This is a genomic window from Streptomyces sp. NPDC024017, from assembly GCF_040638895.1.
GTDB lineage: Bacteria > Actinomycetota > Actinomycetes > Streptomycetales > Streptomycetaceae > Streptomyces.
In genome coordinates this window covers 345,076-402,746 of sequence record NZ_JBEZYZ010000008.1, presented here as the reverse complement: position 1 = coordinate 402,746, position 57,671 = coordinate 345,076, and the positions used below count along the sequence as shown (strand labels likewise).

Below are 57,671 nucleotides of genomic sequence, written 5' to 3'. Positions count from 1 at the left end.
GCTTTCGTCCGTCTCGCCCGACTTGACCACCTTGCCGCCGTTGCGCAGCACGAACACCGGTGCCTCCATGCCCCGGGTGCGGCGCAGATAGCTCTGCACGACCGCGATGCCGTCCGCGCCGTCGCCGTCCACGAGATACGCCGTGAAACGGGGCGTCTCGTCGAAGACCTGGATCTCGAAGGCGCCGGGGTCGCGCAGCCGGGCGCGCACCCGGCGCATGTGCAGGATGTTCATCTCGACGGCCCGGCTGAGCTCGCCGCGCTTGATGCCGAGTTCACGCTCGCGGCGCTTGACCGCGCTGGAGGCCGGGTTGAGGAACAGCAGCCGCACCCGGCAGCCGGATTCGGCCAGCCGCACCAGCCGCCGGCCGGAGAAGTTCTGCACGAGCAGGTTGAGGCCGATGCCGATGGCGTCGAGACGGCGGGCGCCGCCGAAGATGTCCTCGGCCGGGAACTGCCGCATCAGCCGCACCCGGTCCGGGTGGACGGCGACCACGTCGGCGTACCGGTCCCCGACCAGGTCCTCGACCGCGTCGATCGGCAGCCGCCGCGCCGAGGGCACGTCCCCGCCCGCGCCGAGCATCTCCAGGAGCCGGGCCGAGGCCCGCTCGGCCTGGTTCAGCACGGCCTCGGACAGGGCCCGGTTGCGGGAGACGACGTTCCGGGTGACCTCCAGCTCGTCCAGGGCGAGCTCGACGTCCCGGCGGTCGTCGAAGTACGGCTCGAAGCAGGGCCAGTGCTGCACCATCAGCTCGCGCAGCTGCGGCAGGGTGAGGAAGGAGAGCACGTTGTCGTCGGCCGGGTCGAGCAGATAGCCCTTGCGGCGGCTGACCTCGCGTACGGCGACCGCGCGCTGCACCCATTCCTGGCCGGCCGGTCCGGCGGCGGCCACCACCCAGTCCTCGCCGTGGACGGGTTCGTAGACGGGCCGCAGCACGGCGGCGACCACCGCGCGCAGCCGCTGTTCGACGAGGTTCAGCCAGATGTAGGCCCGGCCGGCCCGCTGGGCGCGGGTGCGCACCTCGCGCCAGGCGTCGGCGTCCCAGTCCAGTTCCGGCCCGATCGAGCCCGTGGCGTCCATCGGCCGCGCCAGGGACACGGCACCGGTCGGGACGTCAGTGGAGTTCCCCTCGTGACCCTCGCCACCAGGGGGCAGCTCCAGCCCTCCCGAGCCCACCCGCGCACCGCCTTCCGCTCCCCCGAGCACTCCCCAGGGGACTGGCCCCTCCAACGATCAAGGAAGGGTACTCCGGGAGCGGTCGGCGGTGCAGCCGGATGGGCAGGGTAGTTCTCAACTGCGGGGCCGCCAGTGCCCGTTCTGCCAGCCGAGCTCGGCCGGAGTGAGCGGATTCATAGCGGTGACGTCGCGCGGGGCGATGGAGAACCCCTGCCAGTGGACGGGCATCGGCTGCTGGTCCTCGTCCCGGGCTATGTGGTGGAAGCCGATGTTCATCCAGACCACCGGGTGGGTCAGGGCCTGTCCGTTCACCCACTTGTCGACGGATTTCCCGGCTCCGGCCCCGCAGTTGCCGGGGTTGTTGCTGGCGAACAGTTCGCACTTGTTGTACTGCGTGACGTACAGGTCCCGCTTGGTGAAGCTGCGTCCCGGGTACTTGGTCGTGGGCCCGGGGACGATCTCGTAGGAGCGCGCGTGTCCGTCCTTGTTCTTGCCGGTCGCGCTGACCATGCGCCACCAGCGGTAGTTCTTGCTGTCTCCGGCCAGTTCCTTGCTCACCTTGGTGCGGGTCGTCTTCGTGGTGGGGGCGCGCTGCCCCCTGGTGGGCGCGGTGACGGTGGAGTCGTACTGCTCGATGCCGTTCTTCGTGGAACCGTCCAGGGCGAAGTCGAGCCGCCAGAAGGCGTTGTGGCTGTGGCTGGTGGCCTTGGCGCTCGCGCCCTTGCCGATGGGCCAGCCGCGGCCGTCGCCGGCGTCGTAGTCGTCCCAGGACAGGCTGCCGGTGGCGCCGACGTTCATGGTGATCGTGCCGTCGTCCTGGAAACGCCACTCGGTCATGTACTCGTACCAGCCGACCTGGTTCACCGTGTAGACGAGGAGGTCCTTGCCCTGGGCCTGGAAGACCTTGTTCGCGGTGTCGCCCTGCATGCGGTAGGCGTGGCCGCGGGAGCGGGTGGTGGTGCACAGGCCCTTGACGTTCGGGTCCTCGTTCCAGGAGTCCGGGACCTTGACGGTCTTGATGGCGCCGCCGGGGCACTCGCTCGGCGCCAGGTTCATCAGGCCCTGGGCGAAGTCGAAGCCGGTGAGGTCGTCGTACTCGACCGAGCCGTCGTCGTAGGGGACGTGGATCTGGCCGAGCCGGGCGCTGTTGAGGACCCTGATCGGTTTGGGCTCGCCCTTGGGCTGGTACGAGATCTTCTCCAGCACGAGGCCGGCCTTGCCGTCGTAGCGCCAGCACATCCGCCAGGTGGTGCCGGAGGAGAGCTTCTGCTCGATGCGGTAGGCGGCGCTGCAGTCGGCGGCCGGTGCCGCGGGGGCGGCCTTCGGCTGGGCGATGGCCGGTCCCGCGCCGGCCGTGGCGCCCGCGGCCAGCGCGGCCACGGTCAGGCCCACGGCCGCCCGGGTGCGGGCCTTGGTGTTGCTGTTCACGCGCATGACGAGATGACTCCCTGACGAGGAGGAGCGAGGTGGACGGGTGAGTGAAGAGGGTGGGTCAGCGGCCGAGCCGGGCGACCTTGCGGGCGCTCAGGTCGATGACCAGCGACCTGGCGTCGACCCACGGACCGTTCTTGATCTTCGGGAACAGCCGGACGCAGCGGTGCTCTCCGCACCGGTCGAGCTCGGCGGGCTGGGCGCCCGGCGCGGCCCGGTAGACGGCGCCGCTGAGCTGGAGCTGGTCCGCGGAGGTGAGTGCCTTGCCGGTGGCGTCCTTGTAGTCGGCCTTGAGGTCCGCGCCCAGCGGGTCGGCGATCAGGAGTGCCGCCGCCTCGGCCTTCTCGGCGCGGCTGAGCGGCGGCTGGACGCCGTGCTGGGTGCCGGTGCTCACCACCTTGCCGGTGCCGAGGTCGACGGTCCGGGTGACGAGGGTGTCGTCCCGGTAGTCGTAGAACGTCACGTCGGCGCGCCGGGGCGCGTCCGGCTTGCCGACCTCGTCGGCCTCGGGTTCGGCGAGGTCCACGCCGAGGGGCTGCGGGCCGCGGTCCCCGTCGACGCTCTCGCTGCTCTGGAACAGCTGCCGGCTGAGGGCGATCTTCTCGACCCGCTTCAGCTCGTCGTCGGTCAGCGGATCGCGGCCCTCGCCCTTCTGTCCTTCGGCCGGTGCCTCCTCCACGACCCCCGGCGCCACGGCCCGGCCCCCGCTCGCCGGGCCCCCGCTCGCCGGGCCGCCGGTCGCCTGCGGCACGGACTGCCCCGCGCGGGTCCCCGTGTCGTCCGCCCCCGCCGTGCCCGGCAGGGTGATCCCGATCATCACGGCGGTCCCGGCCACCGCGATGGCCGTACCCGCCACCACCTTGCCCAGGTGGCGGTGCACTATGTTGCGCACGTCTTCCCCCTACTCCCCCAACAGCCCCGGGAGTATGTGTTTGCCCCAAACGGTTCGGCATACCGCGTATGCACTGGTCACTCGGTAAGAGGGAGATAAGTCATAGGAGGTTCCCTCACTTTCGGGGAGACTCGGGACCAAGGCGTCCCCACCGGCGCCGCACACCTGAAAGAGTCGTATTCATGCAGGTCTGGCCTGGCGAGGCGTATCCACTCGGTGCCACGTACGACGGCGCCGGTACCAATTTCGCGGTCTTCACGGAGGCCGCGGACCGAGTAGAGCTGTGTCTGCTGCACGACGACGGCTCGGAGACGGCGGTCGAGCTCCGGGAGAGCGATGCGTTCGTGCGGCACGCGTATGTGCCGGGCATCATGCCGGGACAGCGGTACGGGTTCCGGGTGCACGGCCCGTACGCCCCGGAGCGCGGACTGCGCTGCAACTCCGCGAAACTGCTGCTCGACCCGTACGCGCGTGCGATCAGCGGTTCGATCCAATGGGGCGAGGAGGTCTACGGCTACCACTTCGACGATCCCGACCGGCGCAACGATCTCGACTCGGCGCCGCACACGATGACGTCGGTCGTGGTCAACCCCTACTTCGACTGGGGCGACGACCGGCGCCCGCGCACGCAGTACCACCACACGGTGATCTACGAGGCCCACGTCAAGGGCCTCACCATGCGCCACCCCGGCCTCCCGGAGGAGCTGCGCGGCACCTACGCGGCCCTCGCGCACCCGGCGATCATCGAGCACCTCACCGAGCTCGGGGTCACCGCCCTGGAGCTGATGCCCGTACACCAGTTCGTGAACGACCACCGCCTGGTCGACATGGGCCTGAACAACTACTGGGGCTACAACACCATCGGCTTCTTCGCCCCGCACAACGCCTACGCGTCCTGGGGCGACCGGGGCCAGCAGGTGCTGGAGTTCAAGTCGGCGGTCAAGGCGCTGCACGAGGCCGGGATCGAGGTGATCCTCGACGTGGTCTACAACCACACCGCCGAGGGCAACCACATGGGCCCGACGCTGTCCTTCAAGGGCCTGGACAACTCGCGCTACTACCGGCTGACGGACGACCCCCGCTACTACATGGACACGACAGGGACCGGGAACTCCCTGCTCATGCGGTCCCCGCACGTGCTCCAGCTGATCATGGACTCGCTGCGGTACTGGGTCACGGACATGCACGTCGACGGGTTCCGCTTCGACCTGGCGGCGACACTGGCCCGGCAGTTCCACGAGGTGGACCGGCTGTCGTCGTTCTTCGACCTGGTGCAGCAGGACCCGGTGGTCTCGCAGGTGAAGCTGATCGCCGAGCCGTGGGACGTGGGCGAGGGCGGCTACCAGGTGGGCAACTTCCCGCCGCTGTGGACCGAGTGGAACGGCAAGTACCGGGACACCGTGCGCGACCTGTGGCGGGGCGAGCAGCGCACCCTCGCGGAGTTCGCCTCGCGGCTGACCGGCTCGTCCGACCTGTACCAGGACGACGGGCGCCGCCCGCTGGCCTCGATCAACTTCGTGACCTGCCACGACGGCTTCCCCCTGCACGACCTGGTGGCCTACAACGACAAGCACAACGAGGCCAACGGCGAGGACAACCGGGACGGCGAGAGCCACAACCGGTCCTGGAACTGCGGGGTCGAGGGCGAGACCGACGACCCGGACGTGCTGCGGCTGCGGGCCCGGCAGATGCGGAACTTCATCGCGACGCTGATGCTGTCCCAGGGCGTGCCCATGATCAGCCACGGCGACGAGTTCGCCCGCACCCAGCGCGGCAACAACAACGCCTACTGCCAGGACAACGAGCTGGCCTGGGTCGACTGGCCGGAGGAGGACGAGGACCCGGAGGGCGGGCCGAGCCGGGAGCTGCTGGCCTTCACGCGCGCGATGGTGTGGCTGCGCCGCAACCACCCGGTCTTCCGCCGGCGGCGCTTCTTCCACGGGCGGCCCGTGGAGGGCACGCACGACGACCTGTCCGACATCGCCTGGTTCACCCCGGACGGCCGGGAGATGACCCAGCGGGACTGGGACTCGGCGCAGGCGTCGGCGCTGACGGTGTTCCTCAACGGCAACGCGATCTCCGAGCCGGGCGCGCGCGGGGAGCGCATCACCGACGACTCGTTCCTGCTGATGTTCAACGCCTCGCCGAAGCCGCTGGACTTCGTCATCCCGGTCAATCACGGGCGGCAGTGGGAGGTCGTGGTCGACACGGCCCTCCCGGACGGTGTGCCCTCGGACACCGGCCCGAAGGTGCAGGCCGGGGACCGGCTGACCCTGACGGACCGGAGCATGACGGTGCTCCAGCGGCCCGTGTAGCGGCCCCGGCGGCCCGCGGGGCCGTCCGTGGGGTGACCGCCGTCGCGTCGTCCGGAAAGAGCCACTCGTCCGGGCGACGCGCGGCGCACCTGGCGCGGGTGATGACACGAACGGCGGCGGGGCGGGTACGTACGTCTGCATGACACCTGAGCGACTTGACCCGGTGGTGCCCACGGCCACGTACCGGCTGCAGCTGCAGCCCGAGTTCCCCTTCGGAGCAGCCGCGGCCGTCGTGCCGTACCTGGCCTCGCTCGGCGTCTCGCACCTGCACCTGTCCCCCGTCCTGGAGGCGGTGCCGGGCTCGACGCACGGCTACGACGTCGTCGACCACGCACGCGTGCGTGAGGAGCTGGGCGGCGAGGAGGGGCTGCGGGCGCTGGCGCGCACCGCGCGCGAGCACGGGCTCGGCCTGGTGGTGGACATCGTCCCGAACCACATGGCCATGGCCCCGCGCCACAACCGCGCCCTGTGGGAGGTGTTGCGTGAGGGCCCGAAGTCGCCGTACGCGCGGTGGTTCGACATCGACTGGGAGGCGCAGGACGGCCAGGTGCTGCTGCCGGTCCTCGGCGGGCCGCTGGGCGAGGTGCTCGACGAGCTGCGCGTCGACGGTGACGTGCTGCGCTACTACGACCACGTCCTCCCGCTGCGCGAGGGCACCGAGGACCTGCCGCTGCCGCATCTGCTGGACGCGCAGTGGTACCGCCCGGTGTGGTGGCGGCTGGCCCGGACCGAGCTCAACTACCGGCGGTTCTTCAGCATCTCGGAGCTCATCGGGGTACGGGTGGAGGACCCGGAGGTGTTCGAGGCCACCCACGACAAGATCCTCAAGCTGCTGCACGAGGGCGTGATCGACGGGCTGCGCATCGACCACCCCGACGGGCTCGCCGACCCCGACGGCTACCTCCGGCGGCTGCACGAGGCGACCGAGGGCCGCTGGACGGTCGTGGAGAAGATCCTGGCCGACGGTGAGCACCTGCCCGCGTCCTGGCCCGTCGCCGGGACCACCGGCTACGACGCCCTGCGGCACGTGGACGGGGTCTTCACGGACCCGGCCGGGTTCGGGGACCTGCTGGGGCAGTACCGGCGCTTCGCGGCCCCCCAGACGGACCGGGGCGGGCAGTGGGAGGCGACCGTGCGGCGGGCGGCGTACAAGGTGCTCACCCACGAGCTGGCCACCGAGACGGACCGGCTGACCCGGGTGGCGAGCCGGCTGTGCGCGAGCGCCCCGGAGCCGGCCCTGCGCGACCGAGCCCCCTGGGCGCTGCGCACGGCGCTCCAGGAGCTTCTCGTACGCATGGAGGTCTACCGGCCCTACGAGTCCGCCGACGCGGCGTCCGTGGTCACCGAGGAGGCCGCCGCGGAGGCCCGGCACGCCTTCGCCGTGCCCGAGGAGGCCGGTGCGGTGGACGTCGTACGGGACCTGGTGCTGGGGCGGTACGGCGACGGGCCCGCGCAGCTGGAGTTCCGGACGCGGTTCGGGCAGACCGCGTCGGCGCTGCGGGCCAAGTCCGTGGAGGACACCGCGTTCTACCGGTACGTGCCGCTGCTGTCGGCGACCGAGGTGGGCGGGAATCCGGGCGCTCCCGCGCTGTCGCCGGAGGAGTTCCACGCGTACTGCGCGCGCGTGCAGCGCGACTGGCCGGTGACCGGCACGGTCGCCAGCACGCACGACACCAAGCGCAGTGCGGACGTCCGGGCGGCCCTGCACGTGCTCACCGAATGCCCGGACCGCTGGGCGGACGTGCTCGCCGAGGTGACCCGTACCGGGGAGGGGGTGCCGGACGCGCAACTGGCGTGGGCCGCCTGGCAGACGGTGTTCGGGCTGGGACCGTCCCCGGGGGTGCGGGAGCGGGTGCAGGGGGCGCTGCTGAAGCATGTGCGTGAGGCGGGCCTGTACACGAGCTGGACCGAGCAGGAGCCGCCCTACGAGGAGGCGGTGGAGCGGTTCGTGGCGGCCGGGCCGTGCGGGGCGCCGGGCGAGCGGGTCGCCGCGTTCCGGGAGTCGCTGGCGCCGCACATCCGGGCCAACGTGCTGGGCACGGCCCTGGTGCAGCTGACGATGCCGGGCGTCCCGGACGTCTACCAGGGCACGGAGGCCGAGTACCGGGCCCTGGTCGACCCGGACAACCGGCGGGCGGTGGACTTCCCGCCCGCGGAGTCCGGCGGCACGTCGGCGGAGAAGTCGGCGGTGACGCGGGCGGCGCTGGGGCTGCGGGCCCGGCGTCCCGGCGCCTTCGGCGACACGGCGACGTACATGGCGCTGCCGGCCGAGGGACCGGCGGCGGCGCACTGCCTGGCGTTCGTCCGCTCCGGTGAGGTGCTGACGGCCGTGACCCGCCTGTCCCTGCGGCTCGCGGAGGCGGGCGGCTGGCAGGACACCCGGCTGCCGCTGCCGCCGGGCCGCTGGGCGGACGTGCTGGAGCCCGGGCGCGAGTTCACGGGGCACGCGCGCGTGGAGGAGCTGTTCTCGGGGGTGCCGGTGGCGTTGCTGGAGAGGGTGGGCGACTGAGCTCAGGCGACCGCGGGGCCGTCCTCGGGGCAGTCCTCACAGGCGGGCAGAGGCGCTCGCGGGCGCGGCCAGGATGTTCGCAGCAGGTCCACGAACCTCTCCGCCGCGCCGGTCGGCGGCAGGCGCGAGAAGACCGTCAGGGTGCGCCTCCAGGCCGGGTCGGGGGTGAGGACGACGCAGCCCCCGCCGACCGCGTCGCGGACGAGGTGGGCGGGCGCGGCGCAGACGCCGACACCGGCCGCGGCCATCCGTACCGCCGTCGAGGTGTGCTCGGTGAACACGGCGGTGCGCGGGGTGAAGCCCGCGCGGCCGCACGCCCAGTCGAGGAAGCGCTCGCCGTGGACGACGGGCTCCATGGCGCAGCGGACCCAGGGGCGGTCGGCCAGCTCCTGCAGCGTCACCGTCGTCCGGCCCGCGAAGCGGTCGTCGAAGGGCACCACGAGGACGATCTCCTCCTGGCCGACCGGTACGACGGTTCCCGGCGGGTCGGCCGGCGCCGGGCCGACGGCCAGATCGGCGGTGCCGCGCTCGATCTGCTCCTCCAGCGCCTGCGAGGTGGCGTACTCGTGGAGGTGCAGCAGCACGCGCGGGTGGGCGGCACGCCAGCGGGCGAAGACGTCAGGGAGGACGCCGACCGCGACGGAGTGGACGGCGGCGATGTGGAGTTCACCGCCGTCGGCACCGGCGGTGGCGCGGGCCGCCCGGCGGGCCTGGGCGGCGCTGCGCACGGCGAGCTCGGCGTGCGGGCGGAAGGCGCGCCCCATCGGCGTCAGGCGCACACCCCGCGGCAGGCGCTCCAGGAGGGCACCGCCCACGGACCGTTCCAGGGCCTTGATCTGATGGGACAGCGCGGGCTGCGAGACGTGCAGGAGCTCCGCCGCGCGCGTGAAGGACGCCTCCTCGACGACCGCCAGGAAGTACTCCATCTGGCGCAGGCTCACGGCCCCTCCCCCATAAACGCCCTGCATCGATGCCACAAGAACATTGCCTTGGACGCATGGCAAGGGCCGGGCGGAGGCTGAGGACATGGACTCACCGGACGTCATCGTCATCGGCGGCGGCACGGGCGGCTACAGCACCGCCCTGCGCGCCGCGGCCCTCGGCCTCGAGGTCGTGCTCGTCGAGCGGGACAAGGTCGGCGGGACGTGCCTGCACCGCGGCTGCATCCCCAGCAAGGCGATGCTGCACGCCGCCGAACTCGTCGACGGGATCGCCGAGGCCCGCGAACGCTGGGGTGTGAAGGCGACCTTGGACGCGGTCGACTGGTCCGCCCTGGTGGCCACCCGCGACGACATCGTGGCGCGCAACCACCGGGGCGTGGAGGCGCATCTCGCGCATGCGGGGGTGCGGGTGCTCTCGGGGAGCGCGCGGCTGACGGGGCCGCGTTCGGTGCGCGTGGCGGTCTCGGGCGCGCACGGCGAACCCGGCATGCGTGACCTCTCCGCCCGCCGTGGGCTCGTTCTGGCCACCGGCTCACGGCCCCGCGTGCTCCCCGGGCTCGAACCGGACGGGCGGCGCGTGGTGACGAGCGACGACGCCCTCTTCGCCCCGGGGCTCCCGGCGTCCGTACTGGTGCTCGGGGGCGGCGCGATCGGCGTGGAGTACGCCTCGTTCCACCGCTCCCTGGGTGCCGAGGTCACCCTGGTGGAGGCCGCCGACCGGATCGTGCCGCTGGAGGACGCGGATGTGAGCCGTCATCTGGCCCGGGGTCTGAAGAAGCGCGGCATCGACGTCCGGGCCGGCGCTCGCCTGCTGGACGCCGAGGTCCTCGGCGACGGGGTGCGCGCACGCGTGCGTACCGCCCGGGGCGAGACCCTCACGGTGGAGGCCGAGCGGCTGCTGGTGGCGGTCGGGCGGGTCCCGGTCACCGACGACCTGGACGTGGCCGCCGCGGGACTCGCCACGGACGCGCGCGGGTTCGTCGTACCGGCCGACTGGGACCGGCTGGAGACGCCCGTGCCCGGCGTCCACGTGGTGGGCGATCTGCTGCCGCCGCCGTCGCTCGGACTGGCACACGCGTCGTTCGCGGAAGGGCTGCTGGTGGCCGAGACGCTGGCGGGCGAGCCGTCCGCGCCCGTGGACTACGCGGCCGTGCCCCGGGTCACGTACTCGTCGCCGCAGACGGCCGCCGTGGGGCTGAGCGAGGCCGAGGCACGCGCGCGCGGGTACGAGGTGACGGCGAACAGCATGCCGCTGACCGCCGTCGCGAAGGGCATGGTGCACGGGCAGGGCGGGATGGTGAAGGTCGTCACCGAGACCGGCGGGCGGGTGCTCGGCGTGCACCTGGTGGGTCCGCACGTGTCGGAGATGATCGCCGAGAGCCAGCTGGTCGTCGGCTGGGACGCCGAGCCGTCCGACGTGGCCCGGCACGTCCACCCGCACCCGACCCTGTCGGAGGCGGTCGGCGAGGCCTTCCTCACCCTGGCAGGTCGGGGGCTGCACCAGCAGTAGCCGGGGCAGTGCTTCCGGGCGCCCCCTGGGGCCTCCCCCGGCGCGCCCTTGACACCGCACCATGGCCATGGGGTACTGCGATTGCGAACTCGGGCGGATGTGACGGGGGTGAGTGTCCTGCCGGAGCTGCGCTACCCGACGGTGACCGAACAGCTTTCTGCTGCCCGGGCGTTGACCGCTCTGCGCCCCGGCGTGTGCACCCTGCGGCAGGTGGGTGCCTCACGCGCGGGCAGGCCCCTGCACCTGCTGTCCGTGGGCCGGGCCCGCCATGCCGTCCTGGTGGTCGCCGGTGCCCATGCCAACGAGCCGACCGGTTCCTGCACCCTGCTCGCGCTCGCCCGGCGGGTGCTGGAGCAGCGGGAGCTGCGCGACGGCATCTCCTGGCACTTCCTGCTGTGCGCGGACCCCGACGGGGCGAGCCTGCATGTGACGCCGGCGCCGCGCAGCCTGTACGACTACCACCTCGGCTTCTTCCGGCCCGCGGGCCCGGAGCAACCCGAGTGGGCGCCGTCCGTGCTGCCGCCGGACCGGCTGCCGCCCGAGACCCGGGCGCTGACGGGCGTCATCGACGAGCTGCGCCCCTATCTGCAGGTCACTCTGCACGGCACGGACCTGGGCGGCAGCTGGGTGCAGCTGACGAAGGACGTGCCCGGGCTGGCCGAGCCGTTCGCGAAGTCCGCGGCAGAGCTGCACATCCCGGTGGAGACCGGCGCCTCGGACGCCGCGGGCTGGCCCGCCTCCGGGCCGGGGGTGCACGTGATGCCCGCGCCCGGGATCGGGCCGGCGTACCCGAGCCTGCCGGACGACGCGCGGCACAGCACCTGGTACCACGCCCACCGGTACGGCGGGCTGACCGCGGTGGTCGAGGTGCCGATGTGGGCGAGCGATCTGGTGGACGACCCGGCTCCGCATCCTGCTCCGGCGGCGGCGATCGCGCAGCTGGCCATCCGGCTGCAGCGTGACGCGCTGGAGGTGACGCGCGTGCTGGAGGGGGCGCTGCCGCGGCTGGCGGGTCTGGACGGGCCGTTGCTGCGGGCCGCCCGGTGGGGGCTGGAGCTGGTGCCGGGCCTGGCCTCCGACCTGGTCCACACCCCGCCCGCCGACCGCACCCGGGCGTATGTGGGCAGCGTGGACGCGTTCGCGCGGCGCGTGCCGCTGCGGGCGGCGGCCATGCTGCTGCGGGTGCTGCGCGGGACGGACGAGGGTGCGGCGAAGCAGCTCGAGGCGCTGGTCTCGATCTGGAGCGACGCCTTCGCGGAGCGTTTCCGCGCCCGCTGGGTGCCCTTGGAGCACCAGGTGGAGCACCAGTCCCGCACGGTGGTCGCGGCGGCGCTGCACGCGCGCGAGAGGGCGTCGTAGGGGGCTGTGCCGGGGCCCGGCCACCCCCAGCCCGGCCACTTGGACCTCCCGGACTGCCCTCCGCCTCAGTCCCGCTGCATCGGCATCGGCTCGCCCGAACCGGAGCACGCGCGTGCGTGCCGCCCGGCCAGCTCGAACGCGGCGAGCACCACCCGGGCCTGGTACTCCGCCTGGCGGGCCACCGGGATCCAGCGCGCCCCGCAGCCGTCGCGGTAGTCGGCGCACCACTCGTCGATCAGCCGGTCCAGCTCCGGCAGCGCCCCGGCCGGATCGCGGCCGGCGGCGCGTACGAGCTGGTGCAGCAGTCCCGCCGTGCGCAGTGCGAGCCGTCGACCGGAGATGCGCAGGGCGACCAGGTGGGCGGTGCTCAGGGGCGGGAGAGGGTGGGCCGGGCTGTCGCCGGTGTCGGGGTCCCAGGCGTCGGCGAGGCCGGGGCAGACCAGGAGGTAGTCGTCGACCGGGGCGAGCAGGCGGGCGGCGTCGGGCACGGCGGTCAGGTGCGGCCGGACCCGGGCCAGCAGGTGCCGCAGGAGGCCCGTGTCGTGGCGCAGGGTGCGGCTGACGGCCCGGAGCACGGCGTCCCGGTCCGCGGGCGGGGAGCCGTCCGCCACGGCCGTCACACCCCACATGGGCGCCTCGACGACCGCGGTGACGGTGCCGTGCCGGTACGGGTGGAACCAGGTGGACTCGACGGCGGCCTCCGTCATGGCCGCGAGCAGATCGGCCCGGCGCGGCGGGGGGATCCGGTAGACGGCGGGCCCGAGGCCGGGCCAGTACAGGGCGTCGTACGCGCCGAGTTCGCGGGGGATGCCGAGCCGGGCGGCGATGTGGGCGAGGCGCTGGGCGATGCCCGGCAGGTCGTGGGTGAGCTCGACGAAGCCGCCGCCGATGTCGACGCCGTGCAGGGAGCACTGGAGGAACGGGCGCAGTTCGTCCTGGAGGTCGAGCAGGGCGCGGGTCTCCGGCAGGGCGGCTCCGGCCGCGCCGTCGGGCAGCCATTCGGGCTGCTCCAGGAAGCCGGGCCGGAAGAAGTTCCGGACGTACCGGCCGAGTGTGTAGGGGCCGGGCAGCCAGCCCTCGTTGCGGCGCGACCCGTCCGGGTCGAGACACAGCAGCAGGTTCCAGGTGGCGTCCGCGCCCCCGGTGAGCCGCGGGTCGGCCAGCGCCCGCTCGGCCAGGCGCAACACGGTGGCGCCGCCCACCGGTTCGTTGGCGTGGGGGCCGGCGACGACCAGGGCCTGGCGGCTGCCGTGGCCGACGGAGAGCAGCCACATGGGGGTGCCCGCGCGGGAGGTGCCGACCCGGCGCAGCCGGGCGTCATGAGGGTGGCGGGCGACGAGGGCGGCGGCCCGGGCGCCCAGTTCGTCGACGGTCGGGTAGCGCGGGAGGGGCGGCAGGGCACACCTCCCCAATGCGGTGCCGTCGGTTCACCAGGTGTAGATGGCGTAAGCACAGTCAGTCACGACTTCAGGGGTACGTCAACACGTGGGCCGCAAAGGGATTTCAGCCACGCGCCCGGGACCGGCATTCGGTAATCCCCAGGCCAGGGGTGAGGCGTGGCTCAGTTTCCGGTCAGCCGGCCGCCAGTCGGAACGTCATCCGGCCGAAGCCCACCTGGTCGCCCTCGCGTACGACGGCCGCGCCGACGACCCGCCTGCCGTTCACCGTCGTGCCGTTGGTGGAGCCGAGGTCCCGCAGGACCCACATGCCGCCCTGGTGACGCAGTTCGGCGTGCACGCGGGAGACCGTCTCGTGGTTGAGGCGCAGTCCGCTGGCGGGATCGCGGCCTATGCGCAGCGGATGGCCGTGCGACGGGTGGGGCAGCTGCAGCTTGGGCAGCCGCTCGGCCTGCCAGGCCCTGCGCAGCCGCACGGAGAATCCGGAGACCGCCTCGACGGTGCCGAACACCAGGCGCGAGAACCGGCTCTCCGCGCGCAGGTCGGCCGTGAGCACGGCGAGTTCGTCCGGGCGCCGGGCGGCGAGCGCCAGCTCCATGCGGCGGACGAACGTGTCGTGGGACAGACGGCCCATGGCGACGCCGTCACGGAGTACCTTCAGCGCCCGGTCGCGCTCCGCGTCGGAGAGCCGCGCGGGGAACGTGTTGAACTCGAAGGACGACGTCACGCTGGTGATTGTCGGACAGCGCGGCCGGGCTGTCCAGAAAACGGGAAATCGGCCGCCACGCGCCCGTACCCGGCGACACCCGCCGCAAAAGGGTGGATGCACCAGCGGATTGATCTCGTTTGACGCACCATGGACGGGCTACATCCCGGTGAGCAGACGAAGGGGAACCGTCCGTGCAGTTCGAGGTGTGGGCACCACAGGCCGGCCGTGTGACGCTCCAGTGCGACGACGTCACACGTGAATTGGAGCGCGATCCCGAACGGGCGGGGTGGTGGCGGGGCGAGGCCGAGGCGCGCGAAGGGTCCCGGTACGGCTTCTCGCTGGACGACGGGCCCGTGCTGCCCGATCCGCGCTCGCGGCGGCAGCCGGACGGCCCGGACGGGCTGAGCGCGGTCGTCGATCACGAACGGTACGCGTGGCGCGCGCAGTGGCGCGGGCGGCCGCTGCCCGGCGCGGTGCTGTACGAGCTGCACGTGGGGACCTACACGCGCGAGGGCACCCTGGACGCGGCCGCCGAGCGGCTCGGCCATCTCGCCGAACTGGGCGTCACACATGTGCAGCTGATGCCGCTGTGCCCCTTCCCGGGCACGCACGGCTGGGGCTACGAGGGTGTCTCGCTGTGGGCGGTGCACGAGCCGTACGGCGGGCCCGAGGCGCTGAAACGCTTCGTCGACCGGGCCCACGGACTCGGCCTGGGCGTGGTGCTCGACGTGGTGCACAACCACTTCGGGCCGTCCGGCAACTACCTGCCCGTCTTCGGCCCGTACCTCACGGACACCCACCACACCCCCTGGGGCGCCGCGGTCAACCTGGACGCGCCGGGCTCGGACGAGGTGCGCGCCTTCCTGATCGGCGGCGCGTTGGCGTGGCTGCGGGACTACCGGATCGACGGGCTGCGCCTGGACGCGGTGCACGCGCTGGTGGACACGCGTGCGTGCCACTTCCTGGAGGAACTGTCGACGGCCGTGGACGCCCTGGCCGCCGAGACGGGCCTGCCGCTGTTCCTGGTCGCCGAGTCGGACCTCAACGACCCGCGGCTCATCACCTCCCGCGCCGAGGGCGGCCTCGGGCTGCACGCGCAGTGGAACGACGACTTCCACCACGCCCTGCACGCCACGCTGACCGGCGAGTCGCAGGGCTACTACGCCGACTTCGCGCGCGCTCCGCTCGGCGGGATCGCCAAGACCCTCACCGGCGGCTACTTCCACGACGGGTCGTACTCCAGCTTCCGGGAGCGGCACCACGGGCGCCCGCTGGACCGTACGCGCGTGGCCGGGCACCGGCTGCTCGGCTACGGCCAGACCCACGACCAGGTCGGCAACCGCGCCCAGGGGGACCGGCTTTCGGCCCTGGTCTCCCCGGGGCTGCTGGCGTGCGCGGCGACGCTGATCCTGACGGCGCCCTTCACGCCGATGCTCTTCATGGGCGAGGAGTGGGCGGCGGGCACGCCCTGGCAGTTCTTCACCGACCACACCGACCCGGAGCTCGCGGACGCCGTACGGCGGGGCAGGCGGCGGGAGTTCGCCGCGCACGGCTGGAAGGAGGAGGACGTGCCCGACCCGCAGGACCCGGCGACCCGGGACCGCTCCTGCCTCGACTGGTCCGAACCGGAACGCGAGCCCCACGCGCGTGTGCTGGCCTGGTACCGGCAGCTCCTCGCCCTGCGCCACGAGCAGCCGGACCTGACCGACCCCGACCTCGCCGACACCAAGGTCGCCTTCGACGAGGAGCGCCGCTGGATCGCCTTCCGGCGGGGGGACGTCCTCGTGGCGGTGAACCTGGCCTCGGAACCGGCCGCGCTGCCGCTCGGCGTGCCCCACGCGCGCGTGCTGGCCGCGTGGGAGCCGGTGGAGAAGCCCGGGGCGGACGGGGTGGTGCGGCTGCCCGGGGAGTCGGCCGTGGTGCTCGCCCAGGACTGAGCGCGGGGAGAGGTCAGCGGAGCTTCGCGTCCTGCGCCTCGATCACGGGGGCGAGGACCGTCGGGTTCGCGATGCGGGCGCCGCCCACCGCGGTGCAGACGGCGATGACGTCCCCGTCGCGTACGACGGTGGTGCGGATCGGCCGGGGCGTGCCGCCCTCGGATGTGACGACGCCGCGGTAGGCGAGGGCCTCGTCGCCGAGGGCGGGGGTGTCCTCGGGCTCGAAGGGGTCGTACTGCTCGCCGGTGCCGTTCGCCTCGACGGAGAAGCCGAGGGAGCAGCCCTGCACGGCATCGGCGAGGAGGGTGTCCATCGCTGTCACCGCCATGCCCTTGCCGTAGCCGGCGAGCGTGACGTAGATGCGGGTACCAGGGGCCTCCCGGGTCGCGACGAGGCGGCTCAGGGAGGCCTGCGGCCTGCCGAGGGGCAGCTGGTGCGTCATGGCCGCCAGCGGGGTGCAGGCGCTGCCGGTGATCTCCTGCGCGGAGCGGGCGAAGACGCGCTTCCCCTCTGCCGGGTCGAACTCCCTTACGGAGTAGCCGGTTCCGAGGTCGGCCGCGGTGACCATGAGCGTGGTGAGACGCTCGGCCGGTGTCTGCTGCCGTGCCGGGGACGCCGTGGCGCCGTGCGTGGCCTGTGCGGCGGTGCCGGAGCAGCCGGCCAGGCACGTGAGGGCGGCGGCGGTCAGCAGGGACACGGCCGCGGCGGTGCGCTTCATGAGCGGAGGATAGCCGCGGGGACGGCGGCGCCCGGCCCGCTACAGGGCGTCGTCCGCGTCCCCCAGGTCCGTCACTCGTTCCAGCAGGATCGGCTCCCAGGCGCGGCGCAGCCGGGTGCGCAGCAGGGTGGCGTTCTTGCCGGCGAGGTTCTCGGCGAGGTGGACGACGGTGTCGCAGCGGGCGAGCCACAGGCCGCGCAGGCAGGGTCGGGCGCCGTAGCCGGCGAGGGTGGCGGCGCGCACGGCGGCGGGTGAGCCGACGGCGAGGGCGAGGCCCGCGATGTCCTCGGCCGGGTCGCCGACGACCGCGCCGGCCCAGCCGAGAACGCCGCGCACCCGGCCGTCGGCGCTGACCACGAGATGGCCGCCCGTGAGGGCGTGATGGGTGAGGACCGCCGAGCCGGGCTGGGCGGCGAGCTGGGACGCGGCGGGCGGGGTGAGCTGGTGCAGGCGGGCGGCGTCGAACTCGTCGGCTCCCGCGAGGCGTTCGGCGGCGCGTGCGGCGGCCCGGCGCAGTGCCTCCAGGGAGCGCGGCGCGGCGCGCGGCACGCCGATGGTCTCGGCCTGCCGGACCGGAACCTCGCGCAGGCCCGTGAGGAGCGCGGCGAGGTCGGCCTCGCCGACGGCGGACACGTCGTGCTCCTCCCCCGAGCCGCCGGGCACCTTGGTGTCCAGCGTGTAGCCCAGTCCGGGCGCCCACTCGCCGTGCGCGACACTGGCCGGCACCGCCATCGGGACGTGCGGGCGGACGAGGTCGCGCAGGCGCAGTTCGCGGCGCTGGCGCAGGGTGGCCTCGCGGTCGGGGGCGAGGCGCAGTACGTGGCGGGTGCCGACCCACCAGGTGACGGGTTCGGCGCCCGGGGTGGCGGGCCGGACGTCGGGGCCGGGGCCGCCCTGCCGGGTCTCCTTGCCGCCCCTGCCGTCCTTGGTGTCCTTGGCGCTCTTGCTCTCCGTGGCGTCCTTGAGGAGGGACAGGACCAGCCGGCGGACGGTGTCCGCGGTGGGTGTGGGTGCCTGGGTCATGGTCGCGCCGTTGCCGTTCGGGAGGCGTGCTGGGGACATCGGGGGCCTCACTCCACTATGACCAGCTCGCGCGTGGTGGTGTTCAGGCGCCGCCCGCCGTCCTCCGTGACGGTCACGATGTCCTCGATGCGGACCCCGAACCGGCCGGGCAGGTAGATGCCGGGTTCCACGGAGAAGCACATGCCCGGCACGAGGGGCCGCTCCTCGCCCTCGATCATGTAGGGCGGCTCGTGGGTGGTGACGCCGATGCCGTGGCCGGTGCGGTGGATGAAGTACTCGCCGTACCCGGCGTCGGCGATGACCTCGCGGGCGGCCCGGTCCACGTCCTGGCAGGCCGCCCCGGGCCGCACCGCGCGGAAGCCGGCCTCCTGGGCCTCGCGCACCACGGCGTGCACGCGGCGTTCCTCGTCGGTGGGTTCGCCGACGTGGACGGTGCGGGAGGTGTCGGAGCCGTAGCCGTCCCGCAGGCCGCCGAAGTCGAGGACGACCATGTCGCCGCGGGCGATGACGCGGTCGCCCGCCTCGTGGTGCGGGTTGGCGCCGTTCGGGCCCGAGGCGACGATGGTGAAGTCGACCTGCTCGTGGCCGTGCCGGCGCAGCAGCCGGTCGAGGTCAGCGGCCACCTCGGATTCCCGGCGGCCGGCGAAGGGGACCTCGCGGATCTCCTCGAACGTCGCGTCGGCGGCGGCGCCGGCGGCCGCCATGAGGTCCAGCTCGGCCGCGTCCTTGACGGCGCGCAGCATGGGCAGGGCCTCGGTCAGCGAGGCGTAGGAGCTGCCGGGCAGGGCCTGCTGGAGGGCCAGCAGGTGCAGGGCCCAGGCGTTGTCGCTGATGCCGAACCGGCCCGAGGCGTCGAGGAGGGCGGCGGTGGCGGCGTAGGGGTCCTTGCCGTCGGTCCAGTCGCGCAGGGTCAGGGCGGCCGCGCCGGGCGCCCGGTGCGCGTCCGGGGCCTCCAGGGCGGGGACGACGAGGACGGGGTCCTGCCCGGCGGCGAGGACCAGCAGGGTGAGCCGCTCGGTGACGGCCGGGGGCGTGTAGCCCGTGAGCCACACCAGGTCCGGTCCCGGGGCCACCAGCAGGCCCGCGAGACCGGCCGCGGCGGCCGTCCGCGCGGCGCGCTCCATGCGGGCCCGGTAGTCGTCGGCGGTGAAGGACGCGGCCGTGCTTCCGGTCATCCGGGCCTCCCATGACGGGCGAAGGGGCTACGGGCAGCATCCTGCCCGGCCGGAGGGGGCGGCGCGAGCGGTCTGCGGGCATTCACCCCGGCAATCCGCCTAACGGCAGTGGATTGCCCAAGCGTTAGACCTAATGCTTAGATGCATTTCTTCCATTAATGTTCGATCGAGGGGGCGTAACGACGGTGCTGGTACTCGCACACATCAGCGATCTGCATCTGGACGGGAGCGCGCGGGCGACGGAGCGCGCCGAGCGGGTGCGCGACCGCCTCTGGGAGCTGCCGGGCCGGGTGGACGCGCTGCTGGTGACCGGGGACATCGCGGACCACGGCACGGAGCCGGAGTACGAGGAGGCCGCCCGCATCCTGGGGCTGCGCTCCGGCGACGCCCCGTTCCCCGTGCTGACCTGCCCGGGCAACCACGACCGGCGCACGCCCTACCGCAAGGCGCTGCTGGACCGGCCGGGGGGCGAGGGGCCGGTCAACAGCGTGCAGGTCTTCGACGACGGCGCGGTGCTGATGTGCGACTCCAGCGTCCCGGGCAGCGACGACGGGGAGCTGGACGAGGAGACGTACGACTGGATCGAGACGACCCTCGACGGACTCGACGGCGGCCTTCCGGCCCTGCTCGCCTTCCACCACCCGCCGGTGGCACTGCACCACCAGCTGCCCGACTCCTACCCGCTGCGGCACCCCGGCCGGCTGGCCGGCCTGCTGGCCCGCCGGCCCGAGATCGCCGGGCTGATCACCGGCCACGCCCACACCCCCGCCGCCACCTCGTTCGCGGGACGGCCCGTGGTTGTCGGGCCCGGTGTGACGTGGACGCTGCGGATGCCCTGGGAGGGCGAGCAGATCGCGGACCGGGAGGCGCCCCCCGGGCTCGCGTTCCACGTCCTGGACGACTCGGGGCGGCTCACGAGCCACTTCCGCGTCGTGCCGTGAGGGCGCGCCTCAGGCGGCGACAGCCGGTACCAGGGTCAGCTGCTCGTAACCGCCGCTGCGGTGGCGGACCGTCAGCCTGACCTCGGAGCCCGGGCGGGTGCGGGCGACAGCCCGGACCAGATCGGCCGCCGTGTCGATCCGGGTCGCGCCGAAGGCGAGGAGGACGTCGCCGCGCACCAGACCGGCGGCCTGGGCCGGCCCGGGCACGTGCAGCCCCACGACCACGGCCCCCGGCTTCCGGGCGTCCATGACCTGCACTCCGAGCGTCGCGGCGGCGGGCGCGGAGAGGGCGGCGGCGGGCGCGGGACCGGGGCGCGACGGCGCATGCCATCCCCGCGGGTCGAAGCGCCCGCCCTTGCCGAGCACCGCGGTGCCCATCGCCCCGAGGCCGATGCCGGACAGCACCAGGACCACTCCGGCGAATCCGGCGAGCAGCACGTTGAGGAGCCGCCTGCCCCGTCGACGGGCGGCGTGCGGGCGGGGCCGTGACGGGCCCGCCCCCGTCACCGGCGCGGCACCGTCGGGCTCCTGACCCGGCATCGGCTTGGGTCGCAGCGCGGTCTGTTCCATGGCTCGCCTCCGGATGGTGCCGATCGCCTCCGGCGGATCCCGGAACGATCACGGCAGGTGCTCTACCCGGCGCATCGGCGGCCGACGAGCCACGAACGAGTGAGACTGACCGGGGCCCGGCGGGGTCAGAGGTCAGCCGGGTGGCCCTCCCCGTGGCCTCCGTGCGCCCCGCCGTGGTTTCACCCCCGTACGTTCGCACCGCTGCACGGCCAAGGAAGACCCCCGGCGCGCCACCGGGGGTTCCGTCATGTCCTGTTCCGGGTTGATCTGGCTGGAAGTGCCGACTCAGCGGAAGGCCGGGACGGGCACGGCCGGCGGCCGGTCCGGGAGGAAGCCGTGGGCACGCCGGGACAGCCACGCGTCCTTGTAGCGGTCCACCTCGCGATGCCAGTTGAGGATGCCGGCCATCCAGTTCCGCAGGTCCGTCACGTACGTCCCCATGGCCGCGCGCGCTTCCTCCGTGAGCTGGAAGTCGTCGTACAGGATGGGCAGTTCGTGCTCGACGACATGCTCGAACTGGCGCATGCGCTGGCTCATCAGGTCGTGCACGATGCCGAGCCCGGTCGGGTAGTCGCAGCCGAAGAAGGTCTGCACGACGAGGATCGCGTTGTGGATCTCGCCCTCGAACTCGATCTCCTTCTGGTAGGAGAAGACATCGTTGAGGAGGCACGCGAAGTCCATCGCGGCGTTCTCCAGGGAGCGGACGGGGCCGCTGCGGTAGACCTCGGGCGGGACGGCCGGGCCGTGTCCCATCCGGCACAGGCTCAGGGTGAGGTCGGAGCCGAAGGTCGCCCGGCGCATCTCCAGGTAGTCGACCGGGTCGGGCACGCGGTTCTGGAGCTGGTTGGACAGCTCCCACACCCAGCTCTCGGTCATGACGTTGATCGCGTCCTTGAGCGTGCGCCGCGCCTCGGGCGGCATCCCCGCGGTGGTGCGCACCCAGAGGTCGGCCAGGGCGCGCTCCATGGCGTTGGCCGGGAGCAGCGGCTCCGCGCCGTCGACGGGCATGCAGTCGGACAGGCGGGCCGTGGTCAGCCGGGCCGCGGCGAGGTCGCGGCGGTGGCCGTAGACCAGGGGGTAGTAGTCGTCGCCGTAGGTGCCCCAGGCGAGCCACTGCGCGCTGAGGTCGAGGGCCTCGGGCGTGGCGTCCGGGTCGAGTCCGGCCGAGCAGAGCGCGAGGTCGTAGGCCCGGAGCTTGTCCTCGTCCCAGACGCCCTCGGCGAGGATGCCCATGCGCTCCACCCAGTCGCGCAGCTGCCGGCGGGAGTGGTCGAGGTGGGGGCTGAGCTCCAGCGGGAACGGCATGCGGATGTCGGGGATCTGCGACAGCCCGACCTTCTGGTACGGCACGTGTGTGTAGGAGCGCAGCCGCTCTGCTCCGGCCGTCGCGAGCAGGGCGCGGACGTCGGCGGCCGAGGTGCCGAAGCCGGAGCATCCCGACCACGGGCTGCCGCCGCGCACCGCGTTCTCGTTCATGTAGCGGCTGGAGCGCAGATGCCACTCATGGCCGCCGGACTGCCAGTCCTGCAGCCCCTTCGTGTACGCCGCCACGGCCACGACCTCGTCCGGCCTGAGGCCGTTCTCCAGGGCCACCGCGGGCACTTCGGTGAACGCCGTGTGCTCGAACTGGTGGAGGCGGGAGGTGAGGACGTCGTTGACGGTGTCGGCGGCCTCCTGGGTGGTGCAGCCGAAGAAGGTCTCCAGCACCAGGACGCCGTTGCTGAGTTCGCCCTCGTCCTCGACCTCGCGCTGGTAGGAGAACAGGTCGTTGCGCAGGTGCACGGCGTCGGAAAACGTCTCCATCAGCACCCTCAGCGGCCTGGACTCGGCGACGGCGGCGGGCACTTCGGCGGTCGCGTACTCCACGAGCCCCGCCGACCAGGGGGCGCCGCCGACCTTGCGGCGCATCTCGATGTACTCGACGGGGTTGGCGATCCGCCCCTCGTTGATGTTGGACAGTTCCCACATCGACTCGTTGAGGAGGTGCTCGGTGGCCACGGCGAAGCGGCGGCGCCACTCCTCGGACATCTTCGGCACCGTGCGCGCCCACAGGTCGGCGAGGCCCGCCTCGACCGGGTTCCGCGGTTCCGGCACCGGAGCCGACAGGTCCAGCGGCATGAACAGGGGCAGCCGGTCCAGGTGGGCCTTGCCGGCGGCGCGGTCCTGGGTGCGCTTGTACAACTCCAGGAAGTGGTCGTCGAAGAAGAAGACCCACACGTACCAGTCGGTGATGAGGGAGAGGGCGGGGCCGTCGCAGTCGGGGTGGGTGTAGGCGCACAGCAGGCCGTAGTCGTGCGCGTCGAGGTCGGCCTGCTCCCAGACGCCGGATCCCTCCAGCATGCCCATCTCGCGTGCCCACTCGGTCGAATGGGCCCGGGCCTCGTCGAGGTGGGGGTTCAGCCGCGCGGGGTGCGGCATGTAGAAGTGCGGGAGTTCGAACGGCTGCGTCATGGCCGGGCCCTACCCGGCGCCCCGCGGTGACATCCACCGGGCCGGACATGATCACACCATCGCGTGAATCAGAGCGAACGCGGGAGCTCTGCCCGGCCCTTGTGGCGTACCTTCCTCAACCAGAAGCCGCCGCGCGCCCTTACCGGGCGTCCCGTACCTGGATCAGCGCGTGCGTGCCACCGGTGCGCCAGCGCTGGTCCTCCGCCGCGACCAGGGCGGCCTCCGTCGGCGCGTCGAGGCCGGTGATCACGTCGGACTTCAGGGTGCGCAGGGCGGCGACCGGGCCGGGGAAGTACGCGGTGACGTCCGCGAACGGCGTGGTCGGGGCCCAGAGCCGGTCGCCCACCAGACGGCGGTAGTTGAGGTCGCCCTTGACGATCGTGAGCGTGGCCGCGGCGAACTCGGCGCGCAGGTCCCCGGGCATCTCCTCGTACGGCAGCGGCGCGCTGGAGAAGGGGTGGGCGCGCAGGGTGAGGCGCCCGTCGGCCAGGGCGGACCACAGGGTCTGCCCGTAGGCGGCGGCCGCTCCCCCGGCGCCGGTCAGCTGGCGCAGGGCGTCGACGACGTCGGCGGTGGTGGCGTCGGAGACGTAGTAGGGATACGGCTTGACGTGCAGGACCGCCCGTCCGATGCGGCCGCTCTCCAGGAGGTGGGCGATGAGGAGGAGATCGGGGACGAGTTCACGGCCCGCGTTGTCGGCGACCAGGCACAGTATGCCGGCCCCCGGGGCCGTGGTGTCGAGCAGGGACCAGAGCCGCTCGCTGTCGTCGGCCACGAGGCCGGGTACGGCGTCGGCGTCCCGCGCGCCTTCGGCGGAGAGGCGGAAGCCGAGGTCGGCGCGGTTGCCCCACAGGGAGCCGTGCAGCAGGGCCTGCGCCTGTTCGGCGGCGGGGCGGCCGGCGAGGTCGTCGAGCGCGGCGAGTTCCTCGTCGGTCTCGGTGGAGTCGAGTTCGGCGAGCTTGAAGGGGCGGAAGGGGTCGATGCCCTGCCAGGGGCCGGGGCCGAACCAGCCGACGGCCTGGAGCAGCCGGCGGTAGAACCAGCTCTCGGACCAGAGCCACGGCACGTCGAACCAGGAGCGACCGGTGTACTCGCGCAGCCCCCAGGTGTCCCAGTGGTCCCGGTCGTGCGCGTCGGCGGGGAGGGGTTCGATCTCGCCCTTGGTGCAGTTGGCGAGCAGTTCGTCGAGGGCGCGGTGCTGCCCGGGTTCGTACGGGAAGGCCTCGCGGACCTGCCGGATGATCGCGGGGTGCCGCTCGGCCAGCACACTGTGGGGGAATGAGCCCGGCTGGTTGCCGAGGAGCAGGGGCGCGGAGGGGGTGTCGGGCATGGGCCTCACCGTAACGCGCGGGCCCTTCGTGCGGGCCGACCCGCCCAGCCCTCCGGTCACACCGGTGCGATCTCCCGCTCCAGACGCGCCGCCAGGCTCAGATAGCGGGCTCGGCGGGTCACCGGGACCAGGCCTCGGATGAGTATGTTCCACATCTCGGCCGTCCGGCGGGGCTGGCGCGCGACCGGCTCGCGGGAGCGGCCCACGACGCGGGTTCCGACGAAGAAGCAGACCAACGAGTGGGCCACGACGTCGATATCGATGTCCGGGTGGACGTCGGACTCCTTGACCGCGCCGACGAGCCGGGCCGTGACGATGTCCAGCCACTCGGTGAACGGGTGACTCAGGGGCGGCCGGGGCCGGATCCCGCCCGTGGCGAGCCGCAGCCCGGCCCGCAGCACCGGATCCTCCACGGACATGCGGGTGATGCCGAACGTGAGGCGCATCAGCGACTCGAGGGAGGTGTGGCCGCGTTTGTCGGTCTCCGTCGCCAGCCGGCGGGCGGTGTGCGACTGGAGTTCGAGGATCGCGTGGGCGAGATCCTCCTTCGCCGCGAAGTGGAAGTACAGGGCACCCTTGGTGACGTGGGCGTGCTCCACGATGTCGCTGAGACTGGTCGATTCGTAGCCACGACGGTCGAACAGGTCAGCGGCGGCCGTGATGATCGTCGAGCGGGTCTGCTCGGCTCGCAACTGCCTCGCCATCGACTGAACTCTCCCGGGACGGAAATGAACGGGTCATGCCGTTTGTTTTTACCCCCCGTACACGATAACTCACCCTGAGACGGCGCTCATCACACCAGTGTGCCGGAGTGCGGGTGCACATCCGGCAAAACAAGCGCAACTGGTGAAAGAAAACAGCGCGTTCGGTATCCGACTGTGGGGGATGTGGGGCCAGACGTAAAGGCGGGCCGGCCGGTGCCCCATCCGCACCGGCCGGCCCGCCCGCTTGTGGCCTGCCTCGTTCAGCGTTCCCGAAGGAGGATCAGAGTGATCAGAAGGTCAGCTTCCAGCCGTTGAGGGTGCCCGTGTCCTGGGCCGCGGTGTCCTGGACGCGCAGCTTCCAGGTGCCGTTGGCGCTCTCGCTGGACGCGTTCACCGTGTAGGTGGTGTTCACGTTGTCGGCGGAGTCCGACGCGGCGGACTTCAGGCGGTACGCCGAACCGTCCGGCGCGACCAGGTCGATGACGAGGTCACCGCGGTAGGTGTGGGTGATGTCCACGTCGACCTGGAGGGCCGAGGGGGCGTTGCCGCTGCGGCCGGTGACGCTGATCGGCGACTCGATCGCCGCGCCGGCGTCCGGTATCGCGACGGCGGTGGTGCTGGAGAAGGTCGTGCCGGTGGACGAACCGCCCTTCACGGCCTGGACCGTCTTGGCGGCGTCCGCGAGGCCCGCGCCGCAGCCGCCGGAGCAGGTGCCGGGCAGGGCACGGGCGTTGGCCTTGATGGCCGACTCGATCTGCGCCGGGGTGAGGGCGGAGTTGGCCGACTTCATCAGCGCGGCGAGGCCCGCGACGTGCGGGGTGGCCATGCTGGTGCCCTGGTAGAAGGCGTAGTTCTCGGTCGACGGCGTCTTGGTGCCGGAGTTCAGCGTGGACAGGATGCCGTTGGCGGTGGAGGTGCGGGTCTCACCACCGGGGGCGGAGATGTCCACGAGCGAGCCGTAGTTGGAGTACGAGGCCCGGCCGCCGGCGCGGTTGGTCGCGGCGACCGCGATGACGTTGCTGCAGTTCGCCGGGGAGGCGTTGGAGACGTTCTGGTTCTCGTTGCCGGCCGCGACGACGACCGAGGTGCCACGGTTCACGGCGCCGTTGATGGCGCTCTGGGTCGCGCTGGAGCAGGCGCCGCCCCCGCCGAGGCTCATGTTGATGACCTTGGCGACGTTGGTGTTGGCGGGCACGCCGGAGACGGTGCCGCCGGACGCCCAGGTGATGGCGTCGATGATGTCGGAGTCGTAGCCGCCGCACTTGCCGAGGACGCGGACCGGGGAGATCTTCGCGCCGTAGGCGATACCGGCGACGCCCTTGCCGTTGTTGGTGGCGGCGGCGATGGTGCCGGCCACGTGGGTGCCGTGCCAGGAGGAGGCGGACGCGGGGATGCCCTGGCCGCACTCGTCGGCGTTGTACCAGTCGCCCGGGTCGGCCGGGTTGCTGTCACGGCCGTTGCCGTCGACGGAGACGGCGGTGTCGGAGATGAAGTCGTAGCCGCCGACGATGTTCGCGGCCAGGTCGGAGTGGGCCACGTAGCCCGTGTCGATGACGGCGACGGTGACGCCGGTGCCGGTGGTGGTGTCCCAGGCGCCGGGGACGTTCATGCCCGCGGTGGACTCGAAGAGGTCCCACTGCTTGCTGTACTCGGTGTCGTTCGGGGTGACGGCCGTCGGCTTGTTCAGGCGGTCCGGGACGACGTAGGCGACCTGCGGGTCGGCCTTGTACTGGGCGACGACATCGGCGACGGACGACCGGGAGGGGTCGGTGCCCAGCTCGACGAGGGCGGCACCGGTGCCGAGGCGGCGCTGGAAGTCGACGTCCTCGCCCGTCTTCTCGGCCTTGGTCGCGGCGTCGGCGGCGGCGGCCTTGTCGGACTTGGCCTCGCTCGCGCCGGACTTGTACCCGACGATGAGGCGCTCGGCCGGGGCGCCGGGGGCGGCCTCGGTCTGAGCGGCCGGGACGGCGGCCGGGGCGGGGGCGGACTCCTGGGCGACGGCGACCGAGGCGGGGGCTGCGGTCAGCAGGGCCGTGGAGACGACGGCGACGGATATCAGCTTCCGTCTGAGCTCTGGGGAGATACGCACGGTCGTTGCCTTTCGTGGCCGGACTCCGGGCTGGGCGGAGCGGCGGTGGAGTCGCTTCGTCCTCGAAGCGGAGGGGGGTGGTTCGAAAAGCGAAGAGCGACGCGATGGCCGGCCAGGCGTGAGGCAGAAGCGGACCCGTTCGGGGTTACCTGTGGGTCAGCGGTGCTCGAACGATAGGCAAAGGGAAGGTCACCGGGATACGGGGGAAACCCTCGATCCACCTGCGACCCCACCCTCTACGGCGGGCAGTTGGGCGCCCAATGGCCCCTTTTCGAACAGGTCGTGGCGTGATGAACGCGCCGGGCCGATTTCCCGTACTGCATGACCGGACGTCACCACCCCGGCCGAGGAGACGCAGAGGGATGCCTCGTACACCCGCACACCGCACCGCACTCGCGGCCGCCCTCGTGACCCCGCTGCTGCTGCCGCTGTGGGCGGCGGGCCCGGCCCACGCGCACGGTGCGCCGACGGACCCGGTGAGCCGGGTGGTGGCCTGTTCCCCGGAGGGTGGTGACCGCGCGGGCACGGCGGCGTGCCGTGCGGCCGTCGCCGCGAACGGCGCGCCCTTCACGGCGTGGGACAACCTGCGGGTGGCGAACGTGGACGGCCGGGACCGGGAGGTCGTCCCGGACGGGAAGCTGTGCAGCGGGGGCCTGCCCGCCTACCGGGGCCTCGATCTCGCCCGCGCCGACTGGCCGTCGACCCGTATGACGCCGGGCGCGACCCTGACGATGCGGTACGTCTCGACGATCCCGCACACCGGCACGTTCCGGATGTATCTGACGAAGCCCGGCTACGACCCGGCCGGCCCGCTGTCCTGGTCCGACCTGCCCGAGAAGCCGTTCGCGGAGGTGACGGACCCGGCCCTGGCGGACGGCGCGTACCGCATCGAGGCCACTCTGCCGTCCGACCGGACCGGGCGGCATGTCCTGTACACGGTCTGGCAGAACAGCAGCACGCCGGACACCTACTACTCGTGCTCGGACGTGGTGTTCCCGGAGACGGAGAAGGAGCCGCGGAAGACGGAGCAGAAGGAGGAACGGGCGAAGGGGGAAGGGCCGGAGGAGAAGAAGCCCGAGCAGAAGAGGGAGCCGGCGAAACCGGAGACGGAAGGGCCGGCAGCGAGCACCGCGGTGCACTCCCCCGGCCCGCAGCCGCAGGGTGACCACACGCCGCTGACCACCACCTCCGGCCCGTCCTCCAGCCCGTCCGCGCCCATGCTGGCGGGCGGCGCCGCGGCGGTGCTGTTGCTCACCGGCGGCGCCGCCCTGGCCGTACGGCTACGGCGGCGCTGAACTACTGCCGTCTACGCCCTAGTTGACGTTGACGGCGACGCCGCCCTTGGTCACCGGGGCGTACTTGGCGGTGAAGAAGGCGTTGCCGAAGCACAGCGACGAGCCGGACACCTTGGTGAACTGCTGGTTGGTGAAGGAGATGCTGTGGTCGGCGTTGTCCGCCGCGCCGGTCAGGCCGGGGGGGGCCTGGTAGACGCAGGTGATGGTGCCGAGCAGGGTGCGCAGCTTGACCGTGGACTGGACGGTGGAGCCCGCGGCCGGGGTCACGGAGACGGTGCCGCCGGAGGACACGCTGGTGGTGTAGGGCAGGTTGTCGACGGTGATGCCGCTGACGCCGAGGACGCCGACGACGTTGGTGGTGCAGCCGCTGGTGTCGAAGCTGTGCTGGGTCAGGGACTCGGTGGCGGTGCCGGGGGCGGCCGGGTTGTCGGTGACGGCGGCGGAGAACGCCGACTTGGTGCAGGAGATTCCGCTGGTGCCGGTCGCGCTGGAGTAGAAGGTGGCGGCGGTGCCGCTCGCCAGGGACGCGTCGAGGACGTCGCCGACCGCGACGGCCGCGCCGTCGGTGGTGGTCAGGACGGGTGTGTCGGCCGCGGAGGCGGGGGCGGCGAGGCCCAGGGCGGCGACGGCGGCGGTGAGGGCGAGGAGGGTGCGCGTACGCATGCGGGTGTACCTCTTTCGATAGCGGGGGGGCTGGGGGTGGGGGGTGCGCCGGGCGTCCGCCGGTGCCGGCGCGTCACGCCTTCTCCGTACGTGACGGGCCGGCATCGGCAGGCCGGTCACCGGCCGGAGGCTCACACGGGAAGGGGCCTCCGGCCGGGCCGGGCGGGGGGTGGCTGGTGGCACGGCTCCGGGGAAAGCGGCCGTGCCGCGGCGGGGGACTCGGGCGAAAGAAAGCCCGTGCGGACGCACCGGGCGACAAGATGCCCGTACGGGGACGAGCGGGTCCGGGACACACGGACGTGCCGCGCGGCGGATCCGGCGCCACGGATCCGGTGGGACGAGGAGAGTTGTAGACCTGCGCCTCGCTCAACGTCAAGGCTTTGCAGGGGAGTTGTGCGTGCGCTGAGCGCATCGGGACACCGGCGGCTCACCTGCAGCGCACAATCGACACTCTTTGTTCACACTTCCCTTGACCCCTCATGTAACCCCCGGTAACTTCCTCGACGGCTACTGCGGCGTAACGAGAAAGCCCTTGCAACCGCCGGGAGTTGCGGGAGCCGTGCGTACGCGGTCGATGTCCGCGCCAGGGCAACGTGCCATTCGAAGTCCGATCCGCACCGACATGCACCTGGAGCAGACATGACCTCCTCCGCCGAGCTCACCCCCGAAAGACCGGACGGCGCCGCCGCCCCGGACGTCCTTGACGCTCCCGCGCGACGCGGCCGGGTCCGGGCACGCCGCGCCGCGGTGATGGCGGTACCGGCCACCGCGGTCGCCGCCGGCCTCGCGATCCTCACCTCCCAGGGGGCCCTGGGTGTGCAGTTCGCCATCTCCGGCATGCCGTTCACGGTCACCGCGACCGAGCTGAACGGCACCGGCTTCGCGCAGTTCGGCGGCCTGGACGAGATGGCCGAGGGCAGCCCCAACGCCGGTGACACCGGCGGTCAGGTGCTGGTCGTCACGTCCGTGATCAAGAACGCGACGCTCACCAAGCTGTGCCAGAGCGTGGACCTGGGCGGCACGAACCTGATCATCCGGGCGGGTGAAGGCGCGCAGAAGGTCACCGCCAGCGATCTGACGACCGACTCCACCGAGCTGTCCGGCGACGCCGCGTTCAACAACATCGAGATCGGCAACGACGCCAGCACGCTCAACAAGGCCGGGGCGCAGGGCCGGGGGCCCAAGGGCGTGTTCAGCCAGCAGTCCGACACCGTGCACATCGCCAAACTGCGGCAGACCAACTACGCCACGACAGCCGGTGTGTTCAAGCTGCCGGGTCTGAAGCTGGGCTTCAGCGGATCGGGTTGCTGATGCCGCGCAGCCCGCGCGAGGGAGTCCGGCCCGCCTTCAGGCAGTGGCGGGCCGGCCGGCCGTTCTGGGGCGGGCTGCTGCTCGCCCTGGGCGGGGCGGAGGTCCTGCTCACCCTGAAGGCGTCACTGGACGTCATCCTGCACGTCGGCATGCAGGGCCTGGCCGGCTACCTGCTCCCGGTCGTGATGCTGCTGTGCGGCCTGCTGATCCTCTTCAACCCCGCCCAGCGCCTGTTCTACTCGGTCATCGGCGTGCTGGTCTCCCTGGGCACCTGGCTGACCTCCAACCTGGGCGGCTTCTTCATCGGCCTGCTCCTGGGCGTGGTCGGAAGCTGCCTCGCCTTCGGCTGGCTCCCGGATCAGGAACCCCGCGTCGGCCGCAGGCAGCGCCGCAAGGAGGCCCGGGCGGCGAAAACCTTGTCCCCGGCGCCGGTGCGGCAGCCCTAGACATGCCGTCCGGGGACGCCGGCGGCAGGCTTTGGGGCCTGTCGCTTGGATCAGGCCCTAGCCGGCGTCCGCGGGCGTGGCGGGCCGGGCCTGCTCCCCGGGTGCCGGGCCCGAACCGCCCTCCTCCTTCAGGGCCTTGGCCTCGCTCTTGAGGATCCGCATCGAGCGGCCCAGCGAGCGCGCCGTGTCCGGCAGCTTCTTCGATCCGAACAGGACGATCACGACGATCGCCACGATCAGCAGATGCCAGGGCTCCAGTCCGTTGCGCAGCACGTCATGCCCTCCCTCTCGTCGACAGTTGCTACATTGCGCAACTGTACAACCCCCGGGCGAGAGGCAAGCGGACGCCGATGACGGTCACCAGCAATCGGAGGACGGACCCGCCGCGGCACCGGAGCGGGGGTGCCGGCCACGGCAACCGGGGCGCACCCCGGGACCGCAGGCGCCGGCGCGGCCGCCGCCGCGGCCGGGGCATACGCACCGCCCTCCTGCTCGGTCTGGCCCTGCTCGTCCTCGCCGCGGGCGGCGCCGGCTGGCTCTGTCTGAAGCTGGACGGCGACATCAGAGCGTTCGATTCCGGCGGCCTCTCCGACGACCGCCCCGACGCCGGCTCGTCGAAGGGCGAGAACGTCCTGGTCATCGGCTCCGACACCCGCACCGGCGGCAACAACGCCCTGGGCGGCGGTGAGAAGGACGACGTGGGCCGCTCCGACACCGCCTTCCTGCTGCACGTCTACGCCGACCACCGGCACGCGATCGCCGTCTCCATCCCCCGCGACACGCTGGTCACCGTCCCGCCCTGCAAGCTGCCCGACGGCACCTGGACCAAGGCCCGGCCGAACACGATGTTCAACGCGGCGTACTCGGTCGGCCAGACACCCGAGGGCAACCCCGCCTGCACCCAGAACACGGTCGAGCAGCTCACCGGGCTGCGCGTCGACCACACCGTCGTCGTCGACTTCAAGGGCTTCGCCGAACTGACGGACGTGGTGGGCGGGGTGCGGGTGTGCCTGCCGCAGAACGTCTACGAGCACGACCTCGACCCGCATCTCACCGCCCCGGGCAAGCTGCTCTTCCCCAGGGGCGAGCAGACCGTGTCGGGGCGCAAGGCGCTGGACTACGTCCGGATCCGGCACGGCATCGGCGACGGCTCCGACATCGGCCGGATCAAACCCCAGCAGGCGTTCGTGGCGAGCCTGTTGAAGGAAATCAAGAGCAAGGGCCTCACCCCCACGAGGCTGTTGCCGCTGGCCGACGCCGCCACGAAGTCGCTCACCGTCGACCCCGGTCTGGGCTCCGCCGACAAGCTGATCTCCTTCGCGATGTCGCTGAAGGACATCGACCTGCACAACACCGAGTTCGTCACCCTGCCCTGGCGCTACGAGGGTTCCCGGGTGGCGATCGTCCAGCCGGACGCGGACGCCCTGTGGGCCGCGCTCAGGTCCGACCGCACGATCGACGGCGAGAACGCCACCGGGAAGAAGACCGGAACAGCTGATTCCGACGCTTCCGGCTCCCCCACGCCGGTCTCCGGTGAGGGCATCGAGGTCGCCGTCTACAACGGCACCGCCGTCCCGGGCCTGGCTGCCCGCGCCGCCGCCACCCTCACCCGGGAGGGCTTCACCGTCACCGGTACGGCCACCGCGACCGACCAGGGCCACACGAGCACGCTGGTCGAGTACGGGCCGGGCCTCGGGGACCGGGCCAGGACCGTGGCTCGGGCCCTTCCCGGGGCCGAGGCGTCGTCGTCGACCGCCCGCTTCGCCACCGGCGCCGACTCCCCGGTCAGCGCCCCCTGGTGCACCATGAACCCCCGGGCCCGCAGCAGCCGTACGTCCGCCGGGACCAGATCACCGGGGCCGAGCCGGAGCACGTCCCCGGGGACCAGCTCGGCGACCGGCACCTCCCGGGGCTCCGGCGGCTCCGCGGGGCCGGGGCGGCGCAGCACCGTGGCGGTGCCGGCGACCAGTTCGCGCAGGGCGGCCAGGGACCGGTCGGCCCGGTGCTCCCCGCTCGCCCGCAGCACACAGCTGACCGCGACCAGGGCGAGGATCACCACGGCGGTGCCCCAGGAGGCGACGGCGGCGGACACCAGGCCGAGGCAGAGCAACGGCGGTGAAGGGGTCGCGCAGGGCGCGTACCCACCGGCGGGGCCAGGACGGGGTACGGCGGTCCGGCAGCGTGTTCTCGCCGTGGGCGGCCAGCCGGGACGCGGCCTCCGCCTCGGTCAGCCCCCTTGGCCCCGACTCCAGCCGCCGCAGCACCTCGAGGGTGGTGCCCCCGACGGTCTCAGAGGCCATGGAGGCGGCGGGCCGGCGCGGCACGGCCGGTGAGCCGGTCCACCAGGAGCCGCACGACGTCGACGACGTCGGGGTCGTCGACGTAGTACACCTGCCGGCGGCCCTCGCGGCGGGAGCGGACGAGTCCGGCCAGCTTCAGCTTGGTGAGGTGCTGGCTGACCGCGGGCAGCGCGCCGCCGACCCGCTCGGCGAGCCCGGTCACGTCGCTCTCGCCCTGGGCCAGCGCCCAGACGATGTGCAGCCGGGCGGGCGAGGCCAGCAGACCGAAGGCCGCGGCCGCCTGGGCGAGCACGTCCGCGGAGGGGTCCTCGAAGCCACCGCCGGCTTCCGCCACCGTCACCGCCCCTTCCGTCGCGTCCGCCGTCCCGTCCCGCGCGCACGTCCTTCGTGCCGCGTGCCGCACCAGTCTAGGCAGGCGCCCTGAGCCGGAGCCGGGCACGTCGGCGGTGACCGCGAGCGGGAAACCCGGTGTCGTCCCTGTCCACACGCGGCGGTCGAACCGCACGGACGGTACGGAAAGCCGAGGTGAGAGCTTCGCCGGCGCCGCTGTTCGGCCCGTCGGACAGATCATCACGATGCGGCAGCATCAACTCACGGCATGTGGCCGCTCACTTGACGACCAGTGCTCACACACGGTTGGCTCCGGGCCAGCGAGAGTCATCCGGCCGGTGCACACCCTGCGGTTCCGCCTGCACTCTCACCCTGCTCTTGCTCGGCCGCACAGCGAGGTCCGCCCCTCATGAACACTCCTCCCCCGCCGCACACCTCCGTGAGACGCACCCGTGTCGCGGCCCTGGCGTCCGCCCTGTGTCTGCTGGTGTCCGGCTGCTCCGTGTTCGGCGCGGCCGACGACGGGCCGGACGCGGCGGGCGGATCGGGCGGCGGGATGAAGGTCACCCTGGTGACGCACGGCGGGAAGGGCGACGCCTTCTGGGACCTGGTGCGCAAGGGCGCCGAGGCGGCGGCGGCCAAGGACCGGATCGATCTGACGTACGTCGGCGACGCGGACCCGGCCGCGCAGGCCGACCTGGTGCGGGACGCGGTCCGCGACAAGGCCGACGGCATCGCGCTCACCCTGGCCAAACCGGCGGCGATGCGCGGACCGGTCGCCCAGGCCAAGGCGGCCGGCATACCCGTCGTCGGGCTCAACTCCGGCATCGACTCCTGGCGTCCGACCGGGCTCCTGGAGTACTTCGGCCAGGACGAGTCCGTGGCGGGCGGGGCCGTCGGCGACAAGCTGGACGACCTCAAGGCCGAGCACGCCCTGTGCGTGGTGCACGAGCGGGGCAACGTCGCGCTGGAGGCCCGCTGCGCCGGTGTGCGCAAGGCGTTCGGCGGCGACACCGACAACCTGTACGTGGACGGCACCGACATGAACGCGGTGACCGCCACGATCGCGTCCCGGCTGCGCCAGGACTCCAGCATCGACGAGGTCGTCACCCTGGGCGCCCAGTACGGGCTCAGCGCGGTCAAGGCCGTCGAGCAGGCCGGCAGCAGAGCCAAGGTCGCCACCTTCGACCTCAACAAGGACGTCGTCGAGGCGGTCCAGGGCGGCGACGTGCAGTTCGCCGTGGACCAGCAGCCCTACCTCCAGGGCTACCTCGCGGTGGACGCCCTGTGGCTGTACCGGACCAACGGCAACGTCAGCGGGGGCGGGACGGCCCCGGTACTGACCGGCCCCGCCTTCGTGACCAGGTCGAACGTGTCCGCCGTGGCACGGTTCGCGGCCGCCGGGACCCGGTGACAGGGCTCTTCCTGTGAGGGTGTCGCCAAAGATTCGGTCAGGCCCGGCCTCTACGTCCACTTGTACGGATAACATCCTGCCCATCCCATGTGCCGTACAGGGCACGCCCCCACCTCCGCGCCCGTCCCCCGCCCTCTCCGACCGTTCCGCCTCCCCCTTCCTCACCCCCCGCTGATCGCCCTAGGACGACGATGTCTCGACGGACAGGTGCCCGGCGCCGCCTCGGATCCATACGCCTCTCCCTGGTGCTCCTGGCCCTCGTGCCCAGCGTCACCCTCGCCGCCATGTGGGGCGTGACGACGATCCAGATGTTCTCGGAGGGACTGAGGCTGCGCGACCAGACGGAGCTCAGCCGGTCGACCGGCGCCATGGGCACCGACGCGACGCTCGCGCTGCAGCGGGAGCGCAGCCTGTCGGCCGCCTGGCTGGCCTCCCCGAAGGGCTCCCGGGCCACCCTCGACGCGCAGCGCGAGGAGACCGACAAGGCGGTGGCCAAGCTGGTCGGGCAGGCGGACGCGATCGAGAGGGCGCCCTCCCGCATATCCGACCGGCTGTACTCGGTGCTGGGCTCGGTGGGCAGCCTGGAGTACTACCGGGACCAGGTGGACAACCCGACCGACATCACCCCGCAGCAGGCGCTGGACCAGTACTCCTCGATCATCGACGACCAGATCCACGCCTTCCAGGAACTGTCCCAGGTCGACGACGGCGACCTCACCTCGCAGGCCGGCCCGCTGGTCGGTCTTGAGCACGCGGCGGAGCTGGTCTCCCGGGAGGACGCGCAGCTGACCCTGGCCTGGCCGACCGGGCATCTGGACGACCGGACGTGGACGCAGTTCACGGAGCTGGTGAACACCCGGCGCTGGCTGGTCAAAGACCAGGTCCTGCCGCAGCTGACGGGGGGCGCCAAGGCGCAGACCGAGCGGATCCTGGCGAGCCGGGAGTGGCAGACGCTGCAGTCCGTCGAGGACCGGGTGCTGGCGTCGCGCAACGCGGGCGACACCACCGACCGGATCGCCCTGCCGGACGCGCAGAAGCAGTGGTCCGCCGCCATGGAACAGCTGTCCGAGCAGTATTCGGGCCTCATCCAGCAGCAGACGGCGGAGCTGTTGGAGCGCAGTGCCGACAAGGCGGACGCCCTGCTGCTCAAGGCGGCGCTGCTGAGCGCCGGCGGGCTGCTCGCGCTGCTGGCGTGCGTCGGCATGTCGTGGCGCATCACCCGCTCGCTGTCGCGGCGGCTGCGCGGACTGCGCCGGGCCGCCGTCAGCCTCGCGCAGGAGCGGCTGCCCGATGTGGTGGCGCGGCTGGAGCGGGGCGAGACGGTCGACCCGGAGTCGGCGACGACCGAGCTGGACTACGGCCACGACGAACTCGGCCAGGTGGCCCGGGCGTTCAACACCGCCCAGCGCACGGCCGTGCACACCGCGGTCGAACTCGCCGACACCCGGCGCGGCTTCCAGAAGATCATCCTGGGCATAGCCCGGCAGAGCCAGAACCTGGTCAACCTCCAGCTGAGCAAGCTCGACACGCTGGAGCGCGAGCACACCGACCCCGACATCCTCAAGGGCCTGTACGAACTGGACTCCACGGCCAGCCAGTTGCGCCGCTACGAGGAGAACCTCGTCATCGTCAGCGGGGAACGGCCCGGCCGCAGCTGGACCGAGCCGGTCGCGCTGATGGACATCCTGCGCAGCGCGGTCGGGGAGGTCGCCGAGTACCAGCGGGTGGAGGTGCTCACCGAGGAGGAGGTGTACGTCGCGCCGCCCGCGGTGGCCGACGTCATCCATCTGCTGGCCGAGCTCATCGACAACGCGACCGCGTACTCCCCCGCCCCGAGCCCCGTCACGGTGCGGGCCGGGATGGTGGCCAAGGGCCTGGCCGTCGAGGTCGAGGACCGCGGCCTCGGCATGTCGGAGGAGGACTACACGTCCTTCAACGAACAGCTGGCGGTGCCCCCGCAGTTCGACGTGGTGGCGCTCGCCGACGACCTCCGCCTCGGCATGTTCGTGATCGCCCAGCTGGCCCACCGGCACGGCATCGCCGTCACCCTGCGCCCGTCGCCGTACGGCGGGACCACGGCGATCGTGCTCGTGCCGCACGAGATCGTGGTGCGGGAGATCGCGGGCAGCACGGCGCCGCGGACACGGGCCGCCGAGGACGGAACCGGCGTCGACGGCCTCGCGGCCCCGGCCGGCCCGGAAGGCGCGGCCGGCGGCGCGAGCGACGGCGACGCCCCGAAGGACGGGCCGGTCGCTGTGGACGGACGGGGTGCGATGGACGCCGAGCCGAGTGGGACGGCGCCGCAGCGCGCCGAGGCACCGCGGGGAACCGAACGGGCCGCCGGGTCCGCCCGCGAGCCCCGGCCCCTCGTCACGGCCCGCACCGCCTCCGCCGTCCCGTCCGCCGCCCGCGAGGTCCTCCCCCGCCGGGACGGCCTCGCCCCGCTCCCCCGCAGGGTGCCGCAGACCAGCCTGGTGGAGGAGTTGCGCGAGGAGTCCGCGCCCGCCGGTGACGACGGCTTCCTCGACGACTTCACCGCGGAAGCCGCCGCGTCCTCCCTGGCCGGCTTCCAGCGCGGCACGCTCCGGGCCCGTGACGACGACGCCGAGCCGCCCCACGACGAGGAGGCGGTCGCGGTCCCCCGGCAGGCCGCCGCCGATCCCGTCCCCTCGACTCCGCCCGCCGACCGCTGACGAAGGACACCGCAATGACACGCCCCATCCCCGCCACGCACACCCAGCTCGACCAGCTGCTGACCGGACTCGTGGAGCGGGTCGCCGACGTGAACCAGGCCGTGGTGCTCTCCGAGGACGGCCTGGTGGTCAGCAAGTCCACCGGATTCCTGCGCGACGACGCCGAGCGGCTCGCGGCGACCGCGTCCGGGCTGATGAGCCTCAGCAAGGGCGTCAGCATGGACTTCCGGGGCGGTCCGGTGCGCCAGGCGCTCATCGAGATGGCCAACAGCTATCTGATCCTGACCTCCGCCGGTCCCGGTGCGCACCTGGTCGTGCTGACCGGGCCGGGCGCGGACGTCGGGGTGGTGGCGTACCAGATGAACATGCTGGTGAAGAAGATCGGCGAGCATCTCAGCGCGGCACCGCGGGGCATGGCCGGACCCGTCGTCGATCCAGGCGTGTGAGGTGGGCGTAGGTGATGCGGCGGGCCGGCTCGTCAGACCGTTCGCTCTGACCGGGGGCCGGACCCGGCCCAGCCGCGCCGACTTCACCCTCATCTCGACGGTCACGGCGGTCGATCCGCCGCCGGCCACGGCGGCCCGGTGCCAGCCCGAGCACACCCGGATCCTGCGGCTGTGCGCCGAGCCGGTCGCCGTGGCGGAGCTGGCCGCCCGGCTCGACCTTCCGGTGAGCGTGGTCGTCATCCTGCTGTGCGACCTGCTGGAGGCGGGCCGGATCACCGTGCGCCCGCCGCGTCTCGTTTCCCGTACCACTCCGGACCTGGACCTGCTGCAGAAAGTGAGGGACGGCCTTGGCCGGCTCTGACCTTGCCACTGACGCGTCTTCGGCACCCGACACGGTCAAGATCCTCATCGCCGGGGGATTCGGCGTCGGCAAGACCACCATGGTCGGGTCGGTCAGCGAGATCGTCCCGTTGCGCACCGAGGAGCCCCTGACCATGGCCGGTCTGGGCGTCGACGACCTCGACGGCATCGAGGAGAAGCGGTCCACCACCGTGGCCCTGGACTTCGGCCGGATCACCATCAGCCGGGAACTGGTGCTGTACCTGTTCGGTACGCCGGGGCAGCAGCGGTTCTGGTTCATGTGGAACGACCTGGCGCTCGGCGCGCTCGGTGCCGTGGTCCTGGTCGACGTGCGCAGACCAAAGTCCAGCTTCGCGGCGATCGACTTCTTCGAGCGCCGGGGCATTCCGTTCGTCGTCGGTGTCAACGGCTTCCACGGCGAACACCCGTATCCTCCCGAGGACATCCGGGAGGCGCTCGCGGTGCCGGACCATGTGCGGGTGCTGCTGTGCGACGCCCGGGACCGGGAGTCGTGCCGGGACGTGCTGATCGCCCTGATCGACCAGCTGATCGCGTCGGCGGTGCAGGCGTAGGGGCGGTCTGCCGGGAGAACCGGCCCGGGCGGTTCTGGTCGCCCGGGGCCGGGGTTCAGCGTCCCGTCAGTTCAGGCCGGCCGACTTCAGCCAGGCCTGCGCCACGTCCAGCGGGTCCTTCTTCTCGAGCTGCACCTGCGCGTCCAGCTCCAGGAGCGTCTTGGTGTCCAGCTTGGCGGAGACCGCGTTCAGCGCGTCGACGCCCTTCTGGGAGAGGCCGCTCTTGTGGACCAGCGGGGTCACGTTCGCGAATCCGAAGAGGTTCTCCGGGTCCTTCAGGACGACGAACTTCTCCTTCACGATGGTCGGGTCCGTGGTGAAGATGTCCGCGGCCTGGATGGTGTTCCTGGCCAGCGCCGCCTGGGTCAGGGGGCCGCCCGCGTCGAGTGCCTTGAAGGACTTGAACTCCAGGCCGTACACGGACTTCAGGCCCGCCAGGCCCTGCTGCCGGGTCTGGAACTCGGGCGAACCGCCGATCACCAGGTCCGGGGCGGCCTTCTTGAGGTCCGCGAGGGTGGAGGAGGAGGTGAGCTTGTACTTCTCGGCGGTCTCGGCGTTGACGGTGACCGAGTCCTTGTCCTCGGCGGGCGAGGACTGAAGCAGCGTCAGCTTCTTGTCGAGCTTGGCCTTGGCGGCCTCGTTCACGGCCTCGGCGGACTTCTGCTCGGCCTTGGGGTCCAGGTAGGCCAGCAGGGAGCCGTTGTACTCCGGCAGCACGGTGACGGAGCCGTTCTTCATCAGCCCGTACGTCGTCTCACGGCTGCCTATGTTGTGCTTGTAAGTGACCTTGAGGCCCTTGGCCTTGAGCGCCTCGCCGTAGATGTCGGCGAGCAGGGTGCTTTCGGCGAAGTTGTTGGAGCCGACGACGACGGTGCCGGCCTTCGCCTTCTCGCCCTCCAGGGGATTGTCGGAGGAGCCGCCGGACGAACAGCCCGCGAGCAGCGCCGCAGCGGCGGTGAGCGCGACGGCCGCCACGCTGGTGTGCCTCGTTCTGGACCTGCTGCTCTTCGCGGTAGAAGTCATCCACCGATCCAATCCAGCCGCTTTGTGATCAGTCAAGAGCGCCCTGGTCACGGTTTGTTACAGACCAGGTGCGGACCAGGTTCGGGCTTCAGCGTCTGCGCACCCCGGGTGACACGGCCACCCGGCCCACCGCCCAGAACAGGGCCAGCGTGACCAGCGCAAGGACGGCCACCAGGGTGGCGCCGCCGACCACCTTCTCGTAGTCGCGCTGGTAGAGCCCGTCGACGATGTACCGGCCGAGGCCGCCCAGGCTGACGTAGGCGGCGATGGTGGCCGTGGACACGATCTGGATGGCCGCCGAGCGCAGACCGCTCAGGATCAGCGGCAGCGCGACCGGCAGTTCGACCTGGAACAGGATCCGCGACTCGTGCATGCCCATGCCGCGGGCGGCGTCCACCGGGGAGGGGTCGACGGTGCGGACGGCCTCGTAGGTGGTCACCAGGATCGGCGGCACGGCGAGGATGACCAGGGGGATCATCACGGGCAGCAGGCCGAACCCCATCACGATGACGATCAGCACCAGCAGACCGAAACTGGGCAGCGCGCGGGCCGCCGTGGCGATGAACGCGAGGGCGTTGCCGCCCCGCCCGGTGTGCCCGGTCAGCAGGCCGACGGGCAGGCCGATCGCGGCGGCGAGGGCCAGGGCCAGAGCCGAGTACTGGACGTGTTCGAGCAGGCGTTGCGGGATGCCGTCGTAGCCGTGCCAGTGGGCGCTGTCGCTGAAGAAGGCGTTGACGAAGTTCAGTACGTTCACCGGGTCACGTCCTGGGGGGCGGGCAGCTTCTGCCGCGTGCTCGGCTTCGGGCGCCTGCGGGTGCCGTTCGGCATCCACGGGGTCAGCACGACGCGGAGCAGCACCAGCAGGGCGTCGCACAGGATGGCGAGGACGGCTGTCGTGATCACGGAGTTCACGGCCAGCTCGGGCCGGTCGTACTTCTGCGCGTCGGCGAGCAGGTTGCCGAGGGCGCCCTGGTTGCCGATGAGGGTGCCGACGCTGACCAGGGAGATGCTGGAGACGGTGGCGACCCTGAGCCCGGCGATGATGGCGGGCACCGCGATCGGCAACTGCACCTGGAGGTAACGGCGTACGGGCCCGAACCCCATGGCGGTGGCCGCGGCGAGGGTCTCCTGCGGCACGGACCGCACCCCGTCGACGATGGCCGGGACGAGCACCACGAGGCTGTACACGGCCAGCGGGATCATCACGGTCAGCTCGGTCTGGCCGGTGTAGTCGATGAGGACCACGAAGAAGGCCAGCGACGGGACGGCGTAGAGGATGGTGGTGGCGCCGAGCACGGGCGGGTACAGCCAGCGGAAGCGGACACAGAGCTGGGCGAGCGGCAGGGCGAGCAGCAGCCCGGCCAGCACGGGCAGCAGGGCCTCGCGCAGATGCAGCCCGATCAGGCCCGTGTAGCTGTGCTGGAGGTCGCTCGGGATGTCGAAGAAGCCGTTCACGACGCGACCTTGGCCTCGTCGGCGTCGGCGTGGCCGGCGGCGTGGGCGCTGCGGATCGCCTCGCCGATGGTCGCCTGCGAGACCACGCCGGTCACCCGCCCGGCGTCGTCCACGGCGACGGCCCAGCCGGCCGGGGAGAGCACGGCGCAGTCGAGGGCGGCCCGCAGGGAGTCGGTGCCGGGGACGAACGGCCGTCCGTGCGTCAGGAGCCGGCCGGGGTCGATGTCGCCGGCCGTCAAGTCGCCCGGCTCGGCCCAGCCTAGGGGCCTTCCCTCGGCGTCGGTGACCAGGAGCCAGGGGGCGCCGGGGGCGGCGATCTGCTCGGCGGTGGCGTCCGCCGTGATCACCGGGCCGGTCGTCAGCGGGAGTTCGGCGGACGGGAAGAACGACAGCCGCCGGATGCCGCGGTCGGCCCCGAGGAAGTCCTCGACGAAGGCGTCGGCGGGGTCGGAGAGCAGCTCGGCGGGGGGCGCGTACTGGGCGAGGTGACCGCCCTCGCGCATCACGGCGACCATCGTGCCGAGTTTGATCGCCTCGTCGATGTCGTGGGTGACGAAGACGATGGTCTTGCCCAGCTCGTCCTGGATGCGCAGCAGTTCGTCCTGGAGGCCCTTGCGCACGACCGGGTCGACCGCCGAGAACGGCTCGTCCATGAGCAGCACGGGCGGGTCGGCGGCGAGCGCCCGGGCCACGCCGACGCGCTGCTGCTGGCCGCCGGACAGCTGGTACGGGTACCGCTTGGCGAGCGCTGCGTCCAGGCCCACGCGCTCCATCAGTTCGGCCGCCCGGGCCCGGGCCTTCTGCTTGCCCCAGCCGAGCACGCGGGGCACGGTGGCGATGTTGTCGAGGATCGTGCGGTGCTGGAAGAGACCGGCGTTCTGGATGACGTACCCCATGGACCGGCGCAGGGTGGTGACCGGCCGGCGCTGGATGTCCTCGCCGTCGAGGAGGATCGTTCCCTCGCTCGGTTCGACCATCCTGTTGATCATTCGCAGGGTGGTCGTCTTGCCACAGCCCGAGGGTCCGACGAGGACGGTGATCGAGCGGTCGGGTATCTCCAGGGAGAGCCGGTCGACAGCCACCGTGCCGTCCGGATACCGCTTGGTGACTGATTCGATCCGTATCAAGGCGCCGGAGCCCTTCGGGTTGGCGGAAGCGTTGGCCAGGGTCGTACGGGCTGTTCCGGTCGAGTCTAAAGGGCACCTTTCAACGGTCCGTAGGGCGCACGCCTTTCACGGGCAGGCGCACGGTGAACACCGTCGCCCCCGGTGCGCTGTTCAGCTCGATGCGGCCGCCGTGGGCGCGGACCAGGGACTGGGCGACCGCAAGGCCGAGCCCGCTGCCGCCGCGGTCGCGGCTGCGGGCCTTGTCGACGCGGTAGAAGCGGTCGAAGACGCGGTCCCGGTCGTCGGGCGGGATGCCCGGCCCGGTGTCGGCGACCCGCACCTCGGCCGCGCCGGGCACGACGGCCACCTCCACCGACACCTTCGTCCCGGCGGGGGTGTGCACCGCGGCGTTGGTCAGGAGGTTGTCGACGACCTGCCGGATGCGCAGCGGGTCCATCGGCAGCCGCACCGGACCCGGACCCGCCAGGACGGTCAGCGGATGGTCGGGGCGGCCGGCGCGGAAGGCGTCCGCGGCCTGGCCCACCAGCTCCACCAGGTCGGCGTCCTGAAGGCGCAGCGGCGTCTCCACTTCCGCCGCGTCCAGCCGGGCGAGCAGCAGCAGGTCGTCCAGGAGGATGCCCATGCGGGCGGCCTCGGCGCGCAGCCGGGCCAGGTGCCGGTCGCGTTCCTCGGGGGCGTTGGCGGCGGCGTACTGGAAGAGGTCGGCGTAACCGCGGACCGACATCAGCGGGGTGCGCAGCTCGTGGGAGGCGTCGGCGACGAAGCGGCGCAGCCGCTGCTCGGCCTCGGCGCGCACGGCGAGGGAGTCGTCGATGTGCTCCAGCATCGTGTTGAAGGCGGTGCGCAGTTCGTCCACCTCGGGCCCGCCGTCCCGGCCGTCGGCGCGCAGCGGCAGCCGGGCCGCCGACTCGGTGAGGTTGTGCGAGGCGATGCCGTGCGCGGTGGACGCCATGTCGCTGAGCGGCTTCAGGCCGCGGCGCAGCATCCGGCGGCCGAAGACCACCAGCGCGAGCAGCGCGAGGGCGAAGGTGACGACCTGGATCGTGATCAGCTGCCCGACGGTGTCCTCGATGTCCTCCATGGGCGCGGCGCTGACCAGGACCACGCCGCGCTCGACCTGGCAGGCCCGCAGCCGGTAGGAGCCCGCGCCTCTGAGGTGCTCGGTGCGCAGGAGTTCGGTGTGCGCGGCGGTCTGCGCCCGGGCCAGGGAGGTGAAGTCGTCGACGTCCTTGGGCAGATCGGCCGGGTCCTCGGGCCTGCGGAGCACGGGCGTGCCGTCCTCCGGCACGTCGTACACGGCGTAGAACCAGCTGTAGTACTTCTTGCCCGAGAGCGTGCCGTAGTCGGCGATGCTCTTGGACTGGGCGATCTGGGCCTGCGCCAGCTGGGTGTCGAGCTGGGCCGACAGGTAGTCCCGCATGTAGGTGGTCAGGGCCGTGCCGACGACGGCGAACACGACCAGGGACAGGGCGCCGAGGCCGAGGGCCAGCCGGGTGCCCAGCCGCATCCTGCGGTAGACCCGCCGCAGCCGGGCGATCACTCGGCGGCCTGCCGCAGCACGTACCCGAACCCGCGCACGGTGTGGATGAGCGGCGAGGCGCCGTCGTCGGTCTCGTCGAGCTTGCGGCGCAGCCGGCTGACGACCAGCTCGACGACGTTGGAGCGGCCGCCGAAGCCGTACTCCCACACGTGGTCGAGGATCTGCGCCTTGGTCAGCACGGTGGGCGACTTGCGCATGAGGTAGCGCAGCACCTCGTACTCGGTCGGGGTCAGCGACAGCAGCCGCGCGCCGCGCCGGACCTCGCGGGTGTCCTCGTCCATCGTCAGGTCGCCGACCTGGAGCACGGACCGCTGGAAGGCGGGCCCGGCGCTGCGCCGCAGCACGGTCCGCAGCCGGGCCATCAGCTCCTCCACGGCGAACGGCTTGACCAGGTAGTCGTCGCCGCCCCGGGTGAGGCCGGCGACCCGGTCGGCGACGCCGTCGCGGGCGGTGAGGAACACCACCGGCACCATCGTGCCGGAGGCGCGCAGCCGGTCCAGGACGCCGAAGCCGTCCACGCCGGGCAGCATCAGGTCGAGCACCACGATGTCCGGGTGGAACTCGGCGGCCCGCCGCAGCGCGTCCTCGCCGGTGTACGCCGTGACCGCCTCCCAGCCCTCGTAGCGGGCGACGGTCGCGACGAGATCGGCGATGGGCGGGTCGTCGTCGACGACGAGAAGTCGTACTTTTTCCACGAGCTCATAGTGCTGCACGGGCCGGGTGCCGCCATAGCCGCGCTCCCCATCGCCGCTGGATCGATAAGCACCTGAAAGTTCAGCGACAGCTTTCCGACAGCTCCCCCGCGCCAAGCTCGGTATCCCAGGATCCGATCAAGGAGCTGCCGACCGTGACGACCCTCCGTCAACCTCCCGCGGCGACCCGCCCGGGCGTGCGCCCCTCAGTGGTGGGCCGCACCGGCCTGTACGCGGTGCTGCTGGCGAACGCGGTCGTGGTGGCCGTGTTCTTCGTGCAGGCCGGTTTCGCCTCGAACGCGCTGATCGTGCTGGGCCGGCTGGCCGGGCTGTACGCGTCGCTGCTGATGGCGTTCCAGCTGCTGCTGGTGGCCCGGCTGCCGTGGTTCGACCGGCGGATCGGCATGGACCGGCTGACCTCCTGGCACCGCTGGACCGGCTTCTCGGTGCTGTGGCTGCTGCTGGCGCACGCCGTGTTCATCGTCTTCGGCTACGCGGAATCTTCGTCCCTGGACCCGGTGAACCAGCTGGTGGACCTCGCCGAGACCGTCGAGGGTGTGCTGCGGGCGATCGTCGCGCTGGCGATCATCCTCGTGGTCGGCGCGGTCTCGGCCCGCTACGCCCGGCGCCGGCTGGCGTACGAGACCTGGCACTTCATCCACCTGTACACCTACGTCGCGGTGGTCCTGGCCTTCACGCACCAGGTCGCGGCGGGGACGACGTTCGCCTCGTCGTCGGCGGCGCGGACCTACTGGTACGCCGTGTGGGGCGTGGCCCTCGCCTCGGTGTTCGCCGGCCGGCTGGCGCTGCCGCTGTGGCGCAACCTCCGCCACCGGCTCCGGGTGACGGCCGTGGTCCCGGAGAACGACCACGTCGTCTCGATCTACATCACGGGCCGCGACCTGGACCGGCTGCCCGCCCGGGCCGGGCAGTTCTTCCTGTGGCGGTTTTTGACGAAGGACCGCTGGTGGCAGGCGAACCCGTTCTCCCTGTCCGCCGCCCCCGACGGCCGTACGCTGCGCCTGACCGCCAAGCGGGCGGGCGACGGCAGCGCGGCCCTGCGGCACCTGAAGGTCGGCACGCGCGTGTTCGCCGAGGGCCCCTACGGCGCCTTCACCACCCTGCACCGCACCCGTCCTGACGCCCTGCTCATCGCCGGTGGCGTCGGTGTCACGCCGATCCGGGCCCTGCTGGAGGAACTGCACGGCCACGCGGTCGTGATCTACCGGGTGGCCACGGACCGGGACGCCGTCCTCCACGACGAACTGCGCGATCTCGCGCTCGCCAGGGGCGCCGAGCTGCACCTGGTCACCGGCCCGCCCGTGCCGGACCGGCTGGCGCCGCAGGAGCTCGCCCGGCTGGTGCCGGACATCGCCGAGCGGGACGTCTACCTGTGCGGTCCGCCGCCGATGATGAACACGGTGCTCGGCAGCCTGCGCGAGCTGGGCGTGCCGAGGTCGCAGACCCACTTCGAACGCTTCAGCCTGGCCGGATGACGAGGAGACTGTCGTGAAGCGAGCCATACCCGTCCTCGTCCTCAGCGTCGCCGGTCTGATCCCGGTCTGGCGCTACGCCCCGTCGCACGACACCGGGTCGTCGCCGGCGGCCACGGAGGCCGCGGCGCCGGCGTCGACGCCCTCGGTGTCGTCGTCGGGCGGTACCACCTCCACGGTCGTGGCGGGCTCCACCGTCGACACCGAGAAGGGGGCGGTGCGGGTCGAGGTCACCTTCGACGGCGACAGGATCGCCTCGGTGCGGATGCTGCGGCAGCCGGACCATCCGCAGACCACGGCCGCCGTGCCGAAACTGATCGAGGAGACGCTCCAGGCGCAGAGCGCCGACATCGACACGGTGTCCGGCGCGACGATCACCAGCGACGGCTACAAGGAGTCCCTCCAGGCCGCCATCGACGCGAAGGGCTGACGGATGCGGCGCGTCGAGCACGTCATGGGGTTCCCGGTGTCGGTCCGCATCGACGACGAGGACTTCCCCGAGGCACCGGTGGACGGACTGTTCGCGTGGCTGCGCGAGGTCGACGCGCGGTTCAGCCCGTTCCGCCCGGACAGCGAGGTGTCACGGCTGGACCGGGGCGAGGTGCGCGAGCCCAGCCCGGGGCTGCGCGAGGTGCTGGACCTGTGCGAGGAGTACCGGATCGCGACCGGGGGCGCCTTCGACGCGCGGCTGCCCGGCCGCGGCCTGGATCCCTGCGCCGTGGTGAAGGGGTGGTCGGTGCAGAAGGGAGCGGACCTGCTGTCGGCGGCAGGTGCGCGCCGCTTCTGCCTCAACGCCGGCGGCGACGTGATCGCCTCCGGCGGTCCCTGGCGCGTCGGCGTGCGCCACCCCGAACACGCCGACCGGCTCTGCACGGTCCTGGACGTCACGGACCGGGCCGTGGCGACCTCCGCCCGCTACGAACGCGGCGACCACATCCTCGACGGCCGCACCGGCCGCCCCGCGACCGGGCTCCTCAGCATGACCGTGGTGGCCCCGACCCTGACGGAGGCGGACTCCGTCGCCACGGCGGCGTTCGCGCTGGGGACGCAGGGCGTCGAGTGGGCGGCGTCCCGGGAGCACTGCGAAGTGTTCGCGGTGGACGCGCGGCGGCGGGTGCTGCGCAGTGCGGGGTTCCCGAAGGCGGGAGCGGCAGCGGCGTAGACGAGGACTCCGGGGCGTCGGACACCGCGGACGACGCCCCCTGCACCGGACAGCGCTCCGGTCAACTGCCGGGCAGGTCCTCCAGGAAACCCGCCGGCGGCACGAAGAACAGGCTGCCGGCGACGGCGCGCGAGTAGTCCAGCAGCGGGTCGGGCCCGGAGCCCGGCCCGCCCAGGAACATCTTGCGCAGCATCGTCTCGGGTATCCCGGGCGTGCGCGCGTAGGCCACGAAGTACGTGCCGAACTCGCCGTGCCCGGGCCGGCCGAACGGCATCGCCGACCGCAGGATCTTCTGCTCCGTACCGTCCGGGCCGAGGACGGTGTTGACGTCCTTGTGCGAACCGGGCGCGTCGAGTTCCAGGTGGGTGAGCTTGGTGCGGCCTATCACCTTCTCCTGCGCCTCGACGGCGAGGGCGTCCCAGGCGTCCACGTCGTGCAGGTACTTCTGCACCAGCGCGTAACTGCCGCCGCGGAAGGCGGGATCCTCCTCGCCGACCAGCGCCGCGTCGGCCGCGGCCTGCCCGACCGGGTTCTCGGTGCCGTCGACGAAACCGAGCAGGTTGCGCGAGTCGAAGTAGGAGAAGGCCTGCGTCTCGTCCCGCACGGCGACCGCGCCGCGCAGCCGCCGCACCAGTTCGGCGGCCAGTGCGAAGCACAGGTCGGTACGGGCCGCCCTGATGTGGAAGAACAGGTCGCCGGGGGTGGACGGCGCGTGGTGCCGGGGCCCGGCCAGTTCGCGGAACGGGTGCAGTTCCGCGGGCCGCGGACCGCCGAACAGCCGGCCCCACGCCCGGGATCCGACCCCGGCGACGCAGCCCAGCTCGCCGTCGGCGCTGGGGAAGCCGACGGACCGCACCAGTCCCGCGAGGGAGCCCAGCACCTCCCGTACGGCGTCTTCCCCGCCGGGTTCGATCGTGGCGACCAGGAACACCGCGACCGACGCCGGCGGGTTCAGCACCGGTTGCGGCAGCGTCTCTTCCGCCAGCGGTGACGTCATGGCTTCCCATCCCTTCGCCCGGACGGCACGGCACGCCCGCTCCCCCTCCGGGACGGCGCGGCCGACGCCCCTGACACGATTCCCAGCGAACCGGCGGCCGGAACTCCCCGACCGCAAGGGAGGGTTGGCGCGTCTACTCCTCGCGCAGCACCTTCACGTCCCACGGTCCGAGGGGTACCGCGTCGGCGTAGGCGGCTCCCGAGAGCGCGTCCCGCAGAGCCGTCGGCACCGGCACGGACACCTCCTCCCACGACCAGTTGTGCAGGAAGCGCACCCGGCGGCCGTCCCGGGCGGCCGCGGAACTCGCCGTGACGCTCGGGTGGGCCGGGCGCCAGGCACCGTCCGGGGCGTACCGGTCGAACAGGGCGCGGGCGAAGGCCGGGTCGGGCACGGTGCCGACGTAGGTGACGCGGCCGGCTCCGTGTCGGTGCGTGGTGACGGCGGGCCAGCGGCCGAAGTGCGGGTGCTCGTACGTCGCCAGGGCCTCGGCTCCCTGCGGCCGCAGCCCGTCCGCCCAGTGCAGGGCGTGCGCGCCGGGCGGGAGGGGGAGGGAGTCCGTGCCGGTGACGGGCAGCGGGTCACGCAGATTGCTGAACTCGTCGTACGTCACCCCGGCCGCCTCGGCCAGCCGGCCCGGCTGGAGGTCGGTGCGGGCCCGGGCCTCGGTGTCGCCGTAGCCGGTGCGGGGGCCGAGGACGAGGTGGCCGCCGGCCTCGGCGTGGGCGCGCAGCCGGTCGAGGACGGAGTCGTCGGCGGCGTAGTAGGCGGGCACGACCAGCAGGGGCGGCAGCTCGGCCTGGGGGAGCTGCCCTGGGTGCAGGACGCGTGCCTGGAGCCCGGCGTCGAAGGCGCCCCGGTAGAACGCGTCGAAGATCCGCTCGTACGACCGGGAGTCCGGACCTCCGTCGGCAGCGGCCAGCGGCGGCTGGCCCTGGAGCGCCCACTTGCTCGGCCCGTCGTAGAGGAAGGCCACGTCGGCGTCCGGGGTGAGGGCCGACACCAGGTCGCCGGCCCGTTCCAACTCCGCTCCGAGCGTGGCCAGTTCGCGGTAGACCCGGCCGGGACGGCCGTTGTGCGGGAGGATGCCGCCCCAGTAGGTCTCGGCGCCGAAGTGCAGGGTGTGCCAGTGCCAGTACTCGATCATCGAGGCGCCGCGGGAGATCAGCGCCCAGGCGGCCTGGCGCCACTGGCCGTCGTAGGCGGGGCGGTTGTCCCACGGCCCGCCGATGGCCTGCGCGTCGGTCTCGGTGACGAGGAAGGGCTCCTGGCGGGAGGAGTACATGCGGTCGGCGCTGCGGTACAGCGCCCAGGTGCCGTTGGTCGTCCAGTTCTGCCCGTCGCCGCCCTGGTCGGGCAGGGCGAGGGCGTCCTGCATCGTGTAGTACGGGTTGCCCGCGGTGACGTCGAGGCGGTCGGTGAGCTTGTCGTCCTCGACGCCCTGGCGGTCGTAGGAGATGCACGTCGTGACGAACTGGCCGGGGCGGGCGTACTCGCGCACGATGTCCGCCTGCCAGGTGATGAACTCGGTGACGAGCCGGGCCTGGAAGCGCCGCCACGCCAGGTCGTACTGGGGCTGGGCGTTGCCGTCCGGGGTCCACAGGTCGGCCCAGGTGGACAGCCGGTGCGACCAGTAGACCAGGCCCCACTCGCGGTTGAGTGTCTCCACGTCCCCGTACCGCGCCCGCAGTTCGTCGGTGAATCGCTGGAAGACGCCGTGGTTGTGGAAGAGGTGCAGGCCGGGTTCGTTGTCGACCTGCCAGCCGATCACGGCCGGGTGCCCGGCGTACCGTTCGGCGACCTTGCGGATGATCCGCTCGGCGTGGAAGCGGAACGCCGGGTGCGTGAAGTCGACCTCCTGACGGGCGCCCCAGCCGATGCGCTCACCCGTGCGGGACTCCCCCGCGATCTCCGGGTACTGCCGGGCCAGCCACGGCGGCACCGCGTACGTCGGCGTCCCGAGGATCACGGAGATGCCCCGCTCGTGGGCGCCGTCCAGGACCGGCTGGAGCCAGTCGAGGTCGAAGCGGCCGTTCTCGGGCTCCCAGGTGGACCAGACGGACTCCCCGACCCGGATGACCGTGAAGCGGGCCTCGGCCATCAGGTCGAGGTCGTCCTTGAGGCGGTCGTACGGCTGGTACTCGTGGTAGTAGGCGGCACCGAACAGGACGCGCCGGGGCAGCTCGAACATGTCTCTCCTCCACGTGAATCGATGAAACGTCAGCCCTTGACCGCGCCCGTGGAGAGCCCTTCGAGGAGCTGCTTGCGCAGCAGCACGAAGAGGGCCACGGCGGGCAGGACGGCGAGGACCGCGCCGGCGAGCACGAGGTCGTACTGCCGCTGCTCCGACACGAACAGGGTCTGCAGGCCCAGCGGCAGGGTGTACTGGGAGCTGTCGGACACCAGCACCAGCGGCCACAGGAAGCTGTTGTAGCTCTGCAGGAACTGCCAGACGCCGAGCGCGCCCAGTGAGGGCCGCAGCAGGGGCAGCACGATGGTCCGGAAGATGCCGAACTCGCTCGCCCCGTCGATCCGGGCGGCCTCCAGCACCGAGTCCGGGATGGACTGCACGATGTACTGCTGCATCATGAAGATCCCGAACGCGGGCGCCACCCACGGCACGATCAGCGCGAACCAGGGGCTGCCGAGCCCGGTCTTCACGAGGATCACGAACAGCGGCACGAGGATCACCGCGAACGGTATCGACATCGAGCTGAACATGACGTTGAACAGCAGCCGCCGGCCCGCGAAGCGGAACTTGGCGAAGCCGTAGCCGGCGAGCGCGCACACGAAGACGGACACGCCTGTGGCGACGACGGCGACGACCGTGCTCATCAGGAACCAGCGGCCGAAGGGCTGCTCGGTCAGCAGGGTGCGGTAGTTGGCCGGCGTGAAGGGGTCCGGGACGAGTTCCGGCGGGTAGCCGAAGATCTCGCCCCGTGGTTTGAACGAGCCGCTCAGCGCCCACACCAGCGGGGCGAGGAAGCCTACGAACAGCAGGACCAGGAAGGCATAGAGCGGCAGGCGGGCGCGGGTCATGAGGTGGCCCTCCCGATGCCGAGGAGACGGTTGAAGAGCCGGCTGAGGCCGAAGACGAGGACGAACAGCACGACAGCGGCGGCCGCGGCGTAGCCGAACTGCTGGCGCTGGAAGGCGGCCCGGTAGATGAACATGGTCACCGAGAGGGTGGACTCGGCAGGTCCGCCGCCGGTCAGCAGATACGGCTCCTCGAAGATCTGGGCCGCGCCGATGAAGGAGGTGACGACGACGAACGCCGTGACGGGCTTCAGCGCCGGCAGGGTGACGGTGGTGAAGGTGCGCAGCCGCCCGGCCCCGTCGAGGGCGGCGGCCTCGTACAGCTCCCGGGGCACGTTCTGGAGCCCGGCGAGGAAGAAGACGGTGAGGTAGCCGGTCCAGCGCCACAGCATGACCAGGGCGATGCTCACCTTGGCGAGGTCCGGATCTCCAAGCCAGTCGACACCGCCGGAGCCGAACAGTGCGCGCAGCACCGCGTTCGCGAGCCCGAACTGCCGGTCGAAGATGAGCCCGAAGACGAGCGCGACGAGGATCGGCGACACCACGATCGGCACGAAGTAGGCGGTCCGCCACAGGTCGCGTGCGCGCAGCCCACGGGTGTTGAGCGCCTGGGCGATCAGCAGGGCGAACGGGACGACCAGACAGACCGCGACCAGCACGAACACGGCGGTGTTGCCGAGTGCCCGGTGAAAGCTGATGTCGGTGGCGAGCAGCCGGTAGTTGCGCAGCCCCACCCAGCGCGGCGGGCCGAGCCCGACCCACTCGGTGAGGCTCAGCCACAGCGAGACGCCGACGGGGACCAGCATGAACAGGACGTAGAGGAGATAGAAGGGCGAGACGAAGAGGTAGGGCGCCCAGGTCCTGCGGGGGCGGTGGGCCGGGTGGCCGTCGCCGCGTCGCTCCTGGGCGGTGCCGGGCGGGCCGGTGACGGTGGTGGTCATGACGGTCGCTCTCCTAACGCCCGGCCTGATCACGGAAGTCCGCTGCCGTCTGCCGCAGCGCCTGACGCGGCGACAGATCCCCGTGGTACGCGCGCAGGAGGTTCCCCCCGAGCACGTCGTAGAGGATCGACTGGTCGGGACTCTGGTGGAACGGCGGCACATCCGGCAGCAGCGAGCGGTACAGCCCGAACAGCCGCTGTCCCCCGCAGAACTCGTCCTCGTACGCGCCCAGCCTCGGATCGTCGTACACCGACCGCCGCGTGGGCAGGTATCCGGTCTCGGTGAACCGGCGGACCTGCCCCTCGTGCGTGAGCCAGGTCCGGAAGAGGAACTCCGTCGCCGCCCGGGTGTTGGCCTTGTTCTCGACGACGCCGAATCCGGTGCCGCCGAGCGCGGCGGCCACCCCGCCGCCTCCCGCGAACCGCGGCAGCGCCCGCACCCGCCACGTGCCCTTCTGCTCGGGCACGTTGGTCACCAGGCCGTAGTTCTTGTACCAGATGGCCATGGGCAGCCCGATGACCCGGCCGCGTTTCAGCGCGGTCTGCATGCCTGCCCCGTAGTAGTCGGAGACCTCGACGACGAAGCCGCTGCGCAGCCCCTCGCAGAGGAACCGCAGCACCTCCTCGGCCTCCGGCGAGTCCAGGACCAGCGTCCCGTCGGCGTCGAAGAAGGCCCCGCCGCGCTGGTAGAGCAGCATCTGGAAGGACTGCACGACCTGCCCGGGGTCGCTGCCCACCGTGGAGACGACGCACATCGAGGCCCCGTGGTCCCGGTGCACCCGCGCACCGGCCTCGGCGAACTCCTCCCAGGTCGCCAGGTCCTCGGGCAGGCCGTACTTCTCGAAGAGGTCCCGGCGGTGGAAGTACACGACCATCGGGGTGTCCGAGTCGAAGGCGTAGACCCGGCCGTCCCTGCTGAAAGGGGCGGTGCGGGCGGGCAGCAGGTCCTCCTTCAGCCCGGGCACGGACTCGATGTCGGGGGTGAAGTCGTGCAGCAGCCGCTCGGCGATGTCGCCGCGCAGCATGCGCGGGAAGCTGCCGATCTCGAACCCGACGAGGTCGGGTGTGCCGCGTCCGGCGACGGCCTGGGCGAGCAGCTTGGTGACGATGTCCGGGGCTCCGGCCCGGGTGACTCTCAGGTGGTACTGGAAGTCACCGGCGCGGTCGGCCTCCGGGATGCCCTTCTCGAAGAACGTCTCGTAGCCCGGGTCGTGGGTCCACAGGCCGAGGGTGACGTCGCCGGAGGTGCGGGGTGTGGTGCTGCCGCCGCCGCAGGCACCGAGGGCGGCGGCGGTGCCGAGGCCGAGGGCACCGCGCAGCAGGGCGCGGCGGGTGGGTGGGGCTGGTGCTGCTGGGGAGTACGACACGTGACTTCTCACGTGGTGCGGCTACGGGAGGGGGTGCGCGGGGTCCGGATCGCGTACCGGCCCGGTCGTGGCCCGTACGGTCAGCTCGACGGCCCGGCCGGCCGGTCCGGCCGGTGCGGGGCGGCCCTCGATCAGGGCGATCAGTACGTCGACGGCGCGGTCGGCGACGGCGGCGAAGTTCTGCCGGACGGTGGTCAGCGGCGGGGAGAGGTGGGCGGCGGCGGGGATGTCGTCGTAGCCGACGACGCTCACGTCACCGGGGACGGCGCGGCCCGCGTCGGCGAACGCGTGCAGGGCGCCGATGGCCATGTCGTCGTTGGCGACGAACACGGCCGTGACATCGGAGAGCCGGGCGAGCTGCCGTCCGGCGGCGTACCCGGAGTCGGGGCTCCAGTCGCCCGGCGAGGGCAGCGGCGGCTCGGGGGCCCCGGCGGCGGCGAGGGCCTCGCGCCAGCCGCGCAGCCGGTCGCGGGCGGCCCACCAGTCCTGCGGGCCGGGTATGTGCCAGACGGTGCGGTGGCCGAGGGACAGCAGGTGCTCGGTGGCGAGCCGGGCGGCCGCGACGCCGTCGGCGCCGACCACGGCCCCGGCACCCGGCGCCAGTTCGACGCCCTCCCCGACGCTGACCACGGGCACGTCCGCGGTCAGCCGCAGCGGGGTGCCGTCGTCGATCGGCTCGGACAGCACGATCCCGTCCACGCCCTGCTCCAGCAGCGCGTCCACGGCGACCGAGACCCGGTGCCCCTCCAGGGTGCTGGCCAGGGCCACGGAGTACCCGGCCCGCTGCATCGCCCGTTCCAGGGCGATGAGCAGGGTCGAGGGGCCGTAGAGCGAACTGCCGAGCGAGACCACGCCGATGCGCCGGTAGCGGCCGAGGAGCAGGGCCCGTGCCGCGGTGTTGGGGCGGTAGTCCAGGTCGCGGATGGCTCTCAGCACGCGGTCGCGCGCCTCGGGGCTGACGTGCGGTTCGCCGTTGACGACCCGCGACACGGTCTTCTGGGACACACCGGCGGCCCGGGCCACCTCCGTCATGCCGGGCCCGCGGCGGCGTCGCCCACCGGCGGTTCCGCTCGTCGTCATGAGGGCTCCCCTGGTGCCGGCCGACGGCATGGACTACGTAGTCAGTCTTGTCCCTACTGAGGGAAAGGCCTTGCATGACTACGTAGTCAGGCCAGTGTGGTGATCCGGGCGGGCGGCGTCAACGATCCGGACGACACAAGACTTCGTCCGTCACCCACTCTCACAACATCCGCACCGGTTAACCTCATAGGTCGCCGACGGTTAACGGGGGTTGCCCATGGTGAACGCCGATCGCACGCCACCGGACTGCCCCGGGGGCCATGACGGCATGCCGGAGAGCGACGCCGGGCGCCACCTCCAGAACCAGCTCGAGATCCTCATCCAGGACTTCCGCAGGAGCACCGAACCGCCGATGCCGGTGTTCGTCGTGCACGCGCAGGAGAGCCGGGACGACGACGCGGTGGCCGGGCTGGTCCGGCAGCTGTACGCGGGCCAGGAGGCGCACGGCACGCGCTGCGCGGTGACGCAGGACGCCTACGAGGGCACCACGGAGGTCCGCCGGGCGGCGGCCCTGGTGCGGGCGCTGAGCGACCCGCGCAAGTGGGGCGGCCCGAAGGCCGTCTACCGGCGCTACGCGTTCCCGCGGCTGCGGCTGGTGCACGCCATCGACGACGCGGTCGCCGCACTCGGCGACAGCTGGCCGACGCCCGCCCCGGGCAGCCCCGAGGCCGGCCAGGACCAGCAGCAGCGCCTGCTGAACGAGCTGGCGCAGCAGCGCTGGCGGCCGAAGAACACCGCCCGCTGGCGTTCCGGCCTGCCGCTGTTCGACATGGCGCACATCCTTCCGGCGAGCCTCGTGACGGTGCTCGCCGCGCTCCTCGCCCGCAGCGAGTGGTACATGGCGGTGGGCTCCGGTCTCGTCTTCCTGCTCCTGCTGACCGTCCTCAACTACGTCCTGCCGGGGCGGGCGCCTATCTTCCTGTGGCTGCGCCGGGAGAGCCGCTGGTTCATGACGACGACCTTCCTGCGCGCGGCCGACCAGGAGGAGTCCACCGAGGTCTCGCTGCTGCGGCCGGTGCGCTCCTGGAAGGCGATCGCGGCCCGGGCCTACGACGTGGCCGAGGCGCTCACGGCGGGCGGCGACTTCCACCTCCAGCTGTGCGTGCTGGCGCTGCGCGAGGACCTGCGGGACAACCACCGCCGCTGGAGCTGGGATCTGCGCGGCTTCAAACGGCCGCGCCCGCCGATGCTGTTCCTGCCCCACGCGGACGAGAGCAACGGCGGAATCGAGCTGATCCGGGCCATCAGCGACGTCCGCAGCCGGCGCAGCGAGCTGGACCCGCTGCTCGTGGTCGCCGCGGTGCGTACGCACGACGTGCCGCGCCTGGAGCGCAGCGTCGTCCAGACGGCACCCGCCCCCGAGACGGCGCCGCCCACGTTCGGCGTCCGGCTGCGCACCTGGTACCGCGAGTGGGGCCGCAACCTGCGCGCCGAGCAGTCGCCCAGCCGGGAACGGTCCGTCCTCCCGTGGGTGATGACGATCCCGCTGCCGCACGACCAGCTGGGTCCGGTCGAGGAGGGCCGTCACCATCTGAGGGCCTCCGCCCGGCCGACGCTCGCCCGGCTGGTGTGGGCCCTGCACACCCTGGTCCTGGTGATCGCCCTGCTGTCCGCGGCCACCGTCATGCGGGCCGACGCCCTGCACGACCGGTACTGCTCGGCGTCCGTACTGACCGCCAACCGGGACACCCGGCGGGAGCAGGCACCCGACGGCCGTACCGAGTGCATCGGCATAGCGACGGACGACGTCCGCTTCGCCGACTGGCTGCCCGCACCCGGGGCCGGTGACGACCTCAAGGCCCTCACGGCCGGCGACGAGACGCCCTGGACGGTGACCGACCTGGAGGACCGCATCGCCCGGCAGAACGCGGACGTCCTCGCCGGCCACGCCGACAAGTACGTCACCGTCGTCTACGCCGGGCCGCTCAGCGCCGACCCCGCGGCCGGCTCCTCCCTCGTGAAGGGCGCCGAGGAGCTGGCGGGCGTGTATCTGGCACAGGCCGTCATCAACGAGAACTCCAGCGTGAAGCTGCGCGTCCTGATCGCCAACGGCGGCGTGGACCTGGGCCACCAGGAGGAGATGGCCGAGGCGATCGCCGCATACGCCGCCCACGACCCGACCGTGGTGGGGGTCGTCGGCACCGGCCGCGACCTGAAGTCGAGCCGGGCGACGACCCGCACCCTGATGGAGGCCGGCCTGCCGGTCGTCTCCGGCACGAACTCCGCCACCTATCTGCCCCGCGAGTTCGCCAACTGGTTCAGCCTGGCCGCCACGGACGAGTGGCAGACCCGGCAACTCGGCCTGATCGCCGCCCAGTTGCGCAGACACGACCGGCGGCAGTACGCCCTCGTCCTGGCCCGTGACACGGCGAGGACCGACGACCTCTACACCGACGAGCAGGCGCGCTACGGCCAGGGGATGCTGCGACGCCAGGGCTTCACCCCGCTGCCGCAGCGCCGCTACACCCTCACCGGTGGCAAGCCCGAACTCCGCTCGCACGCCCAGGAGATCTGCCGGAGCGGCCGGGTCCCGTCCGTGGTCTACTTCGCGGGCCGGGTGGAGGACATCGACCCCCTGATGACCCAGCTGGGCACCGAGCCGGGCTGCGCCGGAAAGCCCCTCGCCATCCTCACCGGAGACGACCTGTCCAAGGCCGACTTCGCCGGCGGCGGCCACTCCGTCGCGCCGAAGGTCACGCTGTACCACGCGGCTCTCGCGGAGCTGCAAACGGCCGCCACCGGAACGGCCTTCTAC

47 protein-coding genes and 2 pseudogenes (2 of these 49 only partly in view) are annotated in these 57,671 nt (G+C 72.5%); 19 read left to right on the top strand and 30 right to left on the bottom strand.

All coding sequences use genetic code 11. The features are described from left to right. From AB0G20_RS23790 to AB0G20_RS23780, 3 genes are all read right to left on the bottom strand, one after another. Window positions 1–1,176: the 5' portion of an SAV2148 family HEPN domain-containing protein gene (locus tag AB0G20_RS23790; RefSeq protein ID WP_361305666.1), read on the bottom strand. 66 nt of this gene lie to the left of the window's left edge; the window shows 1,176 of its 1,242 coding nt (coding positions 1–1,176); its start codon is at window positions 1,174–1,176; its stop codon lies beyond the left edge, outside the window. Window positions 1,177–1,290: 114 nt separating this feature from the next. After that, the gene (locus AB0G20_RS23785; protein WP_361305664.1) at window positions 1,291–2,610 is read right to left on the bottom strand and encodes a copper amine oxidase; all 1,320 of its coding nucleotides are present in this window, start codon (window positions 2,608–2,610) and stop codon (window positions 1,291–1,293) included. A 58-nt stretch (window positions 2,611–2,668) separates the two neighbouring features. Then, a complete protein-coding gene (locus tag AB0G20_RS23780) occupies window positions 2,669–3,499 on the bottom strand; it encodes a Tat pathway signal sequence domain protein (RefSeq protein ID WP_361305662.1) in 831 nt (276 codons plus the stop codon). Window positions 3,500–3,681: 182 nt separating this feature from the next. Between AB0G20_RS23780 and glgX the strand changes: the two genes are divergently transcribed. Further along, window positions 3,682–5,814 (top strand): glycogen debranching protein GlgX, encoded by a 2,133-nt coding sequence (glgX, locus tag AB0G20_RS23775; RefSeq protein WP_361305660.1) that lies wholly within the window; start codon window positions 3,682–3,684, stop codon window positions 5,812–5,814. 139 nt (window positions 5,815–5,953) lie between these two features. Next, the gene (treY, locus tag AB0G20_RS23770) at window positions 5,954–8,323 is read left to right on the top strand and encodes a malto-oligosyltrehalose synthase (RefSeq protein ID WP_361305658.1); all 2,370 of its coding nucleotides are present in this window, start codon (window positions 5,954–5,956) and stop codon (window positions 8,321–8,323) included. A gap of 2 nt (window positions 8,324–8,325) precedes the next feature. Here the strand turns inward: treY and AB0G20_RS23765 are convergent, their stop codons facing one another. Then, entirely contained in the window at window positions 8,326–9,264 is a 939-nt protein-coding gene (locus AB0G20_RS23765) for a LysR family transcriptional regulator (protein WP_361305656.1), read from the bottom strand. A gap of 85 nt (window positions 9,265–9,349) precedes the next feature. On the opposite strand from AB0G20_RS23765, the gene lpdA reads away from it, so the two are divergent. After that, complete coding sequence (gene lpdA / locus AB0G20_RS23760) at window positions 9,350–10,774, top strand: dihydrolipoyl dehydrogenase (protein WP_361305654.1); 1,425 nt, start codon at window positions 9,350–9,352, stop codon at window positions 10,772–10,774. Between the two features lie 108 nt (window positions 10,775–10,882). Then, window positions 10,883–12,133, top strand: a complete 1,251-nt coding sequence (locus AB0G20_RS23755; RefSeq protein ID WP_361305652.1) for a M14 family zinc carboxypeptidase — start codon at window positions 10,883–10,885, stop codon at window positions 12,131–12,133. Between the two features lie 65 nt (window positions 12,134–12,198). Here AB0G20_RS23755 and AB0G20_RS23750 read toward each other — a convergent pair whose 3' ends face one another. Then, the gene (locus AB0G20_RS23750) at window positions 12,199–13,545 is read right to left on the bottom strand and encodes a M14 family zinc carboxypeptidase (protein ID WP_361305650.1); all 1,347 of its coding nucleotides are present in this window, start codon (window positions 13,543–13,545) and stop codon (window positions 12,199–12,201) included. Window positions 13,546–13,705: 160 nt separating this feature from the next. Then, window positions 13,706–14,257 carry a DUF1707 and FHA domain-containing protein gene (locus AB0G20_RS23745; protein WP_361305648.1) on the bottom strand — a complete coding sequence of 184 codons (552 nt, stop codon included), beginning with the start codon at window positions 14,255–14,257 and terminating at the stop codon, window positions 13,706–13,708. A gap of 173 nt (window positions 14,258–14,430) precedes the next feature. Between AB0G20_RS23745 and treZ the strand changes: the two genes are divergently transcribed. Then, on the top strand, window positions 14,431–16,176 hold the full coding sequence (gene treZ / locus AB0G20_RS23740) for a malto-oligosyltrehalose trehalohydrolase (RefSeq protein WP_361305646.1): 1,746 nt from the start codon (window positions 14,431–14,433) through the stop codon (window positions 16,174–16,176). Window positions 16,177–16,189: 13 nt separating this feature from the next. Here treZ and AB0G20_RS23735 read toward each other — a convergent pair whose 3' ends face one another. The 3 genes from AB0G20_RS23735 to AB0G20_RS23725 are packed head-to-tail and all read right to left on the bottom strand — an operon-like array spanning window position 16,190 to window position 19,092. Beyond that, on the bottom strand, window positions 16,190–16,894 hold the full coding sequence (locus tag AB0G20_RS23735; RefSeq protein WP_361305644.1) for a hypothetical protein: 705 nt from the start codon (window positions 16,892–16,894) through the stop codon (window positions 16,190–16,192). A gap of 39 nt (window positions 16,895–16,933) precedes the next feature. Further along, window positions 16,934–17,917 (bottom strand): aminoglycoside phosphotransferase family protein, encoded by a 984-nt coding sequence (locus AB0G20_RS23730; protein ID WP_361305844.1) that lies wholly within the window; start codon window positions 17,915–17,917, stop codon window positions 16,934–16,936. A 47-nt stretch (window positions 17,918–17,964) separates the two neighbouring features. Further along, entirely contained in the window at window positions 17,965–19,092 is a 1,128-nt protein-coding gene (locus tag AB0G20_RS23725; protein ID WP_361305642.1) for an aminopeptidase P family protein, read from the bottom strand. Between the two features lie 185 nt (window positions 19,093–19,277). On the opposite strand from AB0G20_RS23725, the gene AB0G20_RS23720 reads away from it, so the two are divergent. Continuing rightward, the gene (locus AB0G20_RS23720; RefSeq protein ID WP_361305640.1) at window positions 19,278–20,033 is read left to right on the top strand and encodes a phosphodiesterase; all 756 of its coding nucleotides are present in this window, start codon (window positions 19,278–19,280) and stop codon (window positions 20,031–20,033) included. Between the two features lie 9 nt (window positions 20,034–20,042). On the opposite strand, the gene AB0G20_RS23715 is transcribed toward AB0G20_RS23720, so the two are convergent. The 5 genes from AB0G20_RS23715 to AB0G20_RS23695 all read right to left on the bottom strand — a co-directional run bounded on the left by AB0G20_RS23715 (window position 20,043) and on the right by AB0G20_RS23695 (window position 27,177). Then, a complete protein-coding gene (locus tag AB0G20_RS23715) occupies window positions 20,043–20,603 on the bottom strand; it encodes a PDZ domain-containing protein (protein WP_361305638.1) in 561 nt (186 codons plus the stop codon). A gap of 285 nt (window positions 20,604–20,888) precedes the next feature. After that, window positions 20,889–23,054 (bottom strand): germacradienol/geosmin synthase Cyc2, encoded by a 2,166-nt coding sequence (gene cyc2, locus AB0G20_RS23710; protein ID WP_361305636.1) that lies wholly within the window; start codon window positions 23,052–23,054, stop codon window positions 20,889–20,891. Between the two features lie 139 nt (window positions 23,055–23,193). Next, window positions 23,194–24,384, bottom strand: a complete 1,191-nt coding sequence (locus AB0G20_RS23705; protein WP_361305634.1) for a damage-control phosphatase ARMT1 family protein — start codon at window positions 24,382–24,384, stop codon at window positions 23,194–23,196. 56 nt (window positions 24,385–24,440) lie between these two features. After that, window positions 24,441–25,088, bottom strand: coding sequence for a ScbR family autoregulator-binding transcription factor (locus AB0G20_RS23700; RefSeq protein WP_361305632.1), 648 nt, complete (start codon window positions 25,086–25,088; stop codon window positions 24,441–24,443). Between the two features lie 289 nt (window positions 25,089–25,377). Continuing rightward, window positions 25,378–27,177, bottom strand: a complete 1,800-nt coding sequence (locus tag AB0G20_RS23695; RefSeq protein WP_361305630.1) for a S8 family serine peptidase — start codon at window positions 27,175–27,177, stop codon at window positions 25,378–25,380. Window positions 27,178–27,539: 362 nt separating this feature from the next. Between AB0G20_RS23695 and AB0G20_RS23690 the strand changes: the two genes are divergently transcribed. Further along, complete coding sequence (locus AB0G20_RS23690) at window positions 27,540–28,472, top strand: lytic polysaccharide monooxygenase (RefSeq protein WP_361305628.1); 933 nt, start codon at window positions 27,540–27,542, stop codon at window positions 28,470–28,472. 18 nt (window positions 28,473–28,490) lie between these two features. On the opposite strand, the gene AB0G20_RS23685 is transcribed toward AB0G20_RS23690, so the two are convergent. Continuing rightward, entirely contained in the window at window positions 28,491–29,135 is a 645-nt protein-coding gene (locus tag AB0G20_RS23685) for a Tat pathway signal sequence domain protein (protein WP_361305626.1), read from the bottom strand. Between the two features lie 639 nt (window positions 29,136–29,774). Between AB0G20_RS23685 and AB0G20_RS23680 the strand changes: the two genes are divergently transcribed. Next, the gene (locus AB0G20_RS23680; protein WP_361305624.1) at window positions 29,775–30,446 is read left to right on the top strand and encodes a DUF6230 family protein; all 672 of its coding nucleotides are present in this window, start codon (window positions 29,775–29,777) and stop codon (window positions 30,444–30,446) included. Beyond that, on the top strand, window positions 30,446–30,892 hold the full coding sequence (locus AB0G20_RS23675) for a DUF6114 domain-containing protein (protein ID WP_361305622.1): 447 nt from the start codon (window positions 30,446–30,448) through the stop codon (window positions 30,890–30,892). The genes AB0G20_RS23680 and AB0G20_RS23675 overlap by 1 nt, the downstream gene beginning before the upstream one ends. Before the next feature lie 57 nt (window positions 30,893–30,949). Here AB0G20_RS23675 and tatA read toward each other — a convergent pair whose 3' ends face one another. Continuing rightward, window positions 30,950–31,165 (bottom strand): Sec-independent protein translocase subunit TatA, encoded by a 216-nt coding sequence (gene tatA / locus AB0G20_RS23670; RefSeq protein WP_361305620.1) that lies wholly within the window; start codon window positions 31,163–31,165, stop codon window positions 30,950–30,952. 77 nt (window positions 31,166–31,242) lie between these two features. Here tatA and AB0G20_RS23665 point away from each other — a divergent pair. Further along, window positions 31,243–32,628 (top strand): annotated as a pseudogene (locus AB0G20_RS23665) (LCP family protein); the annotation flags it as partial. Between the two features lie 11 nt (window positions 32,629–32,639). On the opposite strand, the pseudogene AB0G20_RS23660 reads toward AB0G20_RS23665, so the two are convergent. Beyond that, window positions 32,640–33,192: pseudogene (locus AB0G20_RS23660) on the bottom strand (cation-transporting P-type ATPase); the annotation flags it as partial. Beyond that, window positions 33,182–33,526 carry a metalloregulator ArsR/SmtB family transcription factor gene (locus AB0G20_RS23655; protein ID WP_361305842.1) on the bottom strand — a complete coding sequence of 115 codons (345 nt, stop codon included), beginning with the start codon at window positions 33,524–33,526 and terminating at the stop codon, window positions 33,182–33,184. The pseudogene AB0G20_RS23660 and the gene AB0G20_RS23655, both read right to left, overlap by 11 nt. Before the next feature lie 405 nt (window positions 33,527–33,931). Here AB0G20_RS23655 and AB0G20_RS23650 point away from each other — a divergent pair, with 405 nt between their 5' ends. The 5 genes from AB0G20_RS23650 to AB0G20_RS23630 all read left to right on the top strand — a co-directional run bounded on the left by AB0G20_RS23650 (window position 33,932) and on the right by AB0G20_RS23630 (window position 39,007). After that, entirely contained in the window at window positions 33,932–34,936 is a 1,005-nt protein-coding gene (locus tag AB0G20_RS23650; RefSeq protein WP_361305618.1) for a substrate-binding domain-containing protein, read from the top strand. A 191-nt stretch (window positions 34,937–35,127) separates the two neighbouring features. Continuing rightward, complete coding sequence (locus AB0G20_RS23645; protein WP_361305616.1) at window positions 35,128–37,629, top strand: nitrate- and nitrite sensing domain-containing protein; 2,502 nt, start codon at window positions 35,128–35,130, stop codon at window positions 37,627–37,629. 14 nt (window positions 37,630–37,643) lie between these two features. Further along, complete coding sequence (locus AB0G20_RS23640) at window positions 37,644–38,075, top strand: roadblock/LC7 domain-containing protein (RefSeq protein ID WP_020271575.1); 432 nt, start codon at window positions 37,644–37,646, stop codon at window positions 38,073–38,075. Between the two features lies 1 nt (window position 38,076). Continuing rightward, entirely contained in the window at window positions 38,077–38,436 is a 360-nt protein-coding gene (locus AB0G20_RS23635) for a DUF742 domain-containing protein (protein ID WP_361305614.1), read from the top strand. Then, entirely contained in the window at window positions 38,423–39,007 is a 585-nt protein-coding gene (locus tag AB0G20_RS23630; protein WP_361305612.1) for an ATP/GTP-binding protein, read from the top strand. Before AB0G20_RS23635 ends, AB0G20_RS23630 begins: the two co-directional genes overlap by 14 nt. 66 nt (window positions 39,008–39,073) lie before the next feature. Here the strand turns inward: AB0G20_RS23630 and AB0G20_RS23625 are convergent, their stop codons facing one another. The 6 genes from AB0G20_RS23625 to AB0G20_RS23600 form a co-directional block, all read right to left on the bottom strand. Beyond that, a complete protein-coding gene (locus tag AB0G20_RS23625) occupies window positions 39,074–40,030 on the bottom strand; it encodes an ABC transporter substrate-binding protein (RefSeq protein WP_361305610.1) in 957 nt (318 codons plus the stop codon). 88 nt (window positions 40,031–40,118) lie between these two features. Continuing rightward, a complete protein-coding gene (locus AB0G20_RS23620; RefSeq protein ID WP_361305608.1) occupies window positions 40,119–40,784 on the bottom strand; it encodes an ABC transporter permease in 666 nt (221 codons plus the stop codon). Then, window positions 40,781–41,485: an ABC transporter permease subunit gene (locus AB0G20_RS23615; protein ID WP_361305606.1), complete on the bottom strand. Its 705-nt coding sequence runs from the start codon at window positions 41,483–41,485 to the stop codon at window positions 40,781–40,783. Before AB0G20_RS23615 ends, AB0G20_RS23620 begins: the two co-directional genes overlap by 4 nt. After that, the gene (locus tag AB0G20_RS23610; protein ID WP_361305604.1) at window positions 41,482–42,612 is read right to left on the bottom strand and encodes an ABC transporter ATP-binding protein; all 1,131 of its coding nucleotides are present in this window, start codon (window positions 42,610–42,612) and stop codon (window positions 41,482–41,484) included. The genes AB0G20_RS23615 and AB0G20_RS23610 overlap by 4 nt, the downstream gene beginning before the upstream one ends. A 79-nt stretch (window positions 42,613–42,691) precedes the next feature. Then, window positions 42,692–44,152: a HAMP domain-containing sensor histidine kinase gene (locus AB0G20_RS23605; RefSeq protein ID WP_361305602.1), complete on the bottom strand. Its 1,461-nt coding sequence runs from the start codon at window positions 44,150–44,152 to the stop codon at window positions 42,692–42,694. After that, a complete protein-coding gene (locus tag AB0G20_RS23600) occupies window positions 44,149–44,847 on the bottom strand; it encodes a response regulator transcription factor (RefSeq protein WP_361305600.1) in 699 nt (232 codons plus the stop codon). Before AB0G20_RS23600 ends, AB0G20_RS23605 begins: the two co-directional genes overlap by 4 nt. A 152-nt stretch (window positions 44,848–44,999) precedes the next feature. On the opposite strand from AB0G20_RS23600, the gene AB0G20_RS23595 reads away from it, so the two are divergent. From AB0G20_RS23595 to AB0G20_RS23585, 3 genes are read left to right on the top strand one after another with little or no spacing between them, the layout of a single operon-like run. Next, window positions 45,000–46,340 (top strand): ferredoxin reductase family protein, encoded by a 1,341-nt coding sequence (locus tag AB0G20_RS23595; RefSeq protein ID WP_361305598.1) that lies wholly within the window; start codon window positions 45,000–45,002, stop codon window positions 46,338–46,340. Between the two features lie 13 nt (window positions 46,341–46,353). Further along, on the top strand, window positions 46,354–46,767 hold the full coding sequence (locus AB0G20_RS23590) for an FMN-binding protein (protein WP_361305596.1): 414 nt from the start codon (window positions 46,354–46,356) through the stop codon (window positions 46,765–46,767). Window positions 46,768–46,770: 3 nt separating this feature from the next. Beyond that, a complete protein-coding gene (locus tag AB0G20_RS23585) occupies window positions 46,771–47,499 on the top strand; it encodes an FAD:protein FMN transferase (protein ID WP_361305594.1) in 729 nt (242 codons plus the stop codon). Window positions 47,500–47,560: 61 nt separating this feature from the next. Here the strand turns inward: AB0G20_RS23585 and AB0G20_RS23580 are convergent, their stop codons facing one another. From AB0G20_RS23580 to AB0G20_RS23555, 6 genes are all read right to left on the bottom strand, one after another. Next, the gene (locus AB0G20_RS23580) at window positions 47,561–48,496 is read right to left on the bottom strand and encodes a Dyp-type peroxidase (RefSeq protein ID WP_361305592.1); all 936 of its coding nucleotides are present in this window, start codon (window positions 48,494–48,496) and stop codon (window positions 47,561–47,563) included. Window positions 48,497–48,629: 133 nt separating this feature from the next. Then, window positions 48,630–50,684 (bottom strand): beta-galactosidase, encoded by a 2,055-nt coding sequence (locus tag AB0G20_RS23575; RefSeq protein WP_361305590.1) that lies wholly within the window; start codon window positions 50,682–50,684, stop codon window positions 48,630–48,632. 29 nt (window positions 50,685–50,713) lie between these two features. Further along, window positions 50,714–51,532 carry a carbohydrate ABC transporter permease gene (locus AB0G20_RS23570; RefSeq protein WP_361305588.1) on the bottom strand — a complete coding sequence of 273 codons (819 nt, stop codon included), beginning with the start codon at window positions 51,530–51,532 and terminating at the stop codon, window positions 50,714–50,716. Beyond that, window positions 51,529–52,470 carry a sugar ABC transporter permease gene (locus AB0G20_RS23565; RefSeq protein WP_361305586.1) on the bottom strand — a complete coding sequence of 314 codons (942 nt, stop codon included), beginning with the start codon at window positions 52,468–52,470 and terminating at the stop codon, window positions 51,529–51,531. The genes AB0G20_RS23570 and AB0G20_RS23565 overlap by 4 nt, the downstream gene beginning before the upstream one ends. Window positions 52,471–52,483: 13 nt before the next feature. Next, entirely contained in the window at window positions 52,484–53,836 is a 1,353-nt protein-coding gene (locus AB0G20_RS23560; RefSeq protein ID WP_361305584.1) for an extracellular solute-binding protein, read from the bottom strand. Window positions 53,837–53,857: 21 nt separating this feature from the next. Beyond that, a complete protein-coding gene (locus tag AB0G20_RS23555; protein WP_361305582.1) occupies window positions 53,858–54,916 on the bottom strand; it encodes a LacI family DNA-binding transcriptional regulator in 1,059 nt (352 codons plus the stop codon). Between the two features lie 268 nt (window positions 54,917–55,184). Between AB0G20_RS23555 and AB0G20_RS23550 the strand changes: the two genes are divergently transcribed. After that, window positions 55,185–57,671, top strand: partial view of an ABC transporter substrate-binding protein gene (locus AB0G20_RS23550; RefSeq protein ID WP_361305580.1) — the 5' portion only. The gene runs 372 nt beyond the window's last position; only the first 2,487 of its 2,859 coding nucleotides appear in the window; the start codon lies at window positions 55,185–55,187; its stop codon lies beyond the right edge, outside the window.

Bases quoted from the DNA above. Each gene is read 5' to 3' on its own strand.
- AB0G20_RS23785 (WP_361305664.1), bottom strand. From the start codon at position 2,610: ATGCGCGTGAACAGCAACACCAAGGCCCGCACCCGGGCGGCCGTGGGC.
- glgX (WP_361305660.1), top strand. From the start codon at position 3,682: ATGCAGGTCTGGCCTGGCGAGGCGTATCCACTCGGTGCCACGTACGAC.
- treY (WP_361305658.1), top strand. From the start codon at position 5,954: ATGACACCTGAGCGACTTGACCCGGTGGTGCCCACGGCCACGTACCGG.
- lpdA (WP_361305654.1), top strand. From the start codon at position 9,350: ATGGACTCACCGGACGTCATCGTCATCGGCGGCGGCACGGGCGGCTAC.
- AB0G20_RS23735 (WP_361305644.1), bottom strand. From the start codon at position 16,894: ATGAAGCGCACCGCCGCGGCCGTGTCCCTGCTGACCGCCGCCGCCCTC.
- AB0G20_RS23730 (WP_361305844.1), bottom strand. From the start codon at position 17,917: ATGACCCAGGCACCCACACCCACCGCGGACACCGTCCGCCGGCTGGTC.
- AB0G20_RS23725 (WP_361305642.1), bottom strand. From the start codon at position 19,092: ATGACCGGAAGCACGGCCGCGTCCTTCACCGCCGACGACTACCGGGCC.
- AB0G20_RS23715 (WP_361305638.1), bottom strand. From the start codon at position 20,603: ATGGAACAGACCGCGCTGCGACCCAAGCCGATGCCGGGTCAGGAGCCC.
- cyc2 (WP_361305636.1), bottom strand. From the start codon at position 23,054: ATGACGCAGCCGTTCGAACTCCCGCACTTCTACATGCCGCACCCCGCG.
- AB0G20_RS23705 (WP_361305634.1), bottom strand. From the start codon at position 24,384: ATGCCCGACACCCCCTCCGCGCCCCTGCTCCTCGGCAACCAGCCGGGC.
- AB0G20_RS23700 (WP_361305632.1), bottom strand. From the start codon at position 25,088: ATGGCGAGGCAGTTGCGAGCCGAGCAGACCCGCTCGACGATCATCACG.
- AB0G20_RS23690 (WP_361305628.1), top strand. From the start codon at position 27,540: ATGCCTCGTACACCCGCACACCGCACCGCACTCGCGGCCGCCCTCGTG.
- AB0G20_RS23685 (WP_361305626.1), bottom strand. From the start codon at position 29,135: ATGCGTACGCGCACCCTCCTCGCCCTCACCGCCGCCGTCGCCGCCCTG.
- AB0G20_RS23680 (WP_361305624.1), top strand. From the start codon at position 29,775: ATGACCTCCTCCGCCGAGCTCACCCCCGAAAGACCGGACGGCGCCGCC.
- AB0G20_RS23675 (WP_361305622.1), top strand. From the start codon at position 30,446: ATGCCGCGCAGCCCGCGCGAGGGAGTCCGGCCCGCCTTCAGGCAGTGG.
- AB0G20_RS23650 (WP_361305618.1), top strand. From the start codon at position 33,932: ATGAACACTCCTCCCCCGCCGCACACCTCCGTGAGACGCACCCGTGTC.
- AB0G20_RS23645 (WP_361305616.1), top strand. From the start codon at position 35,128: ATGTCTCGACGGACAGGTGCCCGGCGCCGCCTCGGATCCATACGCCTC.
- AB0G20_RS23640 (WP_020271575.1), top strand. From the start codon at position 37,644: ATGACACGCCCCATCCCCGCCACGCACACCCAGCTCGACCAGCTGCTG.
- AB0G20_RS23625 (WP_361305610.1), bottom strand. From the start codon at position 40,030: ATGACTTCTACCGCGAAGAGCAGCAGGTCCAGAACGAGGCACACCAGC.
- AB0G20_RS23585 (WP_361305594.1), top strand. From the start codon at position 46,771: ATGCGGCGCGTCGAGCACGTCATGGGGTTCCCGGTGTCGGTCCGCATC.
- AB0G20_RS23580 (WP_361305592.1), bottom strand. From the start codon at position 48,496: ATGACGTCACCGCTGGCGGAAGAGACGCTGCCGCAACCGGTGCTGAAC.
- AB0G20_RS23575 (WP_361305590.1), bottom strand. From the start codon at position 50,684: ATGTTCGAGCTGCCCCGGCGCGTCCTGTTCGGTGCCGCCTACTACCAC.
- AB0G20_RS23570 (WP_361305588.1), bottom strand. From the start codon at position 51,532: ATGACCCGCGCCCGCCTGCCGCTCTATGCCTTCCTGGTCCTGCTGTTC.
- AB0G20_RS23565 (WP_361305586.1), bottom strand. From the start codon at position 52,470: ATGACCACCACCGTCACCGGCCCGCCCGGCACCGCCCAGGAGCGACGC.
- AB0G20_RS23555 (WP_361305582.1), bottom strand. From the start codon at position 54,916: ATGACGACGAGCGGAACCGCCGGTGGGCGACGCCGCCGCGGGCCCGGC.